Below are 57,671 nucleotides of genomic sequence, written 5' to 3' on the forward strand. Positions count from 1 at the left end.
GAAGATACCGTCAGCCATAAGCCATCATCCCGTCGTCAACGCGACAAAAGCGCACGATCCAGCCGATTGCCAGGGTGTGCGTCGTGCCAGCGCCGAACGGATATGGCGCCGAGCATTCCGATGGCGGAGCCTGAGACCACGTCGGAGAGCCAGTGCTTGCGGTCGCGGACGCGGCTGCCCGCGGTCATTGCGGCGAGCGCATAGACCAGTGGGGGACCGACGGTTTTCCACCCGGACCGTCCCTGCCGGCGCCATTCCACCGCCAGGGTGGCGGCGGCGGCGGCGGCGAGGGCCGAGTGGCCAGACGCGAAGCTCCGGGTACTGTCACTGTTGAGTCCGCCGAGGAAGTCCCAGTGGGCCGGGCTGTGATCCGGGCTCGCGTACGGGCGAGTGCGGCCGGCGAGGAGCTTGATGGCCGAAATGACGGCGCCACTCGCGGCGACCGCCTCGGTGGTGCGCAGGCCCATCACGGCGGTGCCTGAGTCCCCTCGCGCTCGTCCCAGGAGCCAGAGTGTCGGCCCGATACCCGTGGCGACCCAGGTTCCCGTCAGGTCACCTGCCCGGGAGAGTCTGCGGAGGGTGGCGTCGTCCTGCACTCCCGGGCGGCGTGCCCAGGCGTCGCCGCGCCGGTCGGCCGTGGCGATGAGCAGGGCGCCCGCCGCCATGCCACCGAGCTTGAGCACGTCCCCGTGGCGCAGTCCGACCGAGAAGGCGCCCGGCGCCGCCTGCGCGGCTGACGAGGGCGGCGCAGACAGGAAGCGTCGGGCACCCACCGGGTGCGGCGGCGCGATGAACACCTGCGAGTGTGGTGCTCGATCCTGCGCCGCCAGCGCATCGCTCACTCCCGGCATCGCGATGGCACATGCCAGGCTCAGCACCTGCGCCGTCGTGCGCGACGGAGACGCGGGCCGGGTGCTCATTCCGCGCGAGTCTTCCTTCCCTGCTCCGGCGTCGGCGTGTCGTGCCGTCTTGCGCGTTTCGACTTCTTCTCCGCCTGCTCCGCCTGCTTCTCCTGCTTCGACTTCTTCGACTTCTTCTCCTTCTTCCCGGCGCCCTTCTTCTTCTTCTTCTTCGGCTTCGGCGGCGCCATGATCGTGCCGCGACACTTCGCGGAGCCGCACCGGCAGACGTACAACTTCTCGTCCGCCTCGGTATGCTCCGCCGTGCGCTCGTATGCGTAGTCGTAGCTCAACTCGGCGCCCTTCGGGATGTTGCGCAGTGCCGAGATGAAGACGCGGCCGTCCTCCTCCTCGATCGCCTCGCAGTTCGGGTCGCACGAATGGTTGATGTACTTGGCGGGCCATTCGATCGGGCCGGCATCCAGCACCCGCGTGCCATCACCGATGGAGAACAGGAAGGTGTGATGGCGACCCATCTCGTCATCCGGGTAGCGGATGTCGGATTCGGCTTCGTCGATGCACTCGCCGAGGTACTCGATGATGCGGTGCCCCTTCGGGATGCGCCGCGTGGCGAAGGCACCCTTGCCCTGGATCTTCGATGTACGGATGGCGAACGCGAGCTTTCTGGTACCGGCGAAATGAGCCACGGGTGGGGGGAAGCTGGTGGTGAGCCGTTGCGGAGACAGCAGAATAGTCATCCCCGCGCGACGAACCCACGGCGCATGTGCGACGTCAGGCACGCGTCGGGCACAGGGGGCTGGTCCGTCCTGCTACGTTGAATGATGGTTCGACCCTTGCAAAGGTCGAGCTCGTCAGCGCGACGATGCGCCCTTGGAGTGTCCCCCGTATGCGATTGCAGTCAGTCGATCCAGCCGCACCCGATCCGTCGATCATTGCCGATGCCGCCGCGCGGCTGCGGATAGGGGAACTGGTCGCCTTCCCGACGGAAACGGTGTACGGACTGGGCGCCAATGCCCTTGATGCCGAGGCCGTTGCAGGGATCTATCGGGCCAAGGGACGCCCCGGGTACAACCCACTGATCGTGCACGTGCCGCACACCGAGGCGGCGCAGCGAGTCGTGAGCGCCTGGCCCGAAAGCGCCGCGAAACTCGCCGCGGCCTTCTGGCCGGGACCGCTGACGATCGTGCTGCCGAAGGCGCCGACGATACCCGACAACGTGACGGCCGGACTGCCGCTGGTGGGGGTGCGGGTGCCGGCGCATCCGATCGCGCTGGCGCTGCTGCGGGCCGCGCGGGTTCCGGTCGCGGCGCCGAGCGCCAACAAGAGCAACCAGTTGTCACCCACCAGTGCGCTCCATGTGTTGCGCGGGCTGGCGGATGTGGACGGGATCGTGCTGGATGGCGGGCCCTGCGCGGTGGGGATCGAGAGCACGGTGATCGACCTGAGCGACGATCATCCCATGCTGTTGCGGCCGGGCGGGGTGTCGGTGGCCGCACTCGAGGCCGTGCTGGGCGTGCGGGTGCAGCGCGGGGTGGCGGTCGGTCCGGCCGACGCGCCACGTCGGTCCCCCGGCTCGCTCGACCGGCATTATGCCCCGCGCGCTCCGCTGCGGATGGTGGCGGCCGGCGACGCGGTGGCACTCGCGACCACGGTGGACTCCCTCCGTCGCGATGGTGCGCGGATTGGCGTCGTGACCTGGACCGACTTCGGCCTGCCGTTCCGGGAGGATGTCGAGGTGCGTGCCATGCCGGGACGGGCGGAGGCGTATGCCAGCGCGCTGTTCGCGGCGCTGCATGACCTGGATGCACTGGGGGTGGTTGCCATCGTGGTCGAGGCGGTGCCCGACACGCCGGTCTGGGATGCCGTCCGGGATCGCCTGCGCCGGGCGGCATCGTGAATCCCGGCCTCGTGACGGACCACGAACGGGCGTCGAGGCTGCGAGGGACGCCGTCGCTCCCTTAGGTTCCGGGCATGCTGCCCATCAACCTTTCAGGCAAGCGCGCGCTCGTGGCAGGCGTGGCTGACGACAACGGCTTCGGATTCGCGATCGCAAAGGCGATGGCCATGGCGGGCGCGACCGTGTGCGTCGCGACCTGGCCGCCGGCGCTGAACATCTTCCTCAACCTGATCGAACGAGGAAAGCTCGACGATTCGCGCCGCATGCCAGACGGGTCACTGATGGAGTTCGAGCGCATCTATCCCCTCGACGCGATGTACGACACGCTCGAGGATGCGCCGGAGGACATCCGGGAGAGCAAGCGCTACAAGGAGCTGGGTGACTTCAGCATCCAGGGGTTGGTGAACCGGTGTGTCGCGGACTTCGGCGACAAGCCGCTGGACATCGTGATGCACTCGCTGGCCAACGGCCCCGAGGTGCGCAAGCCGCTGCTGGAGGTGTCGCGGCGGGGCTATCTCGACGCGATCAGCGCCAGCTCGTACTCCATGGTGAGCATGGTGCAGCGGTTCGGCCCGGTGATGCGCGAGGGGGGCTCGTTCAACTCGCTGACGTACATGGCGAGCGAGCGCGCGATTCCCGGCTACGGGGGCGGCATGTCCAGCGCGAAGGCCGGGCTCGAGTCCGACACCCGGCTGCTGGCTTTCGAGGCGGGCCGGAAGTGGGGCGTGCGCGTGAACACCATTTCGGCCGGTCCACTGGCGTCGCGGGCTGCGACGGCGATCGGCGTGATCGAGCGCTTCGTGGCGTACTGTGCCGTCAACACGCCGATTCCGGGGGAGTTGAGCGCGGAGGATGTCGGCTTCACCGCCGCCTTCCTGGCGAGCGACATGGCGACCGGGATCAATGCGACGACGGTGTATGTCGATCGCGGCTACCACGCGATGGGGATGGCGGCGGAAATCCCGATGGTGTGAGGCGCGCCTCGCCCGGTGCCGCGACGGGCGGCGTGCGGACGGGGTGGCGCATGTCAGGCCGGGAACGACGTCGGGGCATCGTGCGCTGGGAGCGGAAGACTCGCCCCGGCCGCCGCGTCAGCGGGATCGTGCACAGAAGTCCAGCACTCGTGCACGCTTCAGCGTAACGTTCGGCTGCGTCGTCCCGACGCGTTGCCCTCATCCGCAGCCCCTGTTTCATGTCCCGTCTCATGTCGATCTCCGCCCGCGGCGTCACCGCCGCGGTGCTGGCGAGCCTTGCGGCCTGCGCCACGCAGAAGCCTGCTCCGGCCCCGGTGCCGGCACCCGTCACCCGCACCGGCGCCCCCGCTGCGGGGCAGCCCGGCCCCGGGACCCCGACGGCGGGGGGTGCCCCGAACGGCGCACCCGGTGGCGGCGCGCAGCCGCCAGTGGCAGGCGAGCCCAATCCGCGCCCCTACGGCAGCGTGATCACCCCGCAGGCACGCACCCGGAAGGGCCTCTTCAGCACGCACCTGCTGCGCAGCCGGCTCTTCTTCGAGATCCCCGCGAAGGAACTCGGCAAGGACATGATGCTGGTGTCCACGCTCAAGGGCACGCCGGCCGGCATCGGCATCCGCGGCACCATCGGCAGCAACGCGCTGCTGCGCTTCGAGCGGAAGGAGCACCGGATCATCGTGCGCGCGGTGAACTACCGGAACGTGTCGACCGACAGCACGAACCGGATCAACCGTGCGATGCCGATCATCCAGTACTACCCGATCATCGCGGCGTTCAACATCGAGGCGTATGGCGCCGACAGCGCCGCCGTGATCGACGTGACGCGCATGTTCACCGGAGGCGTGCAGGAGCTCACGGCCCTTGGCCAGCGCGTGGCGGTGGACCCGACGCGGTCGTTCATCGAGCGCGCGGTGTCGTTCACCGGCAACGTCGAGGTGGAGGCGTCGCAGACCTTCACGGTGCAGGCGGCACCGCAGGCACTCCCGCCCGGCTTCGGCGGCGGGCCCGCCGGTGCGACCACGGAGCTGTACCACTTCTCGATCGTGAAGCTGCCGGATGATCCGATGCCGCCGCGCCTGTGGGACGAGCGGGTGATCTGGTTCCGGCAGACGGCGCAGGACTTCGGGTCGTCGCAGCAGCGGGTGCCGGATCGGGTGTACATCAACCGCTGGCGCCTGGTGAAGAAGGACCCGTCGGCGGCGATCAGCGAGCCGGTGAAGCCGATCACGTATTACGTGGACCCGGCCACGCCGCTCTGGCTGCAGCCGTGGGTGAAGAAGGGCATCGAGGAGTGGCAGGTGGCGTTCGAGGCCGCCGGCTTCCGGAATGCGATCGTGGCGAAGGATGCGCCGGCCGACCCGGAGTTCAGCGGCGAGGATGCGAGCGTGTCGATGGTGCGCTGGCTGCCCACGCCGGTGCAGAACGCGGTGGGACCGAGCACGGTGGACCCGCGCACCGGCGAGATCCTCGACGCCGACGTGCAGATGTACCACAACATCATGTCGCTGCAGCGCACCTGGTACTTCTCGCAGGTGGGGCACCTGGACCCGCGCGCGCAGGCCGTGCAGTTCCCCGACTCGCTGATGGGGCGCCTTATCCAGTTCGTGGTCGCACATGAGGTGGGGCACACGCTCGGCTTCCCGCACAACATGAAGGCCAGCTCGATGTACCCGCTCGACAGCATCCGCAGCGCGGCCTTCGTGAAGCGGATGGGCCACTCGCCCAGCATCATGGACTACGCGCGATTCAACTACGTGGCGCAGCCCGAGGACAACATCGCGCTGGCGGACCTCGTGCCGCGCGTGGGCACCTACGACACCTTCGCGGTGAAGTGGGGCTACTCGCCGATCCCCGGCGCGCGCACGGCCGATGCGGAGAAGCCGACGCTCGATGCATGGGCCCGGATGCAGGACTCGATCCCGTGGTTCCGGAGCGCCGATGACCGCGGCATCGGCGGTGCCGACCCGGGCGAGACGAACGAGGCGGTCGGTGATGCTGACGCGGTGCGTGCCACCGGGTACGGCATCCGCAACCTGAAGCGGCTGGCGCCGATGGTGGAGCGCATCGGCTCGTCGGTGCCGGGCGAGGACTACAGCGACGTGGCGGAGCTGTACAACGGCATCATCGGCCAGTGGCGCACGGAGCTCGGGCACGTCACGCGCATCATCGGCGGCGTGAACCGGCAGGCGAAGGCCACGGGCCAGAAGGGTGACGTGTTCGAGCCCGTTCCCGGCATCCGTCAGCGTGCGGCGATGAAGTTCCTGCAGGAGAATGCCTTCGCGACGCCGACCTGGCTGCTGGATCCGTCGGTGCTCCGGAAGCTCGAGGCATCGGGCAGCATCGATCGCATCGGCAACGCCCAGGCCTCGGTGCTGGCGGGCGTGGTGAGCAACGACCGCATGGTCCGCATGATCGAACTGGATGCGTCGCCGGACATCGCGGACCGCTACACGCTGCCGTCGATGCTGTCGGACCTTCGTCGTGGCCTCTGGAGCGAGATCTACGCCGGCCGGCCGATCGACGCGTATCGCCGGCGGTTGCAGCGGACCTACCTCGAGGCGATGGCCGCGAAGATCAATCCGCCGCCCCCGAACCCGCTGCTGGCGGCCTTCGGTGCGGCGGGACCGTCGCTGCGGGCGCTGGCGGATTTCCGCGGCCTGCTGCGCGCGGAGATGATCGACCTGTCGCGTGAACTGGCGACGGCCGCGCCGCGGGCGGGTGATCGTGCCACGCGGGCGCACCTGGAGGATGCCCGCGACCAGATCCGGAAGATGCTGGATCCGAAGTGAGCGGTGCGGGGATCTCGGGCGGCTCGAGATCTCCGTCTCCGTGGCGCTGCGACTCTGTCCCCGCCGGCCACCCGTGACTCTGAGTCCGAGACGGGCGTTGGCCCGCGCGTGACTCTGAGTCGGAGACGGGCGTTGGGGACAGAGTCCACGCGCGACGCGACGCCCGTCCCCGGCCCGGGGGCGGGCGTCGTCCGTTCGGGACGTCGTCCTCGTCGGTATCGCCATTCCGGCTTACCTTCTTCGACTTCCCTCCCTGACCGTTGGCTTCGACCGTGCTGCAGTGACACCCAAGCGCTGGCTCCTCACGATCCTCTCGTTCGCTGCTGCGCTGGGAGCATCGGCATGGGTGGTATGGTCGAGCTGGCCAGCGGGACATGGGCGCCTGTCGCTGCCTTTGCTCGCACACCTGGTGGCGTTCTGCGGCGCCGCGGCCGAGGTCACGCTGCGGGCCTTCAAGCTCACCTGGAGCGCCCGGGCGCTGGACATCCCGCTCACGCTCGGGACGGCGTTCCGCACCTGCCTGGGGGGTGACTTCGGCGCCTCGGTCACCCCGTCACGGTCGGGTGCCGAACCGGCGCGGTTCCTGATCATGGCCGAGGCGAAGACGCCGCTGGCCGGAATCGTGATGGTGCTGTGGGCCGAGATCGTGCTCGAGGTGCTGTCGCTGCTGACGATCGCGCTGCTGATCGCGCTGCTGTTCCCGGGGACCGATCGAGCGGTCTCGAGCGTAGTGCTGGTGATCGCGAGTTATGCGATCACGGTGCTGGCGATCTCGATGCTCGGGGTGGCACTGTCGCGCCGGAACGCCAACGGCCCACCACCGAAATGGGCGCCGAAGATCGGCTTGAACGCCGGTCGCTGGCGCGCGATCCAGAAAGCATTGCGACAGCTTCGAGGCAGTGTCGACGCAGTCCGCAACGCCAGGCGCGGCTGGATGTTCGGGTCGTTCGTCGCATCCGCCCTCCACGTCGCCGCACGACTCTGCATCCTGCCCGGACTCGTGCTCTTCGTCGCACCGGCCACGCCCGTCGCACCGCTGGTCGCCTGGCCGCTGGCCATGCAGTACGGCGCCGCCGTCGTCCCCGCCCCCGGCGGCGGTGGCGCGGTCGAACTGGTCTTCAAGCAGACACTCGGCAACGTGATACCGGCCGAGATCTTCGGTGCCTCGCTCGTCTGGTGGCGCTTCTACACCATCTACCTCTACATCGTGGTCGGGGCGCTGGTGGCGGGCAGTACCGTGATGCGCTCGCTCCGGCCCAAGGCGACGGGCGCGTCAGCTGACCCCGACGCGCCGAGTCCGCCACCGATCTCGATCACCGACTGACCGCATGCCGATCCCGGCCTTTTCGCCCGCCTGGGCTGACGCGCTCCGTGACGCCGTGAACAGCGACGAGGCCTTCCGCGAGGCCGGCCGGAAATGGACCAATCCGGTCGCGCTCATCGTCACCGCCCACGCGGCGCGCCCGGACGGCGTCGCGGTCCAGGTGGATCTCGAAGCCGGCACCTGCACCGCCGCTGCCGCACTTCGCCCCGACGACGTCACGGCCCCCTTCGTCCTTTCCGCGAGCCTCGAGACCTGGCGCGAGATCATGGAGGGCGAGACCGATCCGATCGCCGCCGTGTCACGGGGTCGTGTCGCCGTCACGCGCGGGTCGCTCAGTCTGCTCATGCTGAGCGCCGGAACCGCGAGAGCCTTGCTGGCGAGCACGCGGAAGATCGATACGCTCTGGCCCGGGTCGCAGCCGGAATGAACCCGCCGCTCCGGGCCTCCATGCCAGCCGCGTCCACGGCGCGTGCCGCGGTGATGCCGGCCGGCACCACCGCTTTCCCAACGGACTCCGATCGCCATGACCGCCGCACTCCCTGACCTCGCCGCCCTCGATGCCGCCGCCGAGCTCGTCGGGGCTGCATTTCAACCGACGCCGCAGTACCGGTGGCCGCTGCTCGAGGCGCGGCTCGGCACCCGGTGCTGGGTCAAGCACGAGAACCACACGCCCGTCGGGGCGTTCAAGGTGCGCGGTGGCCTCGTGTACTTCGACTGGCTCCGCCGGACGCAGCCCGGAACTCATGGGGTGGTCACCGCCACCCGCGGCAATCATGGACAGTCGATCGGCTATGCCGCCGCCCGCACCGGGGTTCAGGCCTGCGTGGTGGTGCCGCATGGCAACAGTGCGGAGAAGAACGCCGCGATGCGCGCGCAGGGGGTGGAGCTGATCGTCGGTGGTGACGACTTCCAGGAGAGCGTCGAGCTGGCCGATCGCCTTGCCGTCGAGCGGGGCTGGCACCGTGTGCCGAGCTTCCACTCGCACCTCGTGGCGGGCGTGGGGACCTACGCGATGGAGCTGTTCCGGGCAGCACCACAGGTGCGCACGGTGTACGTGCCGATCGGCCTCGGTTCCGGGGCCTGCGGCGTGATCGCGGCGCGGGACGCACTCGGCCTTTCGTGTGAGGTGGTCGGCGTGACCTCCACGATGGCGCCGGCCTATGCCCGGTCGCTCGCCACAGGTGTGCTGCAGTCGGCGCCGGCCACTACGCGAATTGCCGACGGGATGGCGGTGCGGACGCCGTCCCCGGAGGCGTTCGCGGTGTTGTCGACCGGTCTGGCGCGTGTGGTGGAGGTCTCCGACGACGAGGTGGAGGCCGCCATGCGCCACCTGTTCTCCGACACGCACAACGTGGCGGAGGGTGCCGGTGCCGCCGCGCTGGCCGCGGCACTGCGCGAGACCGGGGCACTGGCGGCGGAGATCGCCGTGGTCCTCTGCGGCGGCAATGTCGACCGTGACGTCTTCGCGAGGGTGCTGGCCGCCGGCTGACGACAGGAGCATGGTGGGGTTGCCCGTCTGCTGCCGACACTGCCACGGAACCAGCGGAGACGCGCCCGGCACCGCACGACAGGAAACGCGGCCGGACGCGCCCGCGCTTCGCGCGTCCCGTGGACTCACCCAGCCGACAGCCCCTTCGATGGATCGCCCTGACCGCCACACTGGCGATCGGGGGTGGGGCGGTGACGCTCGGTGCGCGGACGCTCGGAACGCACCTGGCCGGCGATCCGGGTGCATCGCGGGTGGCCTGGCTCACGCTGGCCGGCGTGGCGGCGGCGGCGGGGTTCGCGGGACTCGCCACCGGCGCGGTGTTGGAAGCGCTCGCGGCACGCCGCGTGACACGGCTGCGGGACGCGGTGTCGCGACTGGGGGATCCCCTCGACGATCCCGGTGACCAGCCCGTCGCGATCAGTCCGCCCGACCACGTGCTCGTGCCGCTGGAACGTGCGGTGACGGCGGCACGCCAGCGCGTGCACCGGACGATCACGCAGCTCGCCGCCGAGTCGGCCCGCACGCGCGCGCTGATCGACACCGTGTTCGGGGCGGTGTTCGCAGTGGACGGCGGTGGACGCGTGATCAGTGCCAATGCGGCGGCGGCACGCATGTTCGGGCGGACGCACGAGGCGCTGGTCGGCAGCGTCCTGTCGGACATGCTCGCCCCAGAATCGCTGCACATGACGGTGGACACGTGGGGCACGGTCCGCGTGAGCGAGGCGGGACTGGCGCCGCGGTTCACCACCAGTGTCCGCCTGTTCGGTCGACCCGCCTTCCACGCCGAGGTGGCCATCGCGCCGCTGGCGCTCGAGGGGCAGCGCGCCTGGGCGGTGTACGTGCACGACCTGACGCACGAGCGCATGGCTGCTGCCGCACTCGACGACGCGCGCCGCGCCGCCGACGTGGCCAACCGCGCCAAGGCCCTCTTCCTGAGCCGGATGGGCCACGAGCTGCGCTCTCCGCTGAACTCCATCGTGAGCCTCACACGCCTGGTGACACGCAGCCGGGCGTCGCAGCTCAGCGAGCGTGATCGCGGCCAGCTCGATCGCGTGGAAGGTGCCAGCGGACAGCTCCTGGCGCTCGTCACCGACATCCTCGACCTCACGCACATCGAGTCGGGGGGCCTCGAGCTCATGCTCGCCGACACGGATGTCGCACCGATCGTGACCGACGTGCTGGCAGGGTTCGGGGACAGCGTGTCGGGCCGGCCGATGCTCCTGGAGTCCGAGCTGCCGGGCGTGCCGGCGATCGCCATGGTGGATGCGGCGCGGTTGCGCCAGGTGCTCACGCACCTCATCGGCAACGCGGTGAAGTTCACCGCGCGCGGAAGCGTGCTGGTCTCGGTGCGCCTGAACCACGAGACCGGCCGCGCGAGCGCGATCCTGGTGCGCGACACCGGCATCGGCATCGCCCTCGACCGGCAGTCGCGCATCTTCGAGAAGTTCGAGCAGGGCGACGAGGAGACGCACGCCCGCTACGGTGGCACGGGGCTCGGGCTGGCCCTGTCGCGCGGCATCGCGCAGCAGATGCGCTGCACCCTCAGCGTGGAGAGCGTGCAGGGGTCGGGCAGCACCTTCACGCTGACGTTCGCCACTGCCGGTGCCGTGCCCGGTGCCGCATTGGCACCCGTGGCACTCCGCGGTGGAACGCCAGTCGCAAGCGCCGCGACCTGATCCTGCTGGCGTGAGATGGGTACGCCGCCGTAATGTGGGGAACGATGGCGTCCGGCCCCCATGCCACCGCGACGTCGCACGCACGCGGCGTCACGTGCCGCAGCAGGTCGCGCCTGACACGCATGCGACGGTCGCGCACGGGCGGCGTCACCCTGCAGGAGACGATCATGGCAATGTCGGGGATGAGGGCGAGCCGGGTGCCGGAGCGGCGATCGTGACGACCCACGGACAGCGGCCTGCGGCCTACCTCACGCGGCGCCACACCGACGCGGTGGAGACGGCCTTCGCGGAACACTTCGACGTCAGCCTGAACCTCGGTGACGTGCCACGGACTCCCGCCGAGTTGATTCGTGCACTGGGCGCCTGCGACGTCCTGGTGCCGATCGTGGGTGACCCGCTGGACGACACCGTCTTCCAGCATGCCCCCTTTCGCGCGACCCTGATCGCGAACGTGGGCGTCGGCGTGAACCACATCGACCTTGGCGCCGCCGCCCGCGCCGGCATCGCGGTCACCAACACGCCCGATGTGCTGACTGACGACACCGCCGACCTCGCGATCGCGCTGATGCTGATGGCAGCGCGCCGGCTGGGCGAGGGCGAGCGGCTGGTGCGCGCGAGCCGCTGGCATGGCCTGGCCCCCACGCACCACCTCGGTCACACGCTGCGCGGCCGGACGCTTGGCATCATCGGCTACGGCCGCATCGGCCGGGCCGTGGCGGACCGGGCCCGGGTGTTCGGGATGCGGGTCCAATGGATCGGCCGGAGTGGCGGAAGCGCCTCCGGCGATCCCGGTCGCGCCGAATCGCTGGACTCGTTGCTGGGCACGAGCGACATCGTGTCACTCCACGCACCGGCCACGTCCGACACGCACCACCTCATCGATGCGGCTCGGCTGGCCCGCATGCGCCCCGGCAGCATCCTCGTGAACACGGCCCGCGGATCGCTGGTGGACGAACGGGCCCTGGCCGAGGCGCTGCGGAGCGGACAGCTGTTTGCAGCCGGACTGGACGTGCACGAGTTCGAGCCACGGATCAACCAGGCCCTGCTGGGTCTCGAGAACGTCGTCCTGCTGCCGCACCTGGGCAGCGCGACCATCGAGACGCGGACGGCGATGGGGATGCGGGCGCTGGACAACGCACTGCAGTGGCTGTCGGGCCGGCCGCCGCAGGACCGGGTGGCGTAGGGCTCGCCGTTCAAGGGGACGGGGATCTTGAACGGGGGGTGCGTCAGGGCCGTTCACGGGGACGGGGATCTTGAACGCGCGTGCGCCAGGGCCGTTCAAGATCCCCGTCCCCTTGAACTCGTGAACTCGTCCGTTCGAAGCACCGCGCCGCGCCCGGGTTGCGATCCGGGCGTAGTTTTCGGGTCTGTGCGGCGCGCCTGACGCCGCCCTTTCCGCGCCCCCGCCGCCTGCCATCCCCGTGACTGCCACCGTCGCCCCCGCGTCGCTCGACCTGCTCAGCGTCAACACCATCCGCACCCTCGCCATGGATGCGGTCCAGAAGGCGGAGTCGGGACATCCCGGCACGCCGATGGCCCTGGCACCGCTGATGTACCGCCTCTTCACGGCGCACCTGCGCCACGATCCGACCGTGCCGCACTGGCCCGATCGCGACCGCTTCGTGCTGTCGGTGGGCCACGCCTCGATGGCGCTCTACGCCACGCTGCACCTGAGCGGCTACGACCTGTCGCTGGACGACATCATCCACTTCCGGCAGTGGGGATCGAAGACGCCCGGTCATCCGGAAGTGGGCCACACAGCCGGCGTGGAGACCACCACCGGGCCCCTCGGCCAGGGCGTGGCGAATGCGGTCGGCATGGCGATGGCCGAGGCCCACCTGGCGGCGATCTCCAACACCGGCGCACACACGATCGTCGATCACTACACGTACTTCATCGCCGGTGACGGCTGCCTGATGGAGGGGATCAGCCACGAGGCGGCCAGCTTCGCGGGCCACCAGAAGCTGGGCAAGCTGATCGGCTTCTACGACGACAACCGCATCACGATCGACGGCAGCACGGACCTCTCGCTGAGCGACGACGCGGCGCAGCGCTTCGCGAGCTACGGCTGGCAGGTGCTGCACATCTCCGACGTGAACGACCTGGGCGAGATCGACGCGGCCATCGCCGCCGCCAAGGCCGAGAAGCACCGGCCGTCGATGGTCATCACGCGCACCGTGATCGGATTCGGCAGCCCGAACCGCGCCGGCACCAGCAAGGCGCACGGCGAGCCGCTCGGCGCCGAGGAAGTGATCCGGTCGAAGGATGCGCTGGGGTGGGTGTCGCACGAGCCGTTCTTCGTGCCGGCTGAGGCGCGCGCACACTGGGCCTCGCTGGTCGCGGGCCGCGCTGCCACACACGCCGACTGGGCGTCGCGCTTCGATGCCTTCCGCGCCGCGGAACCGGCGAAGGCTGCCGAGTTCCTGCGCATCATGGCCGGCGACCTGCCGGCGGGCTGGGACGCGGCGCTGCCGAGCTTCACCAGCGAGACCGGCAACGTGGCCAGCCGCGCCGCGTCCGGCGTGGTGCTGAACGCGATCGGGGCCGGCGTTCCCGAGCTGCTCGGGGGCTCGGCCGACCTGTCGGGCTCCAACCTCACGCTGCGCAAGGGTGACCAGGCGTTCAGCGACACCAACCGCGCCGGACGCTACGTGTACTACGGCGTCCGCGAGCATGCGATGGGCGCCATCATGAACGGACTCGCGCTGCACGGTGGCGTGATTCCGTACGCGGGCACGTTCCTGGTGTTCAGCGACTACATGCGTCCCGCCATCCGCCTCGCCGCACTGATGCACGTGCGGAGCATCTACGTGTTCACGCACGACTCCATCGGGCTGGGCGAGGATGGCCCGACCCACCAGCCCATCGAGCAGCTCTCCGCGCTGCGGGCCATCCCGAACCTGGTGGTCATGCGGCCCGCCGACGCCGCCGAGGTGGCGGAGTGCTGGCGGGTCGCGATCGCACATCGCACCGGGCCCACCGCGATCGTGCTGTCCCGCCAGAAGCTGCCCTTCCTGGGCCTCCCGGCCGACACGGTCCGGGAGGGCGTGGCCCGCGGCGCGTACGTGGTGTCCGATTCACCCACCGCGCCGCGGCTCGTGCTGATGGCCACTGGCAGCGAGGTCGGCCTGGCACTCAAGGTGCGCGATGCACTCGCCGGCCGCGGAGTGGCAGCGCGCGTGGTCAGCGTTCCCTCGATGGAGATCTTCCGTGCGGCCGACCCGGCGTACCGTGCCGCGGTGCTGCCGGCCGGTGTGCCGCGCCTCGCCATCGAGGCCGCACACCCGATGTCATGGTGGGAGCTGGTGGCCGGCCACGGCGACGTGGTCGGCCTCGACCATTTCGGCGCGTCCGCGCCGTTCGACCGACTGTACGCGGAGTTCGGACTGGGGGTGGACGCCATCACCGAGCGTGCAATTAAGATCGTCTCATAAGCACCTGAAATCACCGATCGCTGCAGGCATGACGGTGCGCGTGGAGCAATCCATGCGCACCGTCGGCGTTCCAGCCCCGTCGCACGGGTGGTTGACGCCGATGCGGTTCGGGGATGAATTACGGCAACCGCAACCGTGATACTTCACGCTCCCAGGCACGCGACCGGATGAACACGATCACGCTTGCTGTGCCTGTGCTGGTCGGACTGGAGGTGTCGGCGGCACTCGGACTGTCGTGGCTCTGCTGGCGCCTGGCCATGCGTCGCAACCTGCTCGCGCTGCGCGACATCGCACGCGCATTCGTCGCGCTGAGCGTGACGGCGATGATGCAGCTCCTCGACTTCAACGCGCTGAGCGGCATGGCGCACGCCCTGCCTGACCTGGGGCGCTCGCTCGCGCTGTGGATGTACCTCGGCTTCATGGTGCTCGGCGCTGCCGAGCTGGCCACCGGCAACTTCGTGACGGGCCGCGTGCGACGCGACGCCGTGCTTGGCGCGCTGCTTGCCGCCGCACTGACGATGGTGATCAGCCGCGTGGGCGGTTCGACGGCGCTGGGTGAGGACCTGATCCGCAACGCGATCAGCGCCGGCGGCACTGGCATCGCCTGCATCATCATCGCACGCGTGGTGGACAACGCCGCCGCCCCACCGCGCATGGTGCTGGGCGCCGGTGTGGTGCGCGTGGCGTTGACGCTGGTGGCCATGTGCGCCACGCTCCGTGCCGGGATCGCGATCCTCCACAGCAGCGGCGCCCTGCCCGGAGTGGTGGACTGGGCGCCGATCCTCACGGTGGAGTTCATCGCACACTGTGCACTGTGCGTGGGACTGGTGATCTGGATCCTCGACCGCGACTGGGCACTGGCCGATGCCTCGGTGGAGTCAGCAGAGCATCGCGCCGCGATCGATGCGCTCACCGGGCTCCCCAATCGCAGCATCGTGCTCGACCGGCTCGAGGTCGCCGTGGCCGGGGCCAGGCGCACCGGGTCGCTGGTGGGCGTGCTGTTCCTCGACCTCGACGGGTTCAAGGACGTGAACGACACCCATGGCCACGCCGCCGGCGACGCCGTGCTCCGGTCCGTGGGCACCACGCTGCAGGGTGTGCTGCGCGCGTCCGACACGTTCGGGCGCATGGGTGGCGACGAGTTCGTCGCCATCTCCCCGTCCCTCCGCAGCGAGACCGACCTCGCCATCGTGGTGGCGAAGGTCCGCAATGCGCTGCGCCATGTGGTGGTCATCGAGGATGCGGTCATCCACGTGGATGGCAGTATCGGGTTCGCACTCTTCCCGCGCGACGGAGAGACGGCAGACGCGCTGCTCGCCGCCGCCGACGGTGCACTCTACCGCGACAAGGCCACCCGGCGCCTCGCCCGTTCCGGGGCACTCAGCGCCTGAGACGCTGGAACGGCGCGCGCGGCGGTCGCCGTTGATGCCGCATGACCCGTCGCCCGCACCCGACCACCGCTCCCACCACGCTCGTCTTCGTCGCGCCGTGGGAATGCTCGCGGGCCACCTCGCAGGTGCCGCGACAGCCGGACGACGGTGTGGTGATCTGCTTCGTCGAGTCGGTGGAGAAGGGCGCCGCGCTGCCATGGCACCGGCAGAAGCTGGTGCTGGTGCTGTCGGCCATGCGGCACTTCGCGGATGCGCTGCTGGACGCGGGATACCGCGTGGACTATCGCCGTGCGGCCAGCTACGAAGAGGGCATCGTTGCTGCGGCCCGGGAGCATGACGCCACGCGGGTGATCGCCAGCGAGGGGCGTGAGTGGGAGATGGTACAGGCACTGTCGCGGGCGCAGGTCCAGCTCGCCGGGACGGGCATCGCGCTCGAGCGGCGCGAGGATCGCGGCTTCATGGCCACGCGCGAGGAGTTCACGCGCTGGGCCGCCGGCCGGCGCGGGCTGCGCATGGAGTTCTTCTACCGCGAGATGCGCCGCAGGCACGGCATCCTGATGGAGGCCGACGGCACGCCCACCGGCGGATCGTGGAACTTCGACGCCGAGAACCGGCTGCCATGGCCGGCGAAGGCGCCGGTGCCGCAGCGGATGGTCTTCACCCCCGATGCCGTGACGCGCGGCATCATGGCGCGGGTGTCACGGTGGCGCGGGCGCTGGGCATCGGCCGACGGGTTCGCGCTCCCGGTGACGCGCACCGACGCGCGTGCGCTGCTGCAGCGCTTCGTGCACGAGCGGCTCCCCACCTTCGGGCGTACGAGGATGCCATGCAACACGGCCACGGTGACCTGCTGCACTCCACGCTGTCCTCGGCCATCAACATCGGGCTGCTGCACCCGCGTGAGGTGGTGCAGGCGGCGGAGCAGGCGTTCCGCGACGGCCTCGTCCCGCTGGCGAGTGCCGAGGGGTTCATCCGGCAGGTGCTCGGCTGGCGCGAGTACGTGCGCGGCGTGTACTGGCACCTGATGCCGGGCTTCCGTGATGTGAACGCGCTCGGGGCCACGCTGCCGCTGCCGATGTGGTACTGGGCTCCCGATGGTGAGCCCGGCTACGCCGGCCCCGAGACCGGTGCAGCATGCGGCATGCGCTGCCTGGCCGACACCATCCGCACCGTGCGTGACACCGGGCGCGTGCACCATATCCCGCGCCTGATGGTGCAGGCGAACTTCGCGACGCTGCTCGGCGTGGTGCCTGCGGCGTTGCACCGCTGGTTCTGGGCGGCGTTCACCGATGCCTACGAGTGGGTCACGCTGCCGAACGTGAACGGTATGGCGACATGGGGAGACGGCGGCGTGATGGCGTCCAAGCCGTACGTGGCCAGCGGCAGCTACATCAACCGCATGAGCAACTACTGCACGGGGTGTGGCTACGACGTGAAGCGGCGCACGGGGCCTGGGGCGTGCCCGTTCAACATCCTGTACTGGGACTTCCTCGCGCGCCACCGCGAGCGGTTCGTCACCCACCCGCGCATGTCGATGATGATCCGCAACCTCGATCGCATCCCCGCGCCGGAGCTGGTGCAGATCCGGCGCGCGGCAGCGGAGTTCAGCGCGTCGCTGGCCTACGATGCGGCCGGCACGGATGGTCCCGGTCTCGCGATCGGCTAGTGGCGTGTAATCGAAGTTCGGATAGCACAAAGCCGGATGGGGCGCCTGGATGGCCAGGCGAACACCGCAGCAATACCAGCGGTATTGCGAGGATGTTCAACGCCGCCAGCCGTGATGCCCCGCCCGGCGACTACGTCCGGAGCTTCGATTTCACGCCACTGGTCATCGCGCGCCTCGTCCGCGATGCTCCGCATCACTCAGGGTTCGCGCGGCGTGGCCACTGGCCTGGGCACCCGCTCGATCGCGGTGGGCGACTCCAGCGCGGCTGCCGCCGCGGGGCCCGCACCGAGGTCGGTGAATTTCCGCGCCGCCACCAGCACCCGCGCATCGAAGCTGCCGACGGCACGGTTGTAGCGTGTCACGGCCTGGTCGAGCGAACTCCCCACGTCGGACAGGTGCGAGGTGAAGATGGCCAGTCGCTCGGCCAGCTCGCGTCCGAGCGCGCTCACCTGTGCGGCACTCTCCGCCACCCGCTCCTGGCGCCAGCCATACGCGGCCGCACGCAGGAGGGCGATCAGCGTGGTGGGCGACGCGATCAGCACCCGCTGCGCCACGCCCGCCTCCAGCAGTGACGGGTCCCGCTCGAGGGCGGCCGCGTGGAACGCCTCGCCAGGCAGGAAGAGCACGACGAATTCGGGGGCGTGCGGGAACTGGCGCCAGTAGGCGCGGTCGGCGAGGGCGTTGATGTGCGCACGCAGCTGCTTCGCGTGCCGGTCCAGCGCGGCCAGCCGCATCGGCTCGTCGGTGGCGTCCATCGCGGCGAGGTATCCCTCGAGCGGTGCCTTGGCATCCACCACGATCGAGGAACCGCCTGGCAGCCGCACCACCATGTCCGGCCGCTGCACGCCGCCCTCCACCTGCATCGTGAGCTGCGTCTCGAAGTCGCAGTACTCGAGCATCCCCGCCATCTCCACCACCCGCTGGAGCTGCAGCTCGCCCCAGCGGCCGCGGGCGCTCGGCGCACGCAGCGCCTGCACCAGGTCGCGCGTCTCGCGGCCCAGCCGGTCACTCAAGCTGTGCACCTGCAGCAGCCGCTCCGCCACCTGCCCCAGCGCCTCGGTGCGGTCGCGGTCCAGCTGGGACAGCCGCGCATCGTACGAGGCCAGCAGTTCGCGCATCGGCAGCAGCAGTTGCGCGATGGTCTGTTCCCGCTGCTCGGCGTGGGCCGCCCCATCGGCTTGCAGCGACGTGAGTTCCGCCCGGGTGGCGGTGAGGAAGGCGTCCTGCGAGTGGCGCAGCGCATCGGCCGCGATGGTCTCGAAGGTGGCCCGCATGGTGTGCTGCGCATCGCTGAGCGCCGCCAGCCGCGCGGCCGCCGTGGCCGCACTGCCGGCCCGCTCGGCGTCGGCGATGCGCCGCGCGGCGAGCCAGGCCAGCACGCCCCCGATCGCGATGCCGGCCACGAACGTGACCAGCAGCAGCATGGAATCACTCACTCGTCCGGTCTCCGCAGTGGCGACGATTGGGGCGCCGGAAGCACGGCGCCCCGGCACACACAGTGTACCGGGGCGCTGCTGCAGCGTGGAGAGGGATCGTCGTGCCGTGGCGCCTCAGCGGCCGATGTGTGGCAGCAGGGACCCGATCATCGGTGCGATCGCGTATCGCCGCTTGCCGAGCACCCCGCCGATGGTGAGGCGGGCGTAGGCACCCTTCAGGCCCAGTTCCGGTGCGCCGGTCACCTTCTCCGGACCCGAGCGCCAGGTCGGATCGCCGATCGACGTCATGTAGCCGCCGCGGAGGCCGATGCTCATGAGCATGTTCGGCCAGGGCAGCCAGAACACATGGTCCAGGCCCGCGCCCACGTGCGCCTGGTACTGCCGCGCCGTGATCTCCACGTTCCGTCCCCCGACCGAGGAGATGTCACGGAAGCTGGTATCGAAGTTGAAGCCACCGTTGCGCCGGAGCGTGACCGTGTTCGCGCTGCGTGCGATGCCCACCAGCGGGTACACCAGCGTGGTGCGGGCGAGGATCACCGGGATGCCGATGTCCACCTGCCCGAAGGACCCCGTCTGCTCAGTGGTGTAGTTGGTCGCGCGTGCCTTCTGCGGCACGTAGGTGTGGCTGCCGGCCATGAGCATGATCCGGTTCCACCGCACCCAGCTCTCGACGCCGAGGGTGGGAATGGTCTTGCGGAGCTGCCCGCGCCCCTGGAGGGCGAGCTGGGTGTTGAAGGCGTCGGTGTTGGCACCGATGGCACCGAGCTGGATGCTGATGCCGGCGACAGGCGGCAGCGGCGTGGTGTCGACCGAGATGATCGGGCCGGATGCCTGCGCCACCAGTGATGCGGCCGACACCGCCAGGGCGAGCCCCGGTGCAGCCAGACGGCGGACGAATGCTGGAATCATGAGGTTTCGTAGTTGAGGACAGCGGTGCCGGACCGCGCACCGCGGACGCGGCGCCAGTCGAGCGTGATGAGGATCGCATCGAGCGTGATCGTCACCGCTGACACCGCACACCACGGGCAGAACGACTTCAGGACCACGAACTCGGCGTACTTGAGCCGGAGCGTGAAGAGCACTGCCCCGTAAATCAACACCATCAGCAGCTGCGTGGGCCACGCAGCGTCCTCGAGTGCAGCCGTGCTGCCGGCGAGCGCAACTGCCACCACCACGGCGTATCCGACCGTGCCGATCAGCGCAACATCGATGCCCAGGAACCAGCCGTACTTGCTCCCCTGGACGATCTCGCAGCCGTGCCCCGTGCCGCAGACCAGGCGTCCCATGTACCCCATCTTCCAGAGCGCGAGGTACAGGGCCACCATGCACGAGGCAAGGCTGAGCAGGGCAATTGCCCGTCGGTAGGTCATTCCGGCATGATGAAGGATCAGGGTGGCCGCCGCTACTCCCTCGGCATGGATTGCCGTACCCTTCAGGCATGCCGGAGACCAGCGAAGTCACGGAAGAGCCGTGTGAGCGTCCTTCCAGCGACGAACTGGACACCCTCAAGGTACCATTCCGCCCCTTTCCCGAGGGGCGGGGGTGGTTCGTACACTATCACTACCGGTCCGACGGGACACCGGCGTACCGCCGCCTCACCCACGGCGACCATGCCGAGCTCTGGTACCGGACCCTTCCAAAAAGCTGAGCCCGGCAGGCGCGGTGGCCCGGACGCCGGAACCGGGACCGGGCTCGATCCGTAGGGCAATCGCGGGGTATACTCCCGCATCGGGGGGTACCCCCCGCGTTCTTCTCCCTGGAGTCAGAAACTCGATGCGCGCTTCGAATCCTGTGCTGTCCCGCCTCGCCGAGGCGGCCCGCGACACCCTGTCGTCGACCGTCCGCGGCGACGCGATGACCCGTGCCGGCACCGCAGGCAAGGCCGGCCTGCTGCTGGCCCTCTGCGTGTTCTCGGCCTCGTTCACCTGGTCCCAGGTGGCCGGCGGGAACATGGGCATCGTCATGCCCGCCCTCCTGGTTGGCGGACTCGGCGGTTTCATCATGGCGCTGGTCGTGTCGTTCAAGCCGAACACCGCCCCGATCACGGCCCCGATCTATGCCGTGCTGGAGGGGTTGCTGCTGGGCGCGATCTCGGCGCTCTACAACCTGCGCTTCGCCGGCCTCCCTCAGCAGGCCGTGATGCTCACCTTCGCCGTCGCCCTCGGCGTCTTCGCGCTCTACCGGCTGAACATCATCAAGGCCACCGCCGGCTTCCGCCGCATGATCGTGGGTGCCACCATCGGCATCGCGGTGTTCTACCTGGTCAACCTCGTGCTCTCGCTGTTCAACGTGAACATGGGGTACAGCATGTCGTCGAGCCCGATCGCGATCGGCATCAACCTCGTGATCGCCGGCGTGGCCGCGATGAACCTTGTCCTGAACTTCGACGACATCGACCAGGCCGTGCGGATGGGTGCGCCGAAGTCGATGGAGTGGTACGGCGCCTTCGGCCTGATGGTCACCCTGGTGTGGCTCTACCTCGAGCTGCTCCGCCTGCTGTCACGCCTGCAGGGCCGACGCGACTGACCCGCTCCGGGCCGCCCGGCGCGGCCCGCGACCGACCCCACGACGGGCGCTCCCACTGCCGGGGGCGCCCGTCGTCGTTTCGCCACCTTCCCCCCGTCGGACTTCCTGACACACCGCGGGTCTTCCGCCGACGACAAGTTGGGCGCAACGTCAGTGAGGGTCAGTCCGGATATTCGCATCCGGCGCCCACCGCGCCGACGCGGAGGACTCTCATGGATCGTCGAACCATCTCCCGGCTCAAGCCGCTCCTCATGCCGGGTTTCAGCGCCATCCTCGCGCTCCTGTCGCTGACCACCGCGCCGACCAGCGTGCGTGCGATGGCCTATGCCGCCTCCAAGTGGAGCGCGGAGCTCGCCCCCCCGAACGGGGCGGTCGGCCCGCATGGCTCGGTCGTCCTCGAACCGGGGCGCCAACCGAACCACGTGCGCGTCCGTGTCGTCATCAGCGGCGACACCCCTGGCGCACTCAGACCCTGGCACCTCCACACGGGACACTGCGGCGAACAGGGACCCATCGTCGGGCCGGAACAGGCGTATGCGAAGATCCGCATCAACGCCCGCGGCAACGGCGTGGCGGTGATCGACCTGCCGATCCCGTTCCCGGAGGCCGGCGAGCTGTTCGTCAACGTGCACGAGTCGGTGAAGGCGATGGAGAAGATCGTGACCTGCGGCCAGCTCGCGCGCTGAGCCACACACCGCGGGCGATCGCTGCACATCAACTGACGCTCGCGCAGTAGAATGGTGGGTCGAGTGCCGACCCACCTTCAGCTGCGCCTGCGTGCACGAGTCGTCCCGGTTTGTCTTCCTGATCAACGCCGCTGCCGGCACCGGCAAGGCGCCCCGGCGGCTGGTGTCGATGCTGGCCGCACACCCCGGCGTCCTGGCCCGCTCACGGTTCCTGCGCACCGCCACGACCGCCGCGCTCGACGCCGCGCTGCGGCTGGCCGACGACGAGATCCCGGTGGCCGTCGGCGGCGACGGGTCGCTCAATGCACTCGTGACCCTCATGGACCGGCGTGGCGAGTTGCAGCGCACCCTCGGCCTCGTGCCCTTCGGCACCGGCAACGCCACCGCACACACGCTCGGACTTGCATCACCCGTCGTCGCACTGCGTGCCCTCGAACAGGGGCGCACCCGCTCGATCGACATGATGCGGACCAGCATCCCGCACCAGCCGATCGCCCTCGTGAGCTGCAGCACCGGGTTCGAGTCGGAGTTCCTGCAGCGCTATGCGGCGCTGCGATACCGGTCGCGCCAGTGGGCGGGATGGAGCGCACTGCTGCTCAACCTGCCCACGCGCATCAGCGGCGTGACGCTGGTGGTGGATGGCACCGAGTGGGTGCACCCGACGTCGCTCGTCCACAACGTGGGACTCTACAACATCCCGCACTACGCGTTCGGGTGCGTGATGTGGCGCGGCATGGAGCCGGACGACGGCCTTGCCATCGCCGCCGAGGTGAGCACGCCGCTCCGGTACTGGAACCTGATGGCCCGCGGCGTGCAGGCACCGGACCTCGCGCGCGCCGGCGCGCCGGCACTCCCCGGCGTGCGCACCATCCGCTGGAAGCGCGCCGAGCTGCGGTCACCCACGCCGCTGCAGGTGGATGGTGAGCCGATGGGCGTGAACGTCGCGGAGCTGGCAGTCGATTCGCGGGCGCTGACGGTGATCGCCGCCTGACTGCCGTGTCATCCCTTCCGCCGGCGTCAGCGCAGGCCGTCGAAGGTGAAGCCGGTCCCGAGCACCACGAGCCACCCACCAGGCAACCGGTCCGTTGCGAAGCGCCGCACGAGGTCCAGTCGCGTGGCTCCCACGGTGCCGGCGGACCGGATCGGGGCGAAGCGCAGTCCCACGCCGGCGTCCTGACCATCGCGCGGCCTCGAGCCCTGGTACCACGCCCCACCGGTCTCGGCGAACGCCGCCACACCCGCGGCGAAGGAGCCGAGAAAATCCGGCAGGACGGTGTAGCGGTACTCGAGCATGCTGTAGCGCTGGCGGTCGCCGGTGAACGAGTGCAGCGCGAAGGCCCGCGGGCCGCGGGACAGCCCGAGATCGAACTCCTCACCCGGATACGCGTTGTGGTCCCAGCCGAACATGCTGAATGCCACCAGCAGGTGACGCCGGCCGGGCTGCAGCACGAGGCTGCCCGACAGGTTCGCCGTGCCGCTGTCCAGCACACCGCCGCTCAGCAGCCCGTTCGCGCGACCGATGACCTGCGCGAAGCCATGCGGAATCCGCACGCCCGTGCGCGCCGACAGCACCGGGCCCACGCCCGTGCGCGGATAGCCGAGTGCCGCCGGCGCCACCGCCACGCCGACGCGGAACGTGGTGCTCAGGTCCACGTCCTCCGGCTGGCCCATCATGCGGAAGTTCCGGGTCAGCAGGAAGTCGGCGTTGCTCACGTCCAGGAACGTCGTGAGCGCACCGGTGGTGGTGCGCGCGAAGGTGGCGGGCACGCCGCGCGGCACGAAGTCGTCACGCCGCACCTGGGCCATCGCACCGAGCCGCAGGTAGCCGCGCGGTGAGGCGCGCAGTGCGTGCGAGGCGCTGATCGCCCCGATGGTGAAGCGGCGGTTGAGCGAGTCGGTGGCCGACAGCGTGCCATCACGGAACCGCAGCACACGGCCGCGGAAGTCGAGGAAGCTCGCGAGCACGGCGTTGCGCGAGGAGAGGCTGAAGAACGGCTTCTCGATCGCCCCGCCGTAGCTGTAGCCGTCCGAGAGCCGGTTGTAGAACATGCTCGGCGTGACCTGGTTGTTCACCACCCGCGGGGCGCGGAACGCGAAGCGCAGCAGGGAGCGGTCGGGGTCCTGCACATAGCGGGCATCGAGCGTGGCGGCGAGCCCGAGGAAGTTCGTCTCGAGCACCCCGATGCTGAACAGCCGCTGTCCGCCGGTGCTGCGGAACGTGGCGTACGGCCGGGTGGTCCAGCCGTCCTTCGTGATCACGCGCACGGTGCGGCCGTCGGCGCTGGTGTCCACCGCCACGTCGCGGAACACCTGCAGCCGCCGCAGGTTGCGCCCCGTCTCGGCCGCCCGTGCCGAGTCGAGCATGTCACCCTCACGCAGCAGCAGCTCGCGCTCCACGACGCGCTGGCGGGTGCGCACGTGGAGCTGGTTCGCGATCCGCCGCGTCCACCGGGTGGCCTCCAGCGAGTCGTACACGTCGTGCCGCTCGACGATCACCCGCTGCACCAACCGTCCCGTATCTCCCGGCGCCTGCTGTGCCAGCAACGTCGGTGAGAGCACCAGCAGCGGGGCAACGACACGAAAGCACTGGGACCTGAAGCGGGGCACGACAGTCCTGGAAGACGTTGCAATCCTTGCGGGCATTGAAAGCTGCACGGCGCGCACGCTGTTCGACAAGCGAGCATCCTGGACAGCGTTGACGCAACGGCGTGAAGGGCGCCAAGGACGCACGGAACATCCGGTCCACCACCGCGGCCTCACCCTTCCATGCGCGCACGGGCATCGGCAATGACCCGGGAACCGCCACAACCACTGCAGTTCCATACGAGGACATCGCGTCTCGCACGGGCCGGGAGACACCACGTGCAACGAACCCTCTGCGTCCCTCGCGCCCCTTGTGCCGTTGCGTCAAGGCTGTTCACGATGCCACGAGAACGCAGGGGGCTCACTTGACGAGGATGATGCGCGGATTGACGGGATAGACCCACTCGACGCCACGGGTCGTGATGGTGGCGTCATCCTCGAGCGGGATGCGCAGCTTCTTCCCGCCCCACTCGGGAATCGGCGTGTACGCGAACAGCTCGATCGAGAAGAGGTTCGACGGCCGCATCTCGTAGGTCAGGCGGCCGGGGTTGAAGAACGCCATCGACGGCCCGATGCCGTGGCCCCAGTCGCCCACCGAGTGGCAGCCGATGATGAACTCCACGCTCGCATCGGCGCGGGGCTGGTTGAAGCCGCGCATCTGGAGGATGCCGGCCTGCACGATGGCGGCATTGACCACGTCCATCATCTGCTGCGCGGTGCGCCCGGGACGGGCGGTGCGGTGGATCACGTCACGCACGCGCACGGCGTTGTCGAACGCCCGCTGGAAGCTGGCCGGCAGCGCCGTCTCGCCCGGCTTGAGGATGTACGCGATGCGCTTCTGGTCAGTCCACATCGACAGGTAGCCGACCCCGAAGTCGAGCATCACCAGGTCCCCGCGCTGGATGATGCGGTCGTTGCTGGTCGCCTCGATGCCATTGGGACCGGTGATGTAGACGCTCGGCACGCCGAAGCTGCTGCCAAGGCGGCGCTCGTACTGCTGCTGCTCGATCCACCAGGCCACGTCGGCCAGCGTCGTGACGCCCGGCGTGATGACCTCGTTGCTGAGCGCCCGCTCGGCAATCTGCCGCCCCAGCTCACCGGCCTCGCCGAAGGCCACGATCTCGCTGGCGGTGCGGCGCGACGAGAAGTCGGACACGAGCTTCTCGGCGCTCACCAGCCGCGGCGCGTAGGTAGGGCCGAGGGCGGTCACGAGCTGGTCGTGCAGCGTCTTCGTGAGGCCGTCCGCCATGCCCATCTCGGCCGACAGGTTGATCCCGATGCGCTTCGGGTTGCGCGCCGCGACGAACGCGCGGATGTCGGTCTCGCCGTCCGGGATGTCGTACGCCCCGCACGCCGCGCGGTGGTGGTCCTCGATGCCGAGGGCGGCACGCTCGATGTGGTCACCGCCGCGGTCGGTGAACACGAAGTACCCCACCGATCCCGTGTAGCCCCCACCGAGGATCGTCGCCATCGGGTCGTCGTGGCCCTCCTTCTGCACCACGATCCACATGTCGATCCCGTTCTCCCGCATCGCCTGGGGCAGGATGTGGTCGAACTTCTCCTTGCGGATCTGGCACATCCGGTCCCACCGGACCTTCGCCTCCGGCAGCAGGTTCCGCTGCCCCTCCGCTCCTGCCGCCAGCAACAGGCTGGCCGCGACCGCGATCGCTTGCTTCTTCATTGCTTCACTCTCGTGGAAGATCGCTTCAACTGCTTCAACGCAAAGACGCAAAGGGGCAATGAACGCGAAGATCTGCACGTCTACCAGAGCGGTCTCACCCTTCCATGCGCGCACAGGCGTCGGGAATGCGGTGGGAACTGCAACAGCCACCGCAGTTCCCTTCAATACGTCGCTCCTCGCGCGGGCCGAGAGGTGCCGCACGCATCGATCCCTTTGCGTCCTTCGCACCTTCGCGTCAAGGCTTTTCCGTCGACGGACTAGGTGCCCGGACGCAGATAGCGCGCCAGGAACGCCCAGATCTCGCGCCGCGACTCGCGGGCCAGGCGGGTGTCGATGCGGTTGAACTCGTGGCCGCCCGGCGCCGCCTCGTACACCTTGTGCTCGAACGGCCGCCCCGCCGCCTTGAGCGCCTCGATCAGGTGCTGCACCTCCATCACGTTCACGTCCTCGTCGTTCGTGTTCGTGTGCACCAGCAGCGGGATGCGCAGCTTCTGCACCGAGTTCACCGGCGAGCGCCGGCGGTACTCGGCCGGGTCGTCCACCGCGCTCTTGCCGATGAACTCCGTGAACGTGGCCTGGTACCCCGGCCCCTTGTAGCCCATGCGCTGCACCAGGTCACTCACCGGCACGCCGGCGTACGCCACCTTGTACGCGTCGGGATAGTTGAAGGCATTGAACAGCGTGAGGTAGCCGCCGTGGCTCCAGCCCAGCACACCCACCCGTGCCGCGTCCACGTTGGGCAGGTTCTCCACCGCCCAGTCGCGTGCCGCCTTTACGTCGTCCACCTCGCCGCCGCCGTAGTCGATGGCGTTGTACAACTCGCCTCCGTACCCCGTGCTGCCGCGGTACTCCGGTGCCACCACCACGTACCCCTGCTCCAGCAGCTCGCGCAGGATGTGCGAGTAGAACCGGTCGAACGAGCCGTGCACGTACCCATGCACCAGCACCAGCAGCGGCGCCTTCCGCGTGCCGATCGACTTCGGCACGAACGAGTAGACCGGAAACTTCAGCGGATTGCCCGCCCCCTGGCCGGTGGGATTGCGGTTGCGCGGCGGCACCGGACTGGTGATCCACCACTTGTCCATCACCGCGATGTCCTCGGTGCGAGCACGCCACTCGAGGTCGTCGACCTTCTTCTCGAGGATCTCCAGCTGACGGTCGTAGCCGCGCGGCCGCTCGTCGTCTGCCTGCGGCACCGGTCGCGTCTGGACAGGCTGCGAGACTGCCACCCGTGGCAGCGTGAACCACAGGACAGCGGCGAGCACGACAGGAGAGAGGCGCATCGGCAGGAAGTCGGGGGGCTGGCACGGTCGTGGACGCTTCATCTTCACCCCCCGCACACTGCGATGCCAAGTGCGCCCAAGGCTCACGTCGCTTGCGCAGGCCCGGTGTCGTGCGCGAGGGTGTGAGCCGAAATCGCAGGAACCAACGCGTTTGTTGACAGTCCGCTCCGCCCGCCGGAGTTTCTGCAGGCGGTCCCCGCCAGCGCGCCCACCTGCGCGCCGCGTGAGTCTCACCCCAGCGCACGACCGTCATGCGAAAGGCTGCCGTCATCATCGGTGTGGATCGCACTGGCACGCTCACACCACTGAAGTCGGCCGCACGCGGCGCCGAGTCGGTGGCCGCCTGGCTCAGCGGCGAAGGGTTCGATGTCGCATGCCTCACCGACCGCACCGAGCCCGTCACCTGCGGCGCCGTCGAGGACGCGCTCGGCAAGTTCGTGACCGTGCCACCCCGCTACAACCTGCTGCTCGTCTACTTCTCGGGCCACGGCTACTGGCAGGCCCGCACCGACCAGTGGCTGCTGAGCGGCGCCCCGGTCAAGGCGCGCGAGGCCGTGAACCTGAGCGCCGCCATGGAGCTCGCGAAGTACTCCGGCATCCCGAACGTCGTCTTCATCTCCGACGCCTGCCGTTCCATCCCCGTCTCGCGCGGCGCGTCACTCGTCGACGGCAGCCCGATCTTCCCCAACTACGACGACATCACGACTGCCTCGAAGATCGACTACTTCAAGGCCACCAGCGAGGCCACGTCGGCATGGGAGGGGCTCGTCGATGGCGCACCGCAGAGTGTGCTCACCACCGCCCTGATGCGTGCGTTCGAGTCACCCTTCCCCGACATGATCCGCCTCGTCACCGACGGCGATCGCACCATCACCGTCGTGCCGAACCGCCGCCTCGAGCGCTTCCTGCAGGAGGAGGTGGACGGCCTGCTCGCCAAGATCGACCCGATGCTCGTGCAGCAGCTCGAGATCAACGTGCCGTCCGGCGATGACGTCTACATCGCGAAGGTGAAGGACACGCCGGCCGACGTCGTGGCGCCAACCGCGCCCGCGCCGGATCCGACGTCAGCGCCGCGGCCCGGCTCCGCCCCGTCCGAACGGGGGCCCATGCCGGCACCGCCCCCCCCCGTGCCGCAGGCGCCGCCACGCGAGGATGGATTCGCCGGTGCCGAACCGCCGGCGGCGCGTCCCGTTGATCCCGGACGCCGCGCCGCCGACGTGGTGGCGCAGGCGCTCGCGTCCAAGGCCTTCATCGGTGCCGACGCGGCCGAGGCGCTCACCGTGCACGACGCAGGCACCGAGGCGGCGATCCAGGAACGCATGCCATCGGACAACCTCACCTCGTTCGAGACCGGCACCGGCTTCGGTGTCACCGGCACCACCATCACGCGCGTCCTGGCGTCCCGTCGCCTCGGCGCGGCATCACCCGCCATCCCGCGCGGTGGCAGCGAGTACGTGCACGTGCAGGTGAACACGCAGGGCCCGACCTCCGTGGCCATCCAGTTCGCGGATGGCCGCAGCACCGTCCTGCCCGCGTTCCCCGGCTACCTCGGCCACATCGCCTACGGTCCCGAGGGCATCAGCACCGTGAGCTACGTGCCGTCGGAGCGCGACCCGCGGCACGACGACTACCTGGCCACACGCAAGGAACTGGACCGCCTCCGTGCCATGGTCGCACTCGCCGTGGACCGCAACACCTTCCGCCTCGGTTCGAAGCGCGCCGCCAACGAGTTCGCCCAGCGCATCCGCCCGCTCAAGCGCGTGGACCCCACGCTCGGCCTCTACGCCGGCATCGCCTACGACGCCGCCGGCAACACCGACGCCCTCGTCAGCGTGGTGGACTTCATGCGCGAAGACATCGGCGTGGACCTGTTCGACCTCCGGCTGCTCACCTGGCGCTCACCACAACTCGCGTTGCTGCCCACCCGCGTCGTGCCCTTCTGCCCGATGCTCACCGAAAGCTGGAACCTGCTCGCCACGCGCCCGTCGCGCGCACCGAAGGCCGCACCGGTGGAGGGTGGCGACACCACGGCACCCGACCTGCGCCCCATCGCCACCGCCGCACTGCTGGAACTCCGCCAGCACCTCTGCAACTCCCTCTGGACCACCTTCGAGCCCGAGGGGGCCGACTTCCTCTTCACCGCCGTCGAAACGGGGCTGCTCGAATGAGAATCCTGATGATCCATGGACGCTCGCAGGGCGGGAAGATCGCCAACGAGCTCAAGGCCACCTGGACCAAGACGCTGCAGGAGGGATTCAGCGCCTGCAACGCCACCTGGCCGCAGACGGTGCAGGTGGACTTCCCCTACTACGCCGACCTCCTCGACGACTTCGCCGCCCGTGCCGGCCTCCCCTCCACCGGCGATGTCGCGGCCAAGGGCCCCGGCCAGAACGTGAAGTACGAACAGTTCATGCAGTCGGCACTGGACGAGCTCCAGGCCAACGCCGAGATCAGCGACGCCGAGGTGCAGGCACAGGTGCCCGACGGTGTGCCGCAGCAGAAGGGACCGCAGAACTGGTGGTGGGTGCAGGCCATCGCGCGCGCGATCGACAACCGGCTCGAGGGCGTCACCAGCGTCACCATCGAGACCTTCCTGAAGGACGTATTCGTCTACGTCTCGGCACCCGCGGTCGCCAAGGCCGTCAACGCCATCGTGGAGAAGGAGATCACCACCGAGCCCACGATCGTGATCGGCCATTCGCTGGGCAGCGTGGTGGCCTACAACGTGCTCGTGAAGCACGCGCCGAACATGGCGCTGAAGAAGTTCATCACCGTCGGCTCGCCGCTGGGCCTGCGCGTCATCAGCAGCAAGCTCGGGCTGCTCAGCAATCCGGCCGGTGCCGGTGGCTGGTACAACGCGTACGACGATCGCGACGTGGTGGCCCTCAACCCGCTCGACGACGAGTACTTCCCCACCACACCCGGCATCGAGAACAGCAGGCACGTGCGGAATTCCACCAGCAACCGGCACGGCATCATCGGCTACCTGAACGACGCTGCGGTCGCGAAGCAGGTGGCCGACGCACTGTGCTGACCCGCACACCCTTCGTCCCCCCGGCCGCACTCGAGTCCCTCCGCCGCCAGCAGCAGGTCGGCCGCGAGAAACTCGGCGTGTACCACGCCCTCAGTCGCGGCGACGTCCTCGCGCAGTCCCTCGCCCGCGCCGACGCCAGGGAAGGTGCGGCCACGGCGGAGGATGGCTGGATCTACTCGAACGGGATGCGCTTCCCCGAGGCCACCGAGCGGACCCGGTGGGCGCGCACCCGCGCCATCATCAGCCGCACCCAGCCCGGCACCGACGAGGATCCGAAGTACCTCGAGATGACCGCACGGCAGCTCGCGTCCATCGAAATGCTGCTCCGTGCCGATCACACCGACGCCCCGGATGCCCGCATGGCGGAGATCTGCGATCGCATCCTGCTCGGCACCTCACCGGCGCTGGTGCCCGATGCGCTCGCCCGCCGCGTCGGCGACCATTTCATCGTGCTGGTCTCGTTCGGCCTCATCGACTTCTGCTACCAGTCGGCCAAGGCGTCGGTGCTGAGCTGGAAGCCGATCCCCGCCCCCGACGGCGTCGCCTTCAGTTTCCGGAACGAGGCCGCCCACGTCGACGAGGTGCTGGCGGCCGACCCGTCGCCGCTTCGGCTGTTCCAGTCCACGCTCGAGGCGTTCCTGTTCGAGGGGCTGCCGCGAGCCGTCAGCAACGCCCCGCCCGCCGCGAACTACCAGGCGCCCCTCGGCATCCTCACCAACGCCAACGAGCGCTTCATCCTGGCCCACGAGGTCGGTCACACCCTCCATGATGCCCTGGACATCGTGCCCGCCGACGGCACCGCCGTGGCCGAGGAACTCGCCGTGGACGACTTCGCCTTCTACGCCGTGGTCGAGAGCGGTCACCGTTTCGACGCACTCCCGCCCAATTTCTCGGCCCAGGGTGCATATTTCGTGTTAACTGCTCTCGAAGTCATCCGACAGGCGCTCGATCTGGCCCGGCATGGCGAGGTGCGGGAGGACCACGGGTTCGTGGGCCATCCACCGGTGGCCCGGCGGTTGCAAGCGTTGCGTCAGCGGTATCTGGCGACGGTGTCGGATCGTGACGACGACCTGTGGATCGAGCCGGCCTTGAGCCCGGCGAGAACGTTGCAGCAGCTCTGGGATCGTGTGATCGCGAATGGGGCCGCCGAGCGCTGGCGGGGCAGGACCGTGCACCGGATCTGGGCGGGCGTGTGATGTGACTGTGGCGGGCCGGCACCAGCCCGCCACGACCACACCATCGGGCCGCCGGATCCGGTGGCCACGTGCTCCCGCCACACTCCCGTGCGCCTCGCGCCGTCTCCGCGGCTGCCTGCGCACCCCGGAGTGTGGATGCGTTTCAGGGCGTCGATGCGCGCGTGGCTGGTGCCTGCGCTGAAGAAGCGGCCGCGTGTGTGGTCGATGGTGCGGAAGACCGACCTGGCCGTCGAACGCACGCGCCACAGCGCCGCCCGCATGCTGCCGGTGCTCATCCGGCCGCAGCCGCGCCAGCTGCACGTCGCCATCACCGCCCACTGCAACCAGCGCTGCGCGGGCTGCCGCTACGGCCGCGAGTTCATGCAGGGGCACCAGCTCTCGCTGCAGATGGTGCGCCACCTGATCGACGATGCCGCGGACGCCGGATTCGGCGAGGTGCGGCTCTATGGCGGCGAGCCGCTGCTCCACCCCGACCTGCCCGCCATGGTCGCGCACGTCATCGCACGCGGCATGCGGCCGTACGTCACCACCAACGCCGTGCTGCTGCGCCACCGCATCGACGCGCTGTACGAGGCCGGGCTGCGCAACATGAACATCGGCTTCTACGGCGTGGGAGACGCGTACGACAGCTACGTGCACCGCCATCGCTCGTTCGACCGTGTCGAGGCCGGCATCAAGGCCGTGCGCGACCGCTACGGCATGGATGTGAACATGCGCATCAACTGGCTGCTGATGCGCCCGTCGGCCACCCTCGCCGACCTCGACGCCGCCTGCCGCTTCGCCGACCGTTACCAGCTCCGCATCCAGGTGGACCTGGTGCACTACTCGCTGCCCTACTTCACCGAGGGGCCGGAGGGGGCGCTGCAATTCCGGCCCGAAGACCGCCCGCAGCTCGAGTGCATCACCGCCGACCTCCTGCGCCGCCAGCGTGAGCAGCCCGACCTGTTCGTGCACGCCGACCTGGGGCTGCGCGCCATCCCCGACTGGATCATGAACGGCGCCGGGATGCGCGTGCCGTGCGATGCCGGGAACATGGCCTGGGTCGGCGCCGACGGCACGGTGCAGCTCTGCTACGTGACGTTCCGGCTGGGCAACCTGCATGAGCAGCGCCTCAGTGCGATGCTCTTCAACGCCACCCACCGCCAGGCCGCGCGTGATGCCTTCACCCTCGACTGCCCGAACTGCCACTGCGGGTACGACACGCGCGTGCTGAAGGATGCCACGGCGGCGCGCCGCTATCGCGACCTGCTGGATGCGGAGGCGGTCGCGAGGGCGGGATGAACCTCAGCCGCATCGTCACGTACCTGCTCGCCCGTCGGGACATCCGGGCGTGGCAGGCTGCACGGACAACCGAACAGCACACGCTCGCGCCCGGCGCCGACAGTCTCCCGGCGGACCTGGTCCCGACGGTCATTTCCGGCGACCGTCGCGACCGTGTGCTTGCCGAGTTCGACCAGCATGGCGCACTCGTTGCCAGCGATCCGCGTGACGCCGCCATCTTCGGCCAGGCCGGCCGTCACGTCGAGCGCCATCATCACCGCGTGCAGGTGGTGCTCACCGGTGGACACGTTCGGGTGCGCAAGCAGCGCATCCTGCCATCGCCGGCGGGTGTCCGGAACCGTCTCCGTGCTCGCATCGGCGGCGCGCTGGAGGCGGCATCGCTGATCCGCCTTGCCGGGCAAGTGCCCGTTCCCGCCCTGCGCGACTTCGATGCCGGCACCGGCACCGTGGAGCTCGACTACATCTGGGGCAACGACGTGCGTCGCGAACTCGCCGCGCACGATGGCACGACCGACGAGGATGAGCTCGCGCGCCGCTTTGCCCGCCTGGTGCACGGGGGCGATCCCGTCTTCGCCGGGTGGATCCGTGCGGTTGGTGCCACCACGGTGCGCTGCGGGGTGGCGCCGCTGGACATGCACGCCGGCAACGTGCTGCGCGGCGGCCGGACCGGCGGCTTCCACCTCGTGGACTTCAACCTCGTCGTGCTCCGGCCCGCGCCCGGGTGGTCGGCGGCGGTGCGCGGTTTCGCGCGGCTGTGCGGGCTCGAGCCGGGCGGCGACATTCGCTGAACGCTGCTGGTGGCATTTGCGCCGGTGGTGGCGGGCTGCGAGTATGCGGAGCAGTCGGCGGCTGGCCGGCGCGCTGCGGCGACCCCGTGTGTGCAACCCGGGCGGTGCATCGTGCCGCTGCCAGTGCCGCCGCCACGGCCCCACCATCGTCTTCCCGAACCCCGATCCCCATGCCGCGTCCGATGCCGGTGCGCTCCCTCATCGCCGCCCTTGCCGCGGCGCTCCTCGCCGGCGGCTGTTCCGACCGACCCACCGCGCCAGACGGTGGACTGCCGCCGATCACGAGCCTCTCCGTCTCCGGTGTGCGGGTGAACAGTGCCGATTTCCGCACCAACGGCACGTTCCGGCTCGGCCTGATCGCGACGGCGGCAGACAGCGTGCCGATCCTGAACACCGGTGTGAGCGTGGCGGTGGCGCTCACCAGCCTGTCGTCCGGCGATCCGGCCGCGTTCGCGGTGACCCGCGACAACACCACCGTCTCGCAGCCCGGCAGCGCCGACATGCGCGCCGCGATCCTGCTCGATGATTCCGGGTCGATGAGCAGCAACGATCCCACCGAGTTCCGCAGCAGTGCCGCGGAGCTGTTCTGGGCCGCCGTGCTGCCCGTGCGCGCCGGCAACCAGGTGGCACTGCTCGACTTCGGCGCCGGTGCCACCGCGCCGTTCACCAACTCGCGCCTGCTGCAGGCCTTCACCGCCGATGCCTCGCTGCTGGCCACGAAGCTGTCGGCGATCGGGGCGTTCGGCGGCACGCCGCTGTACGAGTCGCTGCTCGAGACGGTGGACTGGATGACCACCAACACCACCGCGTCGCAGAATCGCGTGATCCTGCTGCTCACCGACGGATCGCCGAACAGCACCACCTCTCGCGACGCCGCCATCCAGGCCGCGGTGGACGCCAGCATCACGGTGCACACCGTCGGGCTTGGCCCCGCATCCGACCAGAGCCCGAGCGTCTCCACGGCGGCACTGACGGCCGTGCGCGAGATCGCGGACCGAACCGGCGGCGTCTATTCCGCCGCCACCACCGCGCCGGCGCTGGAGCCCATCTTCGCGGCGCTCGCGCGTGCCACCAGCCGCGGTCAGCTCATCAGCACCTTCCGCATCACCCCCGTGCCGGCCTCCGGCACGCGCGTGTCGGGCACCGTGACCGTCGGCTCCGGCGGCACCACCGGCGTGGCGAGCTTTTCGTTCGTGGCGCCGTAGTTCCCGGCCCGGCCCGGTGATCCGCGCGCCGACCGAGTGCGCGCGACGGTGATCCGAGGCACCCGTCCCTGATCGACCCAATCCGAACCGAGGTGTGGCATGAGGGTTTCGCTGGCGCTGGTGGGGGCACTGCTCTGTGTGCCGGCCCTCGCAACCGGGCAGCAGCGTGAGGCGGTGGTCGCGATGGACCGCGCCACGGTGCGCCGGTCACCATCCACGCGCGCGGCGATCGTCGCGCGTCTGCCGCGTGGAGCGGCCGTGACCGTGCTGAGCCGCACCTCCACCTGGTGGCGCGTGTCGAACGGTTCGGTGAGCGGCTATTCGCGGGGCGAGAACTTCAGGCTGGTGCGCGCGCGCGAGGGATCGCCGACCGTGGCGCGGGATGCGGCCGAGCCCATCTTGCGGCCGGCCCCGCCCACGGGGGATGCGGCTCCGGATGTGTCGGCGCGGACCGCCGCGGCGGCGGTGGCACCCGCGTCACGACCCGCCTCCCCACCTCCGGCTGGCGGACGGGGCGGCGTGTCCGGTCAGCCCGTGACGCCGGCGTCGCGCGATACGCCCGCACCGTCCCCGACCGTCCGAACGGCGGCCGGGGCCAGGGCGCCAGCTGCGGACCCCGGGCTGCTCTTCGGGCTGCTGGGGTCGGTCACCCAGGTCACGCCCACGGGCGGTGGAGCGAAGGCGACCCATCTGGCCGGCACCGCGCTGGTGCTGCTGGAGCGCCGGCCGTTCGGGGTGTACGTGGCCCCGGAGTTCGGGAGCGGCGCCGGGTATCGCTCGCTGATGCTGGGTGGTGGGCTGTCGCTGCGGGTGCTGACGTACGACCGGCTGCAGGTGCGCGGGCTGGGCGGGTACACGACCTATCGCGAGACACTGTCGCCGGCGGTGTCGGGGGTGAGTTCGGAGATCCTGTCGTCACACGGCGCGTCGGTGGGTGGGCTGGTGACGGTGCGGGCGGTGGGTGGGTTCCGGGTGGCGTATCGGGGGGCGTACACGCGCGGGTTCGGGGACCAGGCGGGGATGGAGTTCTGGAGGCATTCGGTGGGGGTGGTGCGGTGAGGGGATGGAGCACTGACCCGTCGATGCTTCGCCGAACCACCACGTGTCCTGCAGGCTCCCGGGTTTCGTGTCACGCGATCCTGCTCGCGAGCGCAGATCGGCGTTGATCGCCAGCGGGGATGCCCGGGGCACCAGGCACCGAGGCGCATTGATCACATGCCTACAGTCACAACTTGCACCGAACGGCACGATGCGATTCTGGACCGGCGTCACCGACAACCGATGGTACCAGAACCTCGCAAGCCAGGCGAGTGTGAACGAGGTCAACTTCTGGCATCCGCGCGGCCGCGCGCCGTTCTCCTCGCTGCCAGAGGGCACGCCGTTCCTCTTCAAGCTGAAGCGTCCGCACCATCACATCGCCGGTGGCGGCTTCTTCATCAAGTATGTCTCGCTCCCGATCGAGCTGGCGTGGGATGCCTTCGGCACCAAGAACGGTGCTGACACCTTCGAGCAGTTCGAGCGGCTGATCCGTGACGCGCAGGGTCCCGATGCCGACCGGACGAAGGACATCGGGTGCAGCATCCTCGGTGAGCCCTTCTTCCTGCCGCGTGACTCGTGGATTCCGCTCGAGGAAGACTTTGCTGGCAACATCGTCTCCGGGAAGTCCTTCGACTCGACCGATGGCAGCGCGGGCACGCGGATCTGGGAGTCAGTCGAGTTGGCGATGCATCTCGGTGCGGCGCGTGCGGCGATCGTCGCCGAGCGTCCGGTCATGCGTGGCACGCCGGTGCTGTTCACGCCTCGTCGAGGGCAGGGGGCGTTTCGTGCCCTCGTGACCAACGCGTACGGGCGGCGGTGTGCCATCACCGGCGAGAGCACGCTGCCCGTGCTCGAAGCGGCGCATATCAGGCCAGTGTCGAGCGATGGTCTGCACAACACGTACAACGGCCTCTTGTTGCGTTCCGACTTTCACCGGCTGTTCGATGTCGGCCTGGTGACCGTGACGCCGGATCATCGGGTCGAGGTGAGCACGCGGATCAAGGATCTCTGGTTCAACGGCAAGGCGTACAGTCGCCTGCATGGCGAACGACTGGCCGCGCTGCCGGCTGCGCGAGAGGACCAGCCGCGCGAGGACCTCCTCCGCTGGCACAACGAGAACGTCTACGAGCGAGGATTCAGGAGTGCTTAGCCCCGAGACGCTTCAGGCCTTGCTTCACTTCCGGCGGGAACGCGACTGGGAGCAGTTTCATTCCCCGCGCAACCTGGCCATCGCGATCGCCGTGGAGGCGGGAGAGTTGCTCGAGCAGTTCCAGTGGATGAAGGACGGAGAATCACGGCCGACGGCGGCGCAGCGTGACGCGCTGGAGCTCGAGATGGCGGATGTGGCCATCCTGTTGTCGTACCTCGCCGCCGATCTCGATGTCGACCTCGACGCGGCTGTCCGGCGGAAGCTCGCGGTGAATGCGGGACGGTATCCGGTGGCAAAAGCCCGGGGGTCGGCGGTGAAGTACGACGCGTTGTGAGGATCTGTGGCGCGCGTGGTGAACACCTAGGTCCGGCATTCGCGGACACATGAGAACCGGCCACCATGGCAATGGCGCCGAGTCGTTGCTCACCCTTCGCTCCGACCGCCAATCCCAAGACTCAGCCCTGCCTCGAGGGAGGAGCTGATTCCGTGGTTCGAGCATGTCGACTCAGCACGCACGGCACCGCGCGCAGTGCCTGAGCTCGGACTCGCGTGCTCTCAGCCGTTTCGACGCGCCTCACCCTCCTCCATCTCCTGCACCAGCGCCAGCAACCCTGCCGCCTCCCACACCTGGTTCCGCGCGCCTCCTGCAAGCGGCACCAGCACGCCCGCCCCCACCAGCTGCCGGATCCCCTCGTAGATCGGCGCCTTCGCACGCCCCGTCGCCGCCGCGGCAACCGGAGCCGACATCACCGGATGCGCCGGCAGCACGTCGATCACCGCCCACGCCGCCGCATCGGCACGCGGCGCCTCCGCTGACGTAGCCAGCCGCTCACGCCACTCCGCCACCAGCATGGTCACACGACCCAGGTATGCCGAGGCGAGTGTCGCCGCCGTCGCGGCCGCCGCCGCGAACTGGGCCACCCAGGCCTCCACACGCTCGGCACGGAAGTCCGTCAGCCCCGCGATGTACCGATCTTTCGCGCGCGCGAGCACGACACTGATCGGCGGCACATAGTCCGGCGCCAGCCCACGTCGACGCAGCACGACCTGCACCAATGCGCGCCCGGTGCGACCGTTGCCATCGTCGAACGGATGAATCGTCTCGAATTGCGCATGCACCAGCGCCGCCTGGACGATCGGTGGGAGCGTGTCGTCGTTGATGGCCTCGCACAGGTCGTCCAACAGCGATGCGACATGCTCCGGTGGCGGCGGGACGAAGTCGGCGCCGCACGGGTTGTAGTCGTTGCCGCCGATCCAGTTCTGCGTGGTCCGTATGCGATCCGCCACACGCGCCGCGTTCGCCGCACCCGCCATGAGTCGTGCGTGGATCGCCGTGATCTGGTCCACCGTGAAGGCCGGGGCGCGCGCGGCTGCATCCGTCGCGAGCCGCATCGCATCGACGTTCGCCAGGACATCCACGGCCGTCGGCGCCACGCGCTGTCCCGCCGCGGACTTGGCCTCCGCACGCGCCAGCTCGCGCACACCGACCTGCAGCCCCTCCACTTTCGACGAAGCGATGGACTCCGTCCGGAGCAGCAACCGAGCGAGCGGCGCCAGCGCTGGCCGGGCCGAAGCGTTCAGGCGCTGGATCGCCGCCTCAGCCTCCGAGACCACCCCGGCCGTGTCTGCTCCCAGCGGGATAGCCAGCTCAGCCATTGCGGCTGGGACAAACGCCTCGTAGCCGCACGCACGCCTGTACTTGGGAGGTGCGTACAGCGTGGGGTCGTGCTGCCACGTCAGGGCGATAGTGCGAGGCGGCAAGGTGAACCTGGGCTGGCTACTTGGTTCGGTTTACTGGCTATCCCGAACCAAGAGAACGCCATAGTTCGGTTTAGGCAACACTCGAAGCCCGAACAAAGGCATAGTCTCTACCCTCCGGGCACAGCGCCCTACCCCCCGCGCACCACCCGCTCGATCTCACGGATCGTCCCCCGATCATCTCCCATCATCCCCTTCATCGCCGACACCCGCCCCGCCACCACCCGCGCGATCCGCACCTCCACCGTGTCCTCCCCGAGCATCCAGTACTGCAGACTGCTCCGCCCATCCCGGTGCGTCCGCCCCTCGATCTGCGCCATCTCCAGCGCACTCCACCGCAGGTCATGAATCAACTGCCCCCGCTCCACATCATTCCCACCCACCGCACGCTCCCCCGCGTGCAGGCTGATCCCCTCCTTCACCGTGTAGATCACCACCGGACACTCCCCGCGCTGGAACCGGATCCGCTCCGCCTCCTTCTCGCCAGCCGGCATCCCGCCCTTCAACACCGCACACGCATACCGCTCCTTCTCCAGCGCTGAACGGATCACCTCGAGCGTCTCGTGAAACTCCACCGAGATCGCCACCTGCTTCCCGTTCTCCAGCAGCTCGATCGCCTGCGCAATCGTCGCACCCGTCCGCAACAGGCTCGCCTTCTGCCGGAACCGCAGCTGCACCACCAGCGCATGCTGCTCGCTGATCCCACCCTGCGCGATCAGTCCCAGCTCCTCCCGGAACTCATGCCACGCCGCGTCGTACAGCGCGCGCTCGTCATGATCCAGCACCACCGGTGTCAGCAGCCGCGTCACCTCCGGCCACCCTGCGATGTCACTCGGCCGGCGCCTGATGCCCGCCGGACGTCGACCCCCGAACAACAGCCCGCGGATGATGTCGATCGCCTCCGGGTTCTCCGCCTCGTTCCACACCCACTGCCCGTACGATGACGTGAGGTGGATGCCGCGCCCGGCACACCAGGTGCGGAAGTCGTTCACCTCCGAGAGCTTGTCGCCCGTGGTGCTGGCCAGCAGCGGCGCGAGGTACTGCAGCTCCACCGGTGACTGCCCTGCCGTGGCCGAGAGCCAGAGCGTGAACCCGGCCGCGCGCTGCAGGCGACTCACGAGCTTCGAGCGAGCGGATGCCGGGTTCTTGCACTTGTGCGATTCATCCAGGATCAACACGTCGAACCCCAGCGCCTTCGCGAACCGGGCCAGCCCCTTCTTCGACCGCACCCGCGTCGACGATTCCGACGCGTCGAACAGCTTCTCCAGCCGGTCGTAGTTGATGCAGACGATCCACTTCCCCTCGTCTCCCATCTGGGCGATCGTGCGCCGCCAGTGCGGCACCACGTCTTTCGGCGACACGATGCACACCGTCACGGCGTCCTTCATGCGCAGCACTGCACCCCACGCCGAGATCGTCTTGCCGATGCCCACGTCATCGGCCAGCAGGAAGCCCGGGCGTTCCGCCGCACGCGCGCCGAAGATGCGCCTGATCGCCTCCACCTGGTGTGGACGCGGCACGGGAGCGTCGACCGCGGGCGGTGTGTACGTGGGCTCGACGATGTCGTTCAGCTCCGCCTCCACCCACCGCTCCCACGAGTAGGGCTGGTTGCGGTACGACGTCAGCGCGTCGGGCACCTCGTGCCCTGCATAAGTCCAGACCTTCTGCGTGCTGTCGTACCGCGCCCCCGCCTCGCGCGCCAGCGACTTCAGCGCGAACGGCACGTCGAGCACATGCACCGGCGCCGGGCCCGCCTGTCGCGGCGCGCTCACGACCCGCCCTGCCGGTGCGATGCGCTCCATCGCCAGCACCGTCTGCGCCGAGCCGAGTGAGTAGCGACGGAGTGCAGCAGGCAACTCCGCTGCGGTGACGGCCCAGGTGCGCGTGGCCGGCTGCCAGGTCATCGGCGTGCCGGCACTGCGCGCCACAAGCTTCGCGGCGTCGCGCTCACCGGGGGGAATGGACAGCGCGAAGGTGGGCATGCGGGATGGACGTCGGAGTGCAGAGTCTCGGCGTCGGCTCGCGGAGAAAGCGCGAGGACCTCGACGCGACAGGTGGGCGCCGGTGAATCAACCGCGGCGACGCGCACCGCGCAGAGTGGGACGGTCGTGCCCACCGACGCGACGCACGGCGTGCGACCGGGAAGGTGCCTTCGGGAGGCAGCGGCCGTCGGGCCTCTCGGACCCGGTGCCGCCCGGGCGCGGTTGACGCGCTGTCATCCACGTGCCTTTCACGCGCCCCTCACCCCCGCCCCGTCCCCCGCCCGAACACCCCCGGCGTCACCCCCACCTCCCGCCGAAACGCCTGCACGAATGCACTCGTCGTCGCATACCCGGTCGCCAGCCCCGCCGCCGTCACCGTCGCGCCATCCGCCAGCAGCTGCATGGCGTGAATCACCCGCGCCCGGCGACGCCACGCTCCCAGACTGAGCCCGGTCTCGGTGCGGAACAGCCGCTCCAGCGTGCGCACGCTCGCATGCGCCTCGCCCGCGATCTCCGCCACGCTGCGCTCCAGCGAGACCTCAGCCCGCACCAGCGCCGCCGCACGCCGCGCCCGTGGATCCGCCGGCATCGGCAATTCGCGCGACCGGTCGGCCAGTATCCGCTCCGCACGCGCCTCGCGCGCGACTTCGTCCCGCAGCACCGCGAACAGCCGCCGCTCCACCGGCACGCCGTCGTGCAGCACCCCCATCGCACCGATGCGACGCAGCAGCTCGCGCAGCAGCGGCGCGACCGTGATCGCCGTCGGGCCCGACGGGAACGCGCGGCGCGAGTCCGGCCGCACGTACACCTGGCGCAACGTCCCGCGCCCCGACATCCGCACCGCGTGCCCCACGCCGGCCGGCACCCACACGGCCTGGTGCGGCGCGATCACCCACACCCGCGCGTCGATCGTCACCGCCGTCGCCCCGCGCGACGCCCACAGCAGCACCCCCCACTCCATCCCCGCCCGCTGCCAGTGATATCCGGTGCTGAACCCCACCGACATGCACCGCACCCGCGGGTCGGACGTCGAGGGCGGCGGAGGGGATTGCTGGCGGAAATTCGACATCGCATGGCAATCTGTCGTGAGCGGATTTCCCGCGCGAGCCCTATCGTCGCTTGTCGTCGCGCGCGTTCCCCAACCGACCCCACCGCCGTCGGCCGCCCCCGCCCACTCGAACCCCATTCGCCATGTCCGCCTCGCCCGCCCCTACCCCGGTCCGCCACGTCGCCATCAACGCCGACGACACCACCCGCGCCCAGGCCTTCTACGGCAGCGTCTTCGGCTGGACCTTCAACGCCTGGGGCCCCCCAGGATTCTGGATGATCGACACCGGATCCCGCGAACCCGGCGCCCCCATGGCGGCCCTCCAGCAGCGCCGCACCCTCGTCGAGGGCGAGCGGATGACCGGCTTCGAGTGCACCATCGCCACCCCCGACATCCGCGCCACCGAGCGCGCCATCCTCGCCGCCGGCGGCACCATCCTCATGCCCCGCACCACCATCCCCGGTGTCGGACACCTGCTCTGGTTCCGCGACACCGAAGGCAACGTGGCCGGCGCCATGCAGTACGACAGCGGCGCGCGCGTCGAGGACTGACGTCTCCTGCCTCGGCGCGCGACCACGGCCACGAGAGCCATCAGCCGTCCCCGTCACGGGCCGCGCACCGATGACTGGAGTGGCCAGGAGACGTCCAAGCGTCAGCACGCCACTGTGCAGCGCCGCGCCGCCCACGCCTCAGCCCCCCGGAGCCCCCATGGCCCGCCTCGTCTTCGGAATGAACCAGTCGCTCGACGGCTACGTGGACCACACGAGCTTCGGGCCCAGCCCCACGCTCTTCCGCCATTTCGTCAGCGAGGCGCGCAGCCAGGCCGGCAGCATCTACGGGCGGCGCATGTACGACATCATGCGCTACTGGGACGACGACCAGCCCAACTGGAGCGACGATGAACACGCCTTCGCCGACGCGTGGCGCCGGATGCCGAAGTGGGTGGTCTCGCGCACCGCGCCGTCACTCGGCCCGAACACCACGCTCGTCAGCGAAGACCTCGCATCGGCCATCCAGTCGATCAAGGACAGCGTCGAGGGTGAGATCGAGGTCGCCGGCACCCAGATCGCGCGTTCACTCACTGACCTGGGCCTGATCGACGAATACCGGATCTACCTGCACCCCGTTGTGCTCGGGCACGGCACACCCTACTTCGCCGCGGCGCGCGCCCCACTCCAGCTGGTGTCGAGCACGCAGGTCGACGAGCAGGTGCTGCGCCTCGTGTACGTGCCGGCGCAGGGGTAGTCACGCAACGTGTCCGGCCGTTCTGCAGCCACCTGACATCGGTCAATTGACCAGCCGCAAACGCCCACGGGGCGCCGTCTGCAGACAGCGCCCCGCGGGCACATTTCGTTCGGTGGGGCGTCACGTGTCAGGTCGCGAAGCGCACTCCGCCCCGCCAGCTGTCCATCAGACAGCGGCTCGACGCCTCCGGACCACGCCCATCAGTCCAACCAGTCCGGTCGCCATCAGTGCATACGTGCTCGGCTCCGGCACGACGCTCGGATCGCCAGGCACCAGGATCGCCGAGTTCGACCGGATCACGATGCCGTCGGTGATGCCGTCGCCCTGCCAACGGAACTCGATCGTATTCAGACCTGCGGCGAAACTCGACGGACCGACCGTGAACTCGGCCCCCATGACAGAACTGTTGTCCGAACCACACACGGTCGCGCCGCCGACCGCAGCGCCATTGACGAAGAGTCCGAGCCAGAAGTTGTCGAGCGTGCACTGGAACCGGTACGTCAGCGCGTCACCGGCGTTGAGCGTGAACGACGTGCGCAGCACGTAGTCGAAACGTCGCACACCATCACCATTGCCGCCCGGCAGGGAACCGCTGGCCGCCGCGCCAACCCAGGTGGCACTGGGATGAATCACCCACACCGGACTCGTGATCACGAAGGCGTCGGAGAACGAGCCGAGGGATCCCCCGGTGAGTCCAGACGCGACCTGCCACCGGGTATCGCGACCGGCAGTCACCTGTGCACCAGTGCTCACCGGCAGCTGGGCTGACAGGATGCCCGGCGCAAGCGACAAGCCGGTGGCCAGAACGAGCGCGTGTACGTACCGCATGTGTTCTCCTGGGGAGTAGACCGGTGCGGCGGCCCTGCCAGAGTGGACGAGCCCGCACACGATCTCCAACGTGGGATGTTCTCGGCCATTCTCACCCAAAAAGGTTCAGACGCTCCCGAATGGGAAATCGTCACACTCTGGGGCCTGGTCGGGGCGGAAGGCGCAACCGGTGACAAAACGAGACGGGGCCGCATCTCGCGATGCGGCCCCGTCATCCTGATCAAATCGGTCCGGTTTCTTGGGACAACGAGTGGCCAGGGAGGGAGTCGAACCCCCGACACGCGGATTTTCAGTCCGCTGCTCTACCAACTGAGCTACCTGGCCAAGACCGGCAATCTAACCCGCCCCTCACCCCACCTTCAACCCGGCCACACACGCGACTGCAGGCCAGACGACGCACCATCCCGCACGACACACCACGACGCAGGCGACCGCATCGCAAGACGGTGTTCCACACCCCGGAACCTCACACCCCCGCCGGCCGCTCCCCATACCGCGCCGTGATCACCGACTTGATCCCCCCCCGCACCGCAAAATCCCCCTTCACCTCGAAGAACCGCGGCTTCGCCACCTTCACCAGGTCATCGAGGATGTGGTTCACCGCCCGCTCGTAGAAAATCCCGTCGTTCCGGAAGCTCCACAGGTACAGCTTCAGGCTCTTCAGCTCCACACACACCTGGTCCGGCACGTACGTCAGGTACATCGTCGCGAAATCCGGCGCCCCACCCTGCAGCAGCACCAGCTCAGACGCGTCCGTCTCGACCCCGCCCAACGGGCAGAGGCTCGTGAACTCGGGACAGATCATGTGAATCTCGTACGCCCGGTCCGCATACGGATTCGGGAACGTCTCCAGCAACTCGGGCTTCGGCATCAGGGCAGGTCGGTGAAGGGATCGCGCTCGGGGGAATCTAGCACCCCACCCGCCACCGCCCCGCCCGCTCCAGTCGGACCGCACGGCGGCCGAGACCAGATCGGACAGGATCGCCCGCGACACCCGGATCCCGCGCACATCCCACGCGCGGGTGCCCTTGCCCCCCGCTGTACCGACCCCCAGACTACGCGCATCGGTTCTGCGGTGCATGCCGCCGACCATCTCCGCCCGGTCAGCCCAGGCGGTACAGCCCCCCGGCAAGTCCGGGGGGCTCTTTTTTGTCCTGATCCGGCTGAAGAGAGCAACTGCATGACGCAAAGGCGCAAAGGGCGCGAAAGACGCAAAGAGGTCGGCGCGGCCGTCAGCGTTCGCTGCACGCGATGCAGCAAGAAGTTGAGGGGAACTGCCGTGACAGTTGGAGTTCCAAACGCAATTCGAAGCCCCGCACAACGCTGACGCCAGCGACGAACACGGAGTTCTTCGTGTCCTTTGCGCCCTTCGCGCCTTTGCGTCAAGCAGTTGCAGTTGCCGTCGGGTTGCCGACAGGACTGCGAGCCTATCGCTGCCCGTTCCGCAGCAGCTCCGAGAGCTCGCGCAGGCGCGCATGCTCCAGGGACGTCAGGCTCTCCCGGCCGCCACCGTTCGACATCTTGTCGAGCAGCGCATTCATCTCCTCGGTCGCCGACTGCGCCGGCGCCACCGTCGCCGTCACCACCGGGCGCTGCGGCACCGCGGTGGGCGGACGGCGCTGCACGATCGCGTTGCTCCGCGCCACCACGTCGTCCACCGGGTCGGCGGCAGAGTCCACGCTGCGCTGCGGGCGCAGGCCCGAGGTGCGCGGCACGCTGCGCGGCATCTCGTCCTCCGGCAGCTCCGGCGCCGGGCTGAAACGCTCCGGCCACGTGCTCAGCCGGCGCGCCGCCGGCAGCCGCACCAGCACGAACGCCGCCAGGAACCCGCCCAGGTGCGCGAAGTGCGCCACCCCGCTCTGCCCGCCCGTGATGCCCAGCAGGAGGCTCATCACCGCGAACCCCGCCACCGCCCAGCGCACCTGCATCGGGATGATGCCGAAGAAGAGCAACATCGTGCGCGGCCACGCATGTGCGAACGCGTACATCACGCCGAACACCGCCGCACTCGCGCCGATCATGTCCCCCGCCGTGCCGGGAAAGAACCACCGCAGCACGAAATAGTGCAGCGCCGCTCCACCCAGCGCACACCAGAGGTAGAAGCGCACGAATCGCCCCGTGCCGAACAGCCGCTCCACCCGCGGACCGAACTGCCACAACGCGATCATGTTGAACGCGATGTGCCAGATGTCACCATGCAGGAAGGCATACGTCAGCGGCGTCCACCACCGCGCCAGCACACCGGTGCTGTCGAACGCGAAGACCCCCTGCAGGTCCTCCGCCCGCACCACCGTCTGCTGCAGGAAGAAGATCGCCACGTTCGCGACCAGCAACCACAACACCGCAGGTGTCAGCCCGGCGGGACCCTGTTCCTCTGCGTGTGGACTGGACATGCGCGACTTCGGCGATGGGGCGTGAACGACGACGTAGACTGGGTACAACACACGGCACTCGAGGCAGTTCCGACGCCAAACCGCCCCGGCCGCCAGGCACCTGCCCAGCCCCGGTAGACGATCCTCTTGCCCCTGCGGTGACTATCCGTAGAAGCTCGGCCTCTTTTCCCGCACCGGCAAGTCTGATGCCGTACCGTCCAGCCTGCTCAGCAGCAGGGGACAGGCCTCAACGCACCGCATCCTGTACCAGCCGGTCGCACAGCTCCACGAAACTCATCCCCGCCGCCGCCGCGCACTGCGGTACCAGGCTCAGCGCCGTCATCCCTGGCAAGGTGTTCGCCTCCAGGCAGAAGAACTCCCCCTCGGGCGTCAGCCGGAAGTCGATCCGCGCGCACCCGCGCAGCTTGAGCGCCACGTACGCACGCACCGCCTGCCGCTGCACGGTCGCGGTCGCCTCGGGCGTCAGGTCGGCCGGAAAGACCTCCTGCGCCATCCCCGGCGTGTACTTGCACTCATAGTCGTAGATCTCCTTCACCGGGATGATCTCGCCCACCGGCAACGCCTCCCCCGCCAGTACCGGCACCGTGAGCTCACGCCCCGGCACGAAGGTCTCGCACATGACCTCACGGTCGTAGCGCAGCCCCTCCGCCACCGCCCCGTCGAACTGGTCCCGCGACTTCACGATCGTCAGCCCCACCGTGCTCCCCTCCCGGTTGGGCTTCACGATCAGCGGCAGCCCCAGCGCCCCGATCGCCGTGTCGGCATCGACCGGTGTCATCCGCCACGTCGCCGTCGGCACCCCGGCGTGCACCAGCAGCCGCTTGGTCATGTCCTTGTCGAGGGCGATCGCGCTCGACATCGCGCCACTGCCGGTATAGCGCACGCCCGCCACGTCCAGCAGCGCCTGCACCGTACCGTCCTCGCCCTGCCCCCCATGCAGCGCCAGCACCACACACTCTGCATCCCGAACCAGGGGGTGCAGCGGCAGCCCGGGCGTCTGGTCCTGCGCCCTCAGCCCCGCCAGCTCCTCGGGACTCGGCGGCGCACTCCCCACGCTGCGCGCACGCCAGGCCGCCTCGGTGTCCGGATCGATCGGGCCCGTGGCCGGGTCCAGCAGGCGCACCTCGTGTCCCGCCTCCCGCAACGCCGCCGCCATCCGCAACCCGCTCGCCAGTGACACGTTCCGCTCACTCGACGTCCCGCCCAGCAATACGGTCAGCAGCATGAATCAGCGGGCCATGAGGTAGGTGAGCACGTCGGAACGCGTCACGATGCCGGCGATGTTGCCATGCTCGCGGACCAACACCGCCGGGTTGGTCTTCGAGAGCAACGTCACCACCGCATCCACCACCTGCGACCCGTCCACGATCGGATACGGTGAGTCCATCACCTCACTCACCGTCGCGTCCAGCAGCTTCGGGTTCTCCAGGCTCTTCCCCGTCAGCGACCACTCGCTGATGCTCCCCACGCAGCTCTGCCCGTCCATCACCGGCAGCTGCGACACGTCGTGCAGGGTCATCAGCCGCAGCGCCTGCCGCACGCTCTGCCCCGGCGCCGCACTGATCAGCGTCGGCGACGACACATCCTTGTGCGAGATCAGCGTGCCCAGCGTCGCCCGGTCGGTGTCCAGCATCTGGTTCTCGCGCATCCATTCGTCGTTGAACTGCTTCGACAGGTAGCGCTCACCGGTGTCACAGAGGAAGGTCACCACCAGCGCCTCAGGATCATCCAGCCGGCGCGCCAGGTTCAGCGCCGCGTGCGCGATCAGCCCCGCCGACCCGCCCACGAACACACCCTCCTCGCGCGTCAGCCGGCGCGACATCGCAAACGCCTCGCGATCGCCCACCGTCACGAAGTCGTCGATCACCGACATGTCCAGCGTGCCGGGCACCTTGTCCTGCCCCACACCCTCCACCTTGTACGGCGCTCCTTGAATCAGGCTCGCGCCATGACTGCGCCAGTGTTCGGCCAGAATCGACCCATTCGGATCCGCGCCGATGATCTTGATGTTCGGGTTCTTCTCCTTCAGGAAGCGACCCACCCCGCTGATCGTCCCGCCGGTGCCGGCCGCGGCGACGAAGTGCGTGATGCGACCCTCCGTCTGCTCCCAGAGCTCCGGGCCGGTGGTCCGGTAGTGCGCGTCGGGGTTCGACTGGTTGTAGAACTGGTTCGCCAGCACCGCGTTCGGCGTCTCGTGCGCGATCCGCTTCGCCATCATCACGTAGTTGTCAGGATGGTCGTGCGGCACCGCCGTGGGCGTGATGATCACCTCCGCCCCGAACGCCTTGAGCAGGCGCACCTTCTCCTGGCTCATCTTGTCGGGCATGGTGAAAATGCACCGATAGCCCTTGTGCGCCGCCGCGATCGCGAGGCCGATGCCGGTGTTGCCGCTCGTCCCCTCCACGATCACGCCACCCGGCCTGAGCTGCCCGCTCGCCTCGGCCGCCTCGATGATCGGCAGGCCGATGCGGTCCTTCACGCTGCCGCCCGGGTTGAAATAGTCGGCCTTGCCGTAGAGCGGCGTGCGCACCCCGCGCCCCACCCGCGACAGGCGGATCAGCGGGGTCCAGCCGATCGTCTCCAGCACCGAGGCGTACGGCCGACGGTGCCGCTCCACGTGGGTCGCACCCGCAGTCTCAGCGGAAACAGTCATGCACAGCTCCTCGCGCCTCGGCACCATCGCCGGTCGCACCAAAGGTTCGATTCAGGGAAGGACAAATATGCGCATTGACGACCGCACGCCCACCACGTCTCCGGAGCACAGATCAGCAAGAAGTGACGAGACCGCTGCACGTGCCGAATCCGATCCGGCGCTGACCCGGGGCCTCGCACCACCCGGCCAACTCGACCAGGTCCTCATCCTCAAGGAACGCGCGCGTCTCACCAGATGGGAGAACCAGCGGCTCGGACCCGCGCCACGTCAGCTCGAGCAGGCACCCGCGCTCTCCCTTCGTGGGCCCACTCACCGTCCCGCTCGCCAGCAGGTCGCCGGGGCGCATGTTGCACCCCCCCATGGCGTGGTGCGTGAGCAGTTGTGCGAGGGTCCAGTACATGTGTGTGAAACTGGTGCGGCTCACTGCCACCGGCGCCTCACCGCGCGCCCGCATCGCCGCCGTCTGCAGCCGCACCTCGAGCGTGATGTCCACACCGCCAGCCACCTCGTTCGCCGCGCTGGTCAGGTACGGCAGCGGCGCGGGATCACCCGCCGCGCGCGCGAACGCCGGCGCCCGGAACGGCGCCAGCGCGTCCAGCGTCACCACCCACGGGCTCACGGTCGTCGCGAAGTTCTTCGCCAGGAAGGGACCCAGCGGCTGGTACTCCCAGCTCTGCACGTCCCGCGCACTCCAGTCGTTCACCAGCGCCACACCGAACAGGTGCTCCTCGGCGCTTTCCAGCGCGATGGTCTCACCCATCGCTGACCCCTTCCCGATGAACACCCCGACCTCGCACTCGTAGTCCAGGCTCCGCGACGGACCCACCGTCGGCTCCGCATCGGTCGGACCCTTCCGCTGCCCCGCCGGCCGGATCACCGGTGTGCCGCTCGGTACGATCGAACTCGCCCGGCCGTGGTACCCGATCGGCACGTACTTGTAGTTCGGCAGCAGCGCGTTGTCGGGCCGGAACATGCTGCCCACGTTGGTGGCGTGGTACACACTGGCGTAGAAGTCCGTGTAGTCGCCGACCTGCGCCGGCATCAGCATGTCCACGTCGGCCATCGGGATCAGCGCCCCCGACAACTCGTGCTGCGCCACGCCGTTCGACAGGTCCAGCGCATTCGCGATCGACTCGCGCAGCACCGCCACCTGCCGCCGGCCCAGCGCCATCAGTGCATTCAGCGACGGCGTGTCACAGGCGACGATGGCCTCGTCGTTGCCGGCGAAGTGACCCGTGGACCGCGCCGCCGCATCCGTCACGTCCAGCACCATGTCACCGATCGCCACGCCCACCCGCGCGCGCTCGGTGGACCCGCGCCGCCGGAACACGCCGAACGGCAGGTTCTGGATCGGGAAGTCCGTCGCCGGATCATTCGCGCCGTGGACCCAGCTCAGTCGCGCCGGATCGTGCGTTGCGTCAGTCATCGCTGTCTGTTCCATTGTGTGCCGTTGCGCCCGGCAGCCCCAGTGCCGTCAGCTCGTCCACCGGTTCGCGGAACGAGCAGGAGCCGAAGGCCACCAGCGCCTCGCGACGCGTTCGTGCCAGCTGCACCGCGTCCAGCGTCATGAGCACCGCGTCGCCGCGCGCGATCAGGATCTCTGCCCCCGTGAACTCCACGCTCACACCGCCGTTCAAGGGGACGGGGATCTTGAACGCTCCCGCCTCACCCCCGTTCAAGATCCCCGTCCCCTTGAACGCCGCCCCCGTCACACCATCACCACCCACCAGCAACACCCCTTCCGCCACTGCGTCATCCCCGCCCGCCGCGATCACTGCGGCGCACAGGAACAGGTTCAGGTAGCCGTACATCACCCCCCGCGGCGCTTCCGGCGCATAGGTCAGCCGGTACTCCGCCCGGAGCGGATGATGCAGCCCCGCCGTCGCCTTCGCGGTCACGCCCGTCTCGTGGCAGCGGCGCAGGAACCGCACGATCTCGGCCGGCGCCGGAAAGGCGTCCGGTGTCACCCCGCCGGTGCGGAGCTTGGCCCGCGCACGGGCCGATTGCACGGCCAGCAGCAGCGGCAACGGATCGTCGCGGTGCGGCAGCTCGCAGTAGAGCGTCACGTCATCCGGCATCGACGCGGCCATCGCCAGCACGGTGTCGGGATCCGCGGTGCGTCCCTCCGCCACGTCGATGCGCACGCCGTGGGGTGCGCGGTGGTCGAAGGCTTCGATCGCCGCCGTCTCTGCCGCGAACCCGCCGGTGAGGAGGACGCTCAGCCGCGCGCCGTGCCAGGCATCACGTTCCGGCTGTGTGAGCGCGGCGATCGCCGACTCCAGTTCGTCGAGCCGGGTGGCCGGAACGACGAACCGGCCCAGCATCCAGGTCTGCGGGCCGGCGCGATAGGCGGCGTAGTTCGCCACTGCCGAGTGCATGTCGAGCGATGCCGGCGGAAAGAGGCCGGCGTAGTCCACCACCTCCGCCAGCAGGGCGCGCAGGGCCGCTGCCGGCGCGGCGTGCCGCGTTGCTTTCACCCCACCAGCAGCCCCACCACTCACACCGCGTCCGGGCGCACCTGGCGATACGCATCCGCCGCCTGGCGCAGCGCCAGCAGCGCCGACGCCTCGAGCTCGAAGTCCAGCGCCAGCTCGCCGAAGCGGCCGGCATCCGGGGCGGAGAGGTCCTTCGCCGCCGCATCCGTGCCGCTGTGGCGGCGCGCGAACTCGCGCGCGGCCATCCACACCGCGTTCGCCTTGCGCCACCAGGCTTCGTCGGCACCGTCCACCTTCACGTTCGCCGATGACTTCTCGTACGACTCCAGCATCGAGGCGAGGGCGTCGATCGCGTGGCGGGCCGCGCTCTGGGTCACGCGCTTCTCCGTCTGCGCGCAACTCAGCGCGCCGAGGTGTGCACAGCGATCCTGCTGGCGGATGCACTCCGTCGCGATGCGGAACAGGCCGTCGGCCTTCGCACGCAACAGGTCGACCGTCGTCACGTTCGGGTCGATGATCGGGTTTTCCAGCGTGGGCTTCAACATGGGTGGGCCTGGTCGTGGTGGATGTCCCGGCGACGGTGAAATGTCGACAGACTGCGAAATGTACGCAGGCGTCTCCACGCAACACACTCTCGACCCGCTCGCTGTCCCACCGGCCGCACACGCGGGTGCCCCGGTCAGCCCTGCCTTGCCTGCGCCGCCAGGTCTGCCAGCTGCGCGATCGCCTCGATCGGCGTGAGCTGGTTCACGTCGATCGCCCGCAGCGCAGCCACCAGCGGATGCTGCTCGACCACCGCCGGCAGGAAGAGTTCGACCTGCTCGGAATCGCGTGCCGGCTTCGCGCCCGGCCGCCGGGTGGGCTGCTCCGATTCCAGCGAGGCCAGCACTTCCTTCGCACGCTTGAGCACCGACGCCGGCAGTCCCGCCAGGCGCCCCACCTCGATGCCGTAGCTGCGGCTCGCGCCACCGGGTTTGAGGCGGTGCAGGAAGAGCACGTCGTCACCGACCTCGCGCACGTCCACCGTCCAGTTGCGCGCGGCGGCCAGTGTGTCGGCCAGCTGCGTGAGCTCGTGGTAGTGCGTCGCGAACACCGCCTTGCACCCGGTGCGGTCGTGCAGGTGCTCCGTCACGCTCCACGCGATGCTCACACCATCGAAGGTGCTGGTGCCGCGCCCGATCTCGTCCAGCAGCACCAGGCTCCGTGCCGTGGCGGTGTGCAGGATGGCACTCGTCTCGCTCATCTCCACCATGAACGTCGACTGGCCGCGCGCGAGGTTGTCGCTCGCACCCACGCGCGTGAAGATCCGGTCCACGATGCCCTGCGTCACCGACTTCGCCGGCACGAAGCTCCCCACCTGCGCCAGCAGCGCGATGAGCCCGATCTGGCGCAGTGTGGTGCTCTTGCCGGCCATGTTCGGGCCGGTCAGCACGATCAGCCGTGCATCCTCGGTGAGCGTCACGTCGTTCGGGATGAACTGGTCGCGCGGCATCATCCGCTCCACCACGGGGTGCCGGCCGCCATCCACCACCAGCTCGAAGCCGTCGGTCATCACCGGTCGCACGTACCCCTCGCGCGCCGCCACGTCGGCGAACGCCGCCAGCACGTCCAGCTCCGCGATGCGCCGCGCGATCCCCTGCAGCCGCGCGGTGTCGCGCGCCACGTCGCTGCGCAGTGCCTCGAAGCGCTCACGCTCGCGCACGTCGATCCGCTCGGCCGCCGTCAGCACCCGCTCCTCGAACTCCTTCAGGGCCGGCGTGATGTAGCGCTCACCACCCGTCAGCGTCTGGCGGCGCTGGTAGTCAGCCGGCACCGCGCCGCGGTTCGCGTTGCTGATCTCGATGTAGTAGCCGAACACCTTGTTGTAGCCGACCTTCAGCGACGCGATCCCCGTGCGCGCGCGCTCCTCGGCCTGCAGCGACGCGATCTGGTCACGGCCGCCGTCGCGCAGCTCCCGCAGCGCGTCCAGCTCACCGTCCACGCCAGCGGCGATCGTCGGCTCGTCACCGACCTGCAGCGGCGGACGCTCCACCAGTTCGGCGCGGATGCGGTGTGCGATGTCGGCGGCGTCATCCCAGCCATCCAGCACCGCCGACACGCGGCCGGCGTCGGCGCCCGGCAGCAGTCCGTCACGCAGCATCCGCTCCAGCGCCTCGCGCACCTGCGGCAGCCGGTGCAGCGAGTCTCCCAGCGCCCGCACCTCGCGCGGCGTCGCCCGTGACGCGGCCACCTTGCCCGCCAGGCGTTCCACGTCGCGCACGCCGTCCAGTGCATCCCGCAGCGACGCCCGCCCCACGCCATCCCCCGCGAACAGGCTCACCGCGTCGTGCCGGGCCTCGATCGCGGCTCGCGAGGTGAGCGGGGCCAGCAGCCACTGGCGCAGCAGGCGGGCACCCATCGGCGTCTGGGTCGCATCCAGGACCTCCAGCACCGTCCCCTCGGTCCCGCCGCCACGCAGGCTCTCGACGAGCTCGAGGTTGCGGCGCGTCATCTCGTCCAGCGGCATCACGCCATCGGCCGCATCCATCACGGGCCGCATCAGGTGCGGCACCCCTGCCGGCTGCAGCTCGCGCAAGTAACGCAGCAGCGCGCCGGCCGCCGCCAGTGCGGGTGTGGACGAGGGGCCGAGCGCGAATCCTTCCAGCGAGTGCACGCCGAAGCGGCGCGTCAGCTCCTCGGTGGCCCATGCGGCGTCGAACGTCCACGGCTCGCGGTGCGTGAGCATCACGCCGTCCATCGGCGTGGCGTGGGCGTCCGCCACCACCACCTCGCGCGGCGAGAGGCGCCCCAGCAGCGCTGGCATCTCCGCCTCGCTGCGCACGGCCAGGCGGAACTCACCGGTGCTGAGGTCGATCGCCGCCACGCCGTGCTGGGCACCATCCCGCAGCACCGCGCAGAGGAAGTTGTTCCGCCCCGTGTCCAGCAGGTCGTCGGCGAACACGGCGCCCGGCGTGATGGTCTCCACCACCTCACGCTTCACGATCCCCTTGGCGAGCTTCGGGTCTTCCACCTGCTCGCAGATGGCGACGCGGAACCCTTGCTGCACCAGCCGGCGCACGTATTCGGCGGCCGCGCGCACCGGCACGCCGGCCAGCGGCACCTCGTTCGCACCACCGTTGTTGCGCGACGTGAGGGTCAGGCCGAGTGCCCGCGCACCCGTCTGGGCGTCCTCGTAGAACATCTCGTAGAAGTCGCCCATCCGGAACAGGAGGATCGCGTCCTGGTGGCGCGCCTTCACGTCCCGGTACTGCGTCATCAGGGGTGTCGCGGCACCACTCACGGTCGTGCGGGTGCGAGTGGCACGGCGATCGCCGCCTGTCCCGGCCGGCGCCAGAGTGCTGCCGCTGCTTCCGCCTCAGCCAGCGTGGTATACCGGCCGGCGCGCACGCGGAACGGCGCGCGCGTGCCTTCCACGCGCGCCGCGATCCCCCGTCCGCGCAGCACCGTCGCGAACCGGTCGGCGCCGGGACGGTCGTTGTACGCCGCGAACTGCACCGCGAATCGCGTGCTGGTCCCGGGCCCGACCTTGTCGCCGCCGGAGACGGAGCTGGCGGAGTTCGCAGGTGCAGGAGGCGGCTCCGGTACGGCAGGCGTCCTGACCGGCATGACGCTGTCGCGACGTGGCTTGGGTGCCGGAGGGGTCGTTTCGCGCGGCGCAGCAGGATGACTCTGTGTCACCGTCGTCGCGCGACTCGGAGTCGCGGGCGCAGACTGACTCTGTGTCGCCGCCGTCGCCCGACTCGGAGTCGCGGGCGCGGATTGAATCTGTGACACAGCGGTCGCCCGACTCGGAGTCACGGGCGCGGATTGACTCTGTGTCACCGTCGTCGCCCGACTCGGAGTCGCGGGCGCGGACGGACTCCGCGTCGCGGCTGGCGCCGGACGGGTGGCCGCACGCGCGACCACAGCGGGCGGTGTCGCAGTCGTCTCGCGCGGCGCACGCGCCACGCCCATCGGCGCCGGATCCCGCGCCGCCATCACCTCCACGGCCACCGGACACCGCGCGCCGGCGGTCACCGCCTGGTCACGCACGTCGCGCTCCAGGTTCGTGGCCGACGCGTACGCTGCGGCGAGCAGCTCGCACCCGCGCGCCGGGTCGTTCATGTCCATGCGGATCCGGCCGGCGAGCAGGCTCGCGCGCGAACGGCCCGGCGCATCGCCATGATCGCGCAGGAACCGTTCGAGGTGACGCATCGCGCCGGCGCGGTTGTTCCGCGCACTCTCGAGCACTGCCAGCCGCATCAGTGCATCCGGCACGCGCGCCGCAAACCGGTGCTCGGTCACGATCAGTCCGTAGTCACGTTCCGCGTCGGCTGCGCTGGCGGCGATCGATGCCTTGGCGAACAGCGCCTCCGGCATCACCGGCGACGCGGCGGGCAGCGCCTTCACCAGCGAATCAGCCAGGAGGCGCGCCGCCGCCACGTCGCCCGACGTGAGCCGCTTCACGCGCGCCAGCGATTCCGTCGCGCGCGCGATCGCGAGCGAGTCGGCGTTCTGCGCGCCGAGCGACGCCGCCGCAGGCACGCTGAGCGCCATCGCGGCGACGACCCGCATCAGCCCGGCCCGACACCCCTCAGCCACGGGCGGCCCGTGTCGGCGCGCACAGCTCCAGTACGAGCGAGCAGATGACCTGCTCGTCGCTCGAGCTGCGTGTGTCCTTCAGCCGCTCGTCCGCACGCAGGATCGCCCGCAGCCCCGCCTCTGCCTCCGCCACGCTCCACAACGGCACGTGCCTGGTCCAGCACTTAGTGGCCTCACCCCACGGACGGCCGGGAAACGCCCCGGTGCGCTTCAGCAGGTCGAAGTAGTCCTTCGCCAGCCGATTGAGCGGCACCCCTTTCGCCCGCTGCGCGGCGCCCCACCCAAGCGCGGCGGTCTGCGTGGCCAGCGCCATCGCGAACCCCACCGCGCTCGTTTTCGGCAGGCCGAGCACGGGGCCGACGAGTGCCAGCGCCTTCGTCGTGTCGCGGGCGGCGACGGCATCCAGCAGGTCGCTCTGCGTCTCGCCGTGGCGCACACCCACGACGGCCTCGATCACCGCATCGTCGATCGTGCCGCCACGGGTGAAGCTGGCCGCCTTGTCGAGCTCCATCATCAGCGAGCCGGCGTCGTCGCCCACGGCACCCTGCAGCAGCTGCGCCGCCGACTCGGTGATCGTGGCACCGAAGCGGTCGGCGGTCTGGCGGATGATCCACCGGGTCAGCTCGTCGCCGCTGACCGCGTCCACCTGCAGCGAGAAGCAGCGGTTGACCAGTGCCGCATCGGGCTTGGTGCCGGAGGGGACGGTGAGTGCGAGCACCACGTCGGGGGCGGGTTTGGCGAGGTAGCGATCGAGCGCCGCCTTCGCCCCCTTCTTCATCGCACTGACGTCGCGGATCACCACCACCCGGCGGTCGGCCATCATCGGCGGCGTGCCCAGCATCGTGCCCACGGCGTCGGCATCCAGGTCAGCGCCACGGAGCTGGTCCAGGTTGAAGTCCCGTGAGGCATCGTCCACCGCGCCGCGCAGCAGCTCACGCAACGCCGCGTCCTTCCGCCACTCGTCGTCACCCCAGAAGAGGTACGCGGGCGCGAACGTGCGTTCCTTGATCTGCGTCATGAACTGCCGGGTGGTTGCTTTCGACGCCATCCGTCGAATATAGCCCACCGTCGGTGACCCACCGGAGACCGGGGGCCGCGACGAACTACCGCTGAATCTGCGTCGCGCCGACGGTGATCACGTCACCGAATTCCATCGCGGCGAAGCGGTTCGCGGCGTGCGCCGCCATCTGCGCGGTCGGCCAGAGCGGCGCCGTGGCTGCGAGCGAGGTGGCCGACGGATCACCCATGTCGGCGCCATCCATCATGGGGTCGTCCGAGACGGGCAGGAGTGCCCCTCCCACCTGGCGCAGCGGCCGCACCACCACGATCTCGTTCCCACCGCCCGGCGACGACATGGCTGAGGC

General features: G+C 69.7%; 49 protein-coding genes and 1 tRNA gene (1 of these 50 only partly in view). 26 read left to right on the forward strand and 24 right to left on the reverse strand.

Going from position 1 to position 57,671, the window contains the following annotated elements:
• Positions 1 to 35: 35 nt before the first annotated feature.
• The gene (locus IT355_04245; protein MCC7052453.1) at positions 36 to 920 is read right to left on the reverse strand and encodes a phosphatase PAP2 family protein; all 885 of its coding nucleotides are present in this window, start codon (positions 918 to 920) and stop codon (positions 36 to 38) included.
• Positions 917 to 1,507, reverse strand: coding sequence for an SET domain-containing protein-lysine N-methyltransferase (locus tag IT355_04250; protein ID MCC7052454.1), 591 nt, complete (start codon positions 1,505 to 1,507; stop codon positions 917 to 919). The genes IT355_04245 and IT355_04250 overlap by 4 nt, the downstream gene beginning before the upstream one ends.
• 239 nt (positions 1,508 to 1,746) lie before the next feature.
• Here IT355_04250 and IT355_04255 point away from each other — a divergent pair, with 239 nt between their 5' ends.
• From IT355_04255 to IT355_04310, 12 genes are all read left to right on the forward strand, one after another.
• Positions 1,747 to 2,757 carry a threonylcarbamoyl-AMP synthase gene (locus tag IT355_04255; GenBank protein ID MCC7052455.1) on the forward strand — a complete coding sequence of 337 codons (1,011 nt, stop codon included), beginning with the start codon at positions 1,747 to 1,749 and terminating at the stop codon, positions 2,755 to 2,757.
• Between the two features lie 74 nt (positions 2,758 to 2,831).
• Positions 2,832 to 3,731, forward strand: a complete 900-nt coding sequence (locus tag IT355_04260) for an enoyl-[acyl-carrier-protein] reductase (protein ID MCC7052456.1) — start codon at positions 2,832 to 2,834, stop codon at positions 3,729 to 3,731.
• Positions 3,732 to 3,961: 230 nt separating this feature from the next.
• Positions 3,962 to 6,517 carry a zinc-dependent metalloprotease gene (locus IT355_04265; protein ID MCC7052457.1) on the forward strand — a complete coding sequence of 852 codons (2,556 nt, stop codon included), beginning with the start codon at positions 3,962 to 3,964 and terminating at the stop codon, positions 6,515 to 6,517.
• Between the two features lie 280 nt (positions 6,518 to 6,797).
• Positions 6,798 to 7,841 carry a flippase-like domain-containing protein gene (locus IT355_04270; protein ID MCC7052458.1) on the forward strand — a complete coding sequence of 348 codons (1,044 nt, stop codon included), beginning with the start codon at positions 6,798 to 6,800 and terminating at the stop codon, positions 7,839 to 7,841.
• Positions 7,842 to 7,845: 4 nt separating this feature from the next.
• Positions 7,846 to 8,268 (forward strand): SCP2 sterol-binding domain-containing protein, encoded by a 423-nt coding sequence (locus IT355_04275; protein MCC7052459.1) that lies wholly within the window; start codon positions 7,846 to 7,848, stop codon positions 8,266 to 8,268.
• Positions 8,269 to 8,364: 96 nt separating this feature from the next.
• Positions 8,365 to 9,330 carry a threonine dehydratase gene (locus IT355_04280; protein ID MCC7052460.1) on the forward strand — a complete coding sequence of 322 codons (966 nt, stop codon included), beginning with the start codon at positions 8,365 to 8,367 and terminating at the stop codon, positions 9,328 to 9,330.
• Positions 9,331 to 9,449: 119 nt separating this feature from the next.
• Positions 9,450 to 11,006 (forward strand): PAS domain S-box protein, encoded by a 1,557-nt coding sequence (locus IT355_04285; GenBank protein ID MCC7052461.1) that lies wholly within the window; start codon positions 9,450 to 9,452, stop codon positions 11,004 to 11,006.
• A gap of 214 nt (positions 11,007 to 11,220) precedes the next feature.
• Positions 11,221 to 12,189, forward strand: coding sequence for a D-glycerate dehydrogenase (locus tag IT355_04290; GenBank protein MCC7052462.1), 969 nt, complete (start codon positions 11,221 to 11,223; stop codon positions 12,187 to 12,189).
• Positions 12,190 to 12,493: 304 nt separating this feature from the next.
• Positions 12,494 to 14,440 (forward strand): transketolase, encoded by a 1,947-nt coding sequence (gene tkt / locus IT355_04295; GenBank protein ID MCC7052463.1) that lies wholly within the window; start codon positions 12,494 to 12,496, stop codon positions 14,438 to 14,440.
• A gap of 167 nt (positions 14,441 to 14,607) precedes the next feature.
• A complete protein-coding gene (locus IT355_04300; GenBank protein ID MCC7052464.1) occupies positions 14,608 to 15,831 on the forward strand; it encodes a GGDEF domain-containing protein in 1,224 nt (407 codons plus the stop codon).
• Positions 15,832 to 15,872: 41 nt separating this feature from the next.
• Positions 15,873 to 16,856 (forward strand): cryptochrome/photolyase family protein, encoded by a 984-nt coding sequence (locus IT355_04305; GenBank protein ID MCC7052465.1) that lies wholly within the window; start codon positions 15,873 to 15,875, stop codon positions 16,854 to 16,856.
• Positions 16,811 to 17,497: a hypothetical protein gene (locus IT355_04310; GenBank protein MCC7052466.1), complete on the forward strand. Its 687-nt coding sequence runs from the start codon at positions 16,811 to 16,813 to the stop codon at positions 17,495 to 17,497. The genes IT355_04305 and IT355_04310 overlap by 46 nt, the downstream gene beginning before the upstream one ends.
• A gap of 197 nt (positions 17,498 to 17,694) precedes the next feature.
• On the opposite strand, the gene IT355_04315 is transcribed toward IT355_04310, so the two are convergent.
• The 3 genes from IT355_04315 to IT355_04325 form a co-directional block, all read right to left on the reverse strand.
• Positions 17,695 to 18,933, reverse strand: a complete 1,239-nt coding sequence (locus IT355_04315; protein ID MCC7052467.1) for a DNA recombination protein RmuC — start codon at positions 18,931 to 18,933, stop codon at positions 17,695 to 17,697.
• Between the two features lie 114 nt (positions 18,934 to 19,047).
• The gene (locus tag IT355_04320) at positions 19,048 to 19,842 is read right to left on the reverse strand and encodes a hypothetical protein (GenBank protein MCC7052468.1); all 795 of its coding nucleotides are present in this window, start codon (positions 19,840 to 19,842) and stop codon (positions 19,048 to 19,050) included.
• Positions 19,839 to 20,303 carry a vitamin K epoxide reductase family protein gene (locus IT355_04325; GenBank protein ID MCC7052469.1) on the reverse strand — a complete coding sequence of 155 codons (465 nt, stop codon included), beginning with the start codon at positions 20,301 to 20,303 and terminating at the stop codon, positions 19,839 to 19,841. Before IT355_04325 ends, IT355_04320 begins: the two co-directional genes overlap by 4 nt.
• 403 nt (positions 20,304 to 20,706) lie before the next feature.
• On the opposite strand from IT355_04325, the gene IT355_04330 reads away from it, so the two are divergent.
• The 3 genes from IT355_04330 to IT355_04340 all read left to right on the forward strand — a co-directional run bounded on the left by IT355_04330 (position 20,707) and on the right by IT355_04340 (position 23,136).
• Positions 20,707 to 21,459 (forward strand): Bax inhibitor-1/YccA family protein, encoded by a 753-nt coding sequence (locus IT355_04330; protein ID MCC7052470.1) that lies wholly within the window; start codon positions 20,707 to 20,709, stop codon positions 21,457 to 21,459.
• Between the two features lie 212 nt (positions 21,460 to 21,671).
• Positions 21,672 to 22,145, forward strand: coding sequence for a hypothetical protein (locus IT355_04335; protein ID MCC7052471.1), 474 nt, complete (start codon positions 21,672 to 21,674; stop codon positions 22,143 to 22,145).
• Between the two features lie 91 nt (positions 22,146 to 22,236).
• Positions 22,237 to 23,136 carry a hypothetical protein gene (locus IT355_04340; GenBank protein ID MCC7052472.1) on the forward strand — a complete coding sequence of 300 codons (900 nt, stop codon included), beginning with the start codon at positions 22,237 to 22,239 and terminating at the stop codon, positions 23,134 to 23,136.
• Between the two features lie 26 nt (positions 23,137 to 23,162).
• Here the strand turns inward: IT355_04340 and IT355_04345 are convergent, their stop codons facing one another.
• The 3 genes from IT355_04345 to IT355_04355 all read right to left on the reverse strand — a co-directional run bounded on the left by IT355_04345 (position 23,163) and on the right by IT355_04355 (position 27,734).
• On the reverse strand, positions 23,163 to 24,752 hold the full coding sequence (locus IT355_04345; protein ID MCC7052473.1) for a hypothetical protein: 1,590 nt from the start codon (positions 24,750 to 24,752) through the stop codon (positions 23,163 to 23,165).
• A gap of 337 nt (positions 24,753 to 25,089) precedes the next feature.
• The gene (locus IT355_04350) at positions 25,090 to 26,409 is read right to left on the reverse strand and encodes an aminopeptidase P family protein (GenBank protein ID MCC7052474.1); all 1,320 of its coding nucleotides are present in this window, start codon (positions 26,407 to 26,409) and stop codon (positions 25,090 to 25,092) included.
• A 257-nt stretch (positions 26,410 to 26,666) separates the two neighbouring features.
• Positions 26,667 to 27,734, reverse strand: coding sequence for a S9 family peptidase (locus IT355_04355; GenBank protein MCC7052475.1), 1,068 nt, complete (start codon positions 27,732 to 27,734; stop codon positions 26,667 to 26,669).
• A gap of 209 nt (positions 27,735 to 27,943) precedes the next feature.
• On the opposite strand from IT355_04355, the gene IT355_04360 reads away from it, so the two are divergent.
• From IT355_04360 to IT355_04400, 9 genes are all read left to right on the forward strand, one after another.
• Positions 27,944 to 29,860: a caspase family protein gene (locus IT355_04360; GenBank protein MCC7052476.1), complete on the forward strand. Its 1,917-nt coding sequence runs from the start codon at positions 27,944 to 27,946 to the stop codon at positions 29,858 to 29,860.
• Positions 29,861 to 29,868: 8 nt separating this feature from the next.
• Positions 29,869 to 30,726, forward strand: coding sequence for a hypothetical protein (locus IT355_04365; GenBank protein ID MCC7052477.1), 858 nt, complete (start codon positions 29,869 to 29,871; stop codon positions 30,724 to 30,726).
• Positions 30,720 to 31,922, forward strand: coding sequence for a hypothetical protein (locus IT355_04370; GenBank protein MCC7052478.1), 1,203 nt, complete (start codon positions 30,720 to 30,722; stop codon positions 31,920 to 31,922). Before IT355_04365 ends, IT355_04370 begins: the two co-directional genes overlap by 7 nt.
• Before the next feature lie 135 nt (positions 31,923 to 32,057).
• Complete coding sequence (locus IT355_04375; protein ID MCC7052479.1) at positions 32,058 to 33,203, forward strand: radical SAM protein; 1,146 nt, start codon at positions 32,058 to 32,060, stop codon at positions 33,201 to 33,203.
• A complete protein-coding gene (locus IT355_04380) occupies positions 33,200 to 33,991 on the forward strand; it encodes a hypothetical protein (protein ID MCC7052480.1) in 792 nt (263 codons plus the stop codon). The genes IT355_04375 and IT355_04380 overlap by 4 nt, the downstream gene beginning before the upstream one ends.
• 170 nt (positions 33,992 to 34,161) lie before the next feature.
• Positions 34,162 to 35,196 carry a VWA domain-containing protein gene (locus tag IT355_04385; protein ID MCC7052481.1) on the forward strand — a complete coding sequence of 345 codons (1,035 nt, stop codon included), beginning with the start codon at positions 34,162 to 34,164 and terminating at the stop codon, positions 35,194 to 35,196.
• A 99-nt stretch (positions 35,197 to 35,295) separates the two neighbouring features.
• Positions 35,296 to 36,255: an SH3 domain-containing protein gene (locus tag IT355_04390; GenBank protein ID MCC7052482.1), complete on the forward strand. Its 960-nt coding sequence runs from the start codon at positions 35,296 to 35,298 to the stop codon at positions 36,253 to 36,255.
• Positions 36,256 to 36,445: 190 nt separating this feature from the next.
• A complete protein-coding gene (locus tag IT355_04395; GenBank protein ID MCC7052483.1) occupies positions 36,446 to 37,384 on the forward strand; it encodes an HNH endonuclease in 939 nt (312 codons plus the stop codon).
• Positions 37,275 to 37,718: a nucleotide pyrophosphohydrolase gene (locus tag IT355_04400; protein ID MCC7052484.1), complete on the forward strand. Its 444-nt coding sequence runs from the start codon at positions 37,275 to 37,277 to the stop codon at positions 37,716 to 37,718. Before IT355_04395 ends, IT355_04400 begins: the two co-directional genes overlap by 110 nt.
• 221 nt (positions 37,719 to 37,939) lie before the next feature.
• Here the strand turns inward: IT355_04400 and IT355_04405 are convergent, their stop codons facing one another.
• The 3 genes from IT355_04405 to IT355_04415 form a co-directional block, all read right to left on the reverse strand.
• Positions 37,940 to 39,040, reverse strand: coding sequence for a Fic family protein (locus tag IT355_04405; protein ID MCC7052485.1), 1,101 nt, complete (start codon positions 39,038 to 39,040; stop codon positions 37,940 to 37,942).
• A gap of 233 nt (positions 39,041 to 39,273) precedes the next feature.
• Positions 39,274 to 41,124, reverse strand: coding sequence for a DEAD/DEAH box helicase (locus IT355_04410; GenBank protein MCC7052486.1), 1,851 nt, complete (start codon positions 41,122 to 41,124; stop codon positions 39,274 to 39,276).
• 259 nt (positions 41,125 to 41,383) lie between these two features.
• Positions 41,384 to 42,130, reverse strand: coding sequence for a helix-turn-helix transcriptional regulator (locus IT355_04415; GenBank protein MCC7052487.1), 747 nt, complete (start codon positions 42,128 to 42,130; stop codon positions 41,384 to 41,386).
• Positions 42,131 to 42,315: 185 nt separating this feature from the next.
• Between IT355_04415 and IT355_04420 the strand changes: the two genes are divergently transcribed.
• A complete protein-coding gene (locus tag IT355_04420) occupies positions 42,316 to 42,723 on the forward strand; it encodes a VOC family protein (protein MCC7052488.1) in 408 nt (135 codons plus the stop codon).
• A 157-nt stretch (positions 42,724 to 42,880) separates the two neighbouring features.
• Positions 42,881 to 43,417: a dihydrofolate reductase gene (locus tag IT355_04425; protein ID MCC7052489.1), complete on the forward strand. Its 537-nt coding sequence runs from the start codon at positions 42,881 to 42,883 to the stop codon at positions 43,415 to 43,417.
• A gap of 165 nt (positions 43,418 to 43,582) precedes the next feature.
• Here IT355_04425 and IT355_04430 read toward each other — a convergent pair whose 3' ends face one another.
• The 13 genes from IT355_04430 to IT355_04490 form a co-directional block, all read right to left on the reverse strand.
• Positions 43,583 to 44,305, reverse strand: coding sequence for a PEP-CTERM sorting domain-containing protein (locus IT355_04430; GenBank protein MCC7052490.1), 723 nt, complete (start codon positions 44,303 to 44,305; stop codon positions 43,583 to 43,585).
• A gap of 191 nt (positions 44,306 to 44,496) precedes the next feature.
• Positions 44,497 to 44,569, reverse strand: a tRNA-Phe gene (locus IT355_04435).
• A 142-nt stretch (positions 44,570 to 44,711) separates the two neighbouring features.
• Entirely contained in the window at positions 44,712 to 45,116 is a 405-nt protein-coding gene (gene queF / locus IT355_04440) for an NADPH-dependent 7-cyano-7-deazaguanine reductase QueF (GenBank protein ID MCC7052491.1), read from the reverse strand.
• 556 nt (positions 45,117 to 45,672) lie between these two features.
• Positions 45,673 to 46,638: a rhomboid family intramembrane serine protease gene (locus IT355_04445; protein ID MCC7052492.1), complete on the reverse strand. Its 966-nt coding sequence runs from the start codon at positions 46,636 to 46,638 to the stop codon at positions 45,673 to 45,675.
• Between the two features lie 226 nt (positions 46,639 to 46,864).
• Positions 46,865 to 47,863, reverse strand: a complete 999-nt coding sequence (locus tag IT355_04450) for a D-alanine--D-alanine ligase (protein MCC7052493.1) — start codon at positions 47,861 to 47,863, stop codon at positions 46,865 to 46,867.
• Positions 47,864 to 47,866: 3 nt separating this feature from the next.
• Positions 47,867 to 49,297 (reverse strand): pyridoxal-phosphate dependent enzyme, encoded by a 1,431-nt coding sequence (locus tag IT355_04455; protein ID MCC7052494.1) that lies wholly within the window; start codon positions 49,295 to 49,297, stop codon positions 47,867 to 47,869.
• 106 nt (positions 49,298 to 49,403) lie between these two features.
• Positions 49,404 to 50,717, reverse strand: a complete 1,314-nt coding sequence (gene fahA, locus IT355_04460) for a fumarylacetoacetase (protein MCC7052495.1) — start codon at positions 50,715 to 50,717, stop codon at positions 49,404 to 49,406.
• Positions 50,710 to 51,768, reverse strand: coding sequence for a hypothetical protein (locus tag IT355_04465; GenBank protein ID MCC7052496.1), 1,059 nt, complete (start codon positions 51,766 to 51,768; stop codon positions 50,710 to 50,712). Before IT355_04465 ends, fahA begins: the two co-directional genes overlap by 8 nt.
• A gap of 20 nt (positions 51,769 to 51,788) precedes the next feature.
• Positions 51,789 to 52,271: a hypothetical protein gene (locus IT355_04470; GenBank protein ID MCC7052497.1), complete on the reverse strand. Its 483-nt coding sequence runs from the start codon at positions 52,269 to 52,271 to the stop codon at positions 51,789 to 51,791.
• A gap of 134 nt (positions 52,272 to 52,405) precedes the next feature.
• Positions 52,406 to 54,982, reverse strand: a complete 2,577-nt coding sequence (gene mutS / locus IT355_04475; GenBank protein ID MCC7052498.1) for a DNA mismatch repair protein MutS — start codon at positions 54,980 to 54,982, stop codon at positions 52,406 to 52,408.
• 20 nt (positions 54,983 to 55,002) lie between these two features.
• Entirely contained in the window at positions 55,003 to 56,280 is a 1,278-nt protein-coding gene (locus tag IT355_04480) for an SPOR domain-containing protein (protein ID MCC7052499.1), read from the reverse strand.
• Positions 56,281 to 56,299: 19 nt separating this feature from the next.
• The gene (gene holA / locus IT355_04485; GenBank protein MCC7052500.1) at positions 56,300 to 57,355 is read right to left on the reverse strand and encodes a DNA polymerase III subunit delta; all 1,056 of its coding nucleotides are present in this window, start codon (positions 57,353 to 57,355) and stop codon (positions 56,300 to 56,302) included.
• A gap of 55 nt (positions 57,356 to 57,410) precedes the next feature.
• A protein-coding gene (locus tag IT355_04490) for a zf-HC2 domain-containing protein (protein ID MCC7052501.1) crosses the window boundary here: on the reverse strand, positions 57,411 to 57,671 show its 3' portion. Its footprint extends 438 nt past the window's final position; 261 of the gene's 699 nt are visible here — the last part of the coding sequence; its start codon lies beyond the right edge, outside the window — the gene reads right to left on this strand; the stop codon is at positions 57,411 to 57,413.

The organism is Gemmatimonadaceae bacterium (assembly GCA_020851035.1).
Lineage (GTDB): Bacteria > Gemmatimonadota > Gemmatimonadetes > Gemmatimonadales > Gemmatimonadaceae > JACMLX01.

What these genes read in the sequence shown, in the direction of transcription:
- IT355_04245 (MCC7052453.1), bottom strand. Translation starts at nt 920, where the DNA reads ATGAGCACCCGGCCCGCGTCTCCGTCGCGCACGACGGCGCAGGTGCTG.
- IT355_04255 (MCC7052455.1), top strand. Translation starts at nt 1,747, where the DNA reads ATGCGATTGCAGTCAGTCGATCCAGCCGCACCCGATCCGTCGATCATT.
- IT355_04260 (MCC7052456.1), top strand. Translation starts at nt 2,832, where the DNA reads ATGCTGCCCATCAACCTTTCAGGCAAGCGCGCGCTCGTGGCAGGCGTG.
- IT355_04265 (MCC7052457.1), top strand. Translation starts at nt 3,962, where the DNA reads ATGTCGATCTCCGCCCGCGGCGTCACCGCCGCGGTGCTGGCGAGCCTT.
- IT355_04275 (MCC7052459.1), top strand. Translation starts at nt 7,846, where the DNA reads ATGCCGATCCCGGCCTTTTCGCCCGCCTGGGCTGACGCGCTCCGTGAC.
- IT355_04280 (MCC7052460.1), top strand. Translation starts at nt 8,365, where the DNA reads ATGACCGCCGCACTCCCTGACCTCGCCGCCCTCGATGCCGCCGCCGAG.
- tkt (MCC7052463.1), top strand. Translation starts at nt 12,494, where the DNA reads ATGGATGCGGTCCAGAAGGCGGAGTCGGGACATCCCGGCACGCCGATG.
- IT355_04300 (MCC7052464.1), top strand. Translation starts at nt 14,608, where the DNA reads ATGAACACGATCACGCTTGCTGTGCCTGTGCTGGTCGGACTGGAGGTG.
- IT355_04305 (MCC7052465.1), top strand. Translation starts at nt 15,873, where the DNA reads ATGACCCGTCGCCCGCACCCGACCACCGCTCCCACCACGCTCGTCTTC.
- IT355_04320 (MCC7052468.1), bottom strand. Translation starts at nt 19,842, where the DNA reads ATGATTCCAGCATTCGTCCGCCGTCTGGCTGCACCGGGGCTCGCCCTG.
- IT355_04325 (MCC7052469.1), bottom strand. Translation starts at nt 20,303, where the DNA reads ATGACCTACCGACGGGCAATTGCCCTGCTCAGCCTTGCCTCGTGCATG.
- IT355_04330 (MCC7052470.1), top strand. Translation starts at nt 20,707, where the DNA reads ATGCGCGCTTCGAATCCTGTGCTGTCCCGCCTCGCCGAGGCGGCCCGC.
- IT355_04335 (MCC7052471.1), top strand. Translation starts at nt 21,672, where the DNA reads ATGGATCGTCGAACCATCTCCCGGCTCAAGCCGCTCCTCATGCCGGGT.
- IT355_04350 (MCC7052474.1), bottom strand. Translation starts at nt 26,409, where the DNA reads ATGAAGAAGCAAGCGATCGCGGTCGCGGCCAGCCTGTTGCTGGCGGCA.
- IT355_04355 (MCC7052475.1), bottom strand. Translation starts at nt 27,734, where the DNA reads ATGAAGCGTCCACGACCGTGCCAGCCCCCCGACTTCCTGCCGATGCGC.
- IT355_04360 (MCC7052476.1), top strand. Translation starts at nt 27,944, where the DNA reads ATGCGAAAGGCTGCCGTCATCATCGGTGTGGATCGCACTGGCACGCTC.
- IT355_04365 (MCC7052477.1), top strand. Translation starts at nt 29,869, where the DNA reads ATGATCCATGGACGCTCGCAGGGCGGGAAGATCGCCAACGAGCTCAAG.
- IT355_04375 (MCC7052479.1), top strand. Translation starts at nt 32,058, where the DNA reads ATGCGTTTCAGGGCGTCGATGCGCGCGTGGCTGGTGCCTGCGCTGAAG.
- IT355_04380 (MCC7052480.1), top strand. Translation starts at nt 33,200, where the DNA reads ATGAACCTCAGCCGCATCGTCACGTACCTGCTCGCCCGTCGGGACATC.
- IT355_04385 (MCC7052481.1), top strand. Translation starts at nt 34,162, where the DNA reads ATGCCGCGTCCGATGCCGGTGCGCTCCCTCATCGCCGCCCTTGCCGCG.
- IT355_04390 (MCC7052482.1), top strand. Translation starts at nt 35,296, where the DNA reads ATGAGGGTTTCGCTGGCGCTGGTGGGGGCACTGCTCTGTGTGCCGGCC.
- IT355_04395 (MCC7052483.1), top strand. Translation starts at nt 36,446, where the DNA reads ATGCGATTCTGGACCGGCGTCACCGACAACCGATGGTACCAGAACCTC.
- IT355_04400 (MCC7052484.1), top strand. Translation starts at nt 37,275, where the DNA reads ATGGCGAACGACTGGCCGCGCTGCCGGCTGCGCGAGAGGACCAGCCGC.
- IT355_04405 (MCC7052485.1), bottom strand. Translation starts at nt 39,040, where the DNA reads ATGGCTGAGCTGGCTATCCCGCTGGGAGCAGACACGGCCGGGGTGGTC.
- IT355_04410 (MCC7052486.1), bottom strand. Translation starts at nt 41,124, where the DNA reads ATGCCCACCTTCGCGCTGTCCATTCCCCCCGGTGAGCGCGACGCCGCG.
- IT355_04415 (MCC7052487.1), bottom strand. Translation starts at nt 42,130, where the DNA reads ATGTCGGTGGGGTTCAGCACCGGATATCACTGGCAGCGGGCGGGGATG.
- IT355_04420 (MCC7052488.1), top strand. Translation starts at nt 42,316, where the DNA reads ATGTCCGCCTCGCCCGCCCCTACCCCGGTCCGCCACGTCGCCATCAAC.
- IT355_04425 (MCC7052489.1), top strand. Translation starts at nt 42,881, where the DNA reads ATGGCCCGCCTCGTCTTCGGAATGAACCAGTCGCTCGACGGCTACGTG.
- queF (MCC7052491.1), bottom strand. Translation starts at nt 45,116, where the DNA reads ATGCCGAAGCCCGAGTTGCTGGAGACGTTCCCGAATCCGTATGCGGAC.
- IT355_04445 (MCC7052492.1), bottom strand. Translation starts at nt 46,638, where the DNA reads ATGTCCAGTCCACACGCAGAGGAACAGGGTCCCGCCGGGCTGACACCT.
- IT355_04450 (MCC7052493.1), bottom strand. Translation starts at nt 47,863, where the DNA reads ATGCTGCTGACCGTATTGCTGGGCGGGACGTCGAGTGAGCGGAACGTG.
- fahA (MCC7052495.1), bottom strand. Translation starts at nt 50,717, where the DNA reads ATGACTGACGCAACGCACGATCCGGCGCGACTGAGCTGGGTCCACGGC.
- IT355_04470 (MCC7052497.1), bottom strand. Translation starts at nt 52,271, where the DNA reads ATGTTGAAGCCCACGCTGGAAAACCCGATCATCGACCCGAACGTGACG.
- mutS (MCC7052498.1), bottom strand. Translation starts at nt 54,982, where the DNA reads ATGACGCAGTACCGGGACGTGAAGGCGCGCCACCAGGACGCGATCCTC.
- IT355_04480 (MCC7052499.1), bottom strand. Translation starts at nt 56,280, where the DNA reads ATGCGGGTCGTCGCCGCGATGGCGCTCAGCGTGCCTGCGGCGGCGTCG.
- holA (MCC7052500.1), bottom strand. Translation starts at nt 57,355, where the DNA reads ATGGCGTCGAAAGCAACCACCCGGCAGTTCATGACGCAGATCAAGGAA.